The 55,955-nt window shown below is 37.1% G+C and carries 48 protein-coding genes, 3 tRNA genes, 1 rRNA gene and 1 pseudogene; 22 read left to right on the plus strand and 31 right to left on the minus strand.

What is annotated here, in order from left to right; translation table 11 throughout:
* Window positions 1–26: 26 nt before the first annotated feature.
* The 3 genes from D017_RS09905 to D017_RS09915 all read right to left on the minus strand — a co-directional run bounded on the left by D017_RS09905 (window position 27) and on the right by D017_RS09915 (window position 1,668).
* On the minus strand, window positions 27–377 hold the full coding sequence (locus D017_RS09905) for a hypothetical protein (RefSeq protein ID WP_035336291.1): 351 nt from the start codon (window positions 375–377) through the stop codon (window positions 27–29).
* Between the two features lie 194 nt (window positions 378–571).
* Window positions 572–1,000 (minus strand): DUF4268 domain-containing protein, encoded by a 429-nt coding sequence (locus D017_RS09910; protein WP_035336292.1) that lies wholly within the window; start codon window positions 998–1,000, stop codon window positions 572–574.
* Window positions 1,000–1,668: a ZIP family metal transporter gene (locus D017_RS09915; RefSeq protein ID WP_035336293.1), complete on the minus strand. Its 669-nt coding sequence runs from the start codon at window positions 1,666–1,668 to the stop codon at window positions 1,000–1,002. The genes D017_RS09910 and D017_RS09915 overlap by 1 nt, the downstream gene beginning before the upstream one ends.
* 82 nt (window positions 1,669–1,750) lie before the next feature.
* Here D017_RS09915 and D017_RS09920 point away from each other — a divergent pair, with 82 nt between their 5' ends.
* Entirely contained in the window at window positions 1,751–2,899 is a 1,149-nt protein-coding gene (locus D017_RS09920) for a THUMP domain-containing protein (protein ID WP_035338169.1), read from the plus strand.
* Window positions 2,900–2,928: 29 nt separating this feature from the next.
* On the opposite strand, the gene D017_RS09925 is transcribed toward D017_RS09920, so the two are convergent.
* From D017_RS09925 to D017_RS09940, 4 genes are all read right to left on the minus strand, one after another.
* On the minus strand, window positions 2,929–3,651 hold the full coding sequence (locus D017_RS09925) for a DUF6048 family protein (protein ID WP_035336294.1): 723 nt from the start codon (window positions 3,649–3,651) through the stop codon (window positions 2,929–2,931).
* Window positions 3,614–4,117, minus strand: coding sequence for a DUF6452 family protein (locus D017_RS09930; RefSeq protein WP_035336295.1), 504 nt, complete (start codon window positions 4,115–4,117; stop codon window positions 3,614–3,616). Before D017_RS09930 ends, D017_RS09925 begins: the two co-directional genes overlap by 38 nt.
* 1 nt (window position 4,118) lies before the next feature.
* The gene (gene rlmD / locus D017_RS09935; RefSeq protein ID WP_035336297.1) at window positions 4,119–5,531 is read right to left on the minus strand and encodes a 23S rRNA (uracil(1939)-C(5))-methyltransferase RlmD; all 1,413 of its coding nucleotides are present in this window, start codon (window positions 5,529–5,531) and stop codon (window positions 4,119–4,121) included.
* A 161-nt stretch (window positions 5,532–5,692) separates the two neighbouring features.
* Window positions 5,693–6,859 (minus strand): mechanosensitive ion channel, encoded by a 1,167-nt coding sequence (locus D017_RS09940; RefSeq protein ID WP_035336298.1) that lies wholly within the window; start codon window positions 6,857–6,859, stop codon window positions 5,693–5,695.
* Between the two features lie 213 nt (window positions 6,860–7,072).
* Here D017_RS09940 and rocD point away from each other — a divergent pair, with 213 nt between their 5' ends.
* Window positions 7,073–8,356, plus strand: coding sequence for an ornithine--oxo-acid transaminase (gene rocD / locus D017_RS09945; RefSeq protein ID WP_035336299.1), 1,284 nt, complete (start codon window positions 7,073–7,075; stop codon window positions 8,354–8,356).
* Window positions 8,357–8,481: 125 nt separating this feature from the next.
* Here the strand turns inward: rocD and D017_RS09950 are convergent, their stop codons facing one another.
* The 3 genes from D017_RS09950 to D017_RS09960 are packed head-to-tail and all read right to left on the minus strand — an operon-like array spanning window position 8,482 to window position 11,277.
* The gene (locus D017_RS09950) at window positions 8,482–8,817 is read right to left on the minus strand and encodes a CCC motif membrane protein (RefSeq protein WP_035336300.1); all 336 of its coding nucleotides are present in this window, start codon (window positions 8,815–8,817) and stop codon (window positions 8,482–8,484) included.
* A 27-nt stretch (window positions 8,818–8,844) separates the two neighbouring features.
* Window positions 8,845–9,120: a DUF2752 domain-containing protein gene (locus D017_RS09955; RefSeq protein WP_035336301.1), complete on the minus strand. Its 276-nt coding sequence runs from the start codon at window positions 9,118–9,120 to the stop codon at window positions 8,845–8,847.
* A gap of 9 nt (window positions 9,121–9,129) precedes the next feature.
* On the minus strand, window positions 9,130–11,277 hold the full coding sequence (locus tag D017_RS09960; protein ID WP_035336302.1) for a T9SS type A sorting domain-containing protein: 2,148 nt from the start codon (window positions 11,275–11,277) through the stop codon (window positions 9,130–9,132).
* A gap of 143 nt (window positions 11,278–11,420) precedes the next feature.
* On the opposite strand from D017_RS09960, the gene D017_RS09965 reads away from it, so the two are divergent.
* Window positions 11,421–11,969, plus strand: coding sequence for a Smr/MutS family protein (locus D017_RS09965; RefSeq protein ID WP_035336303.1), 549 nt, complete (start codon window positions 11,421–11,423; stop codon window positions 11,967–11,969).
* On the opposite strand, the gene D017_RS09970 is transcribed toward D017_RS09965, so the two are convergent.
* Window positions 11,962–12,879, minus strand: a complete 918-nt coding sequence (locus D017_RS09970; RefSeq protein ID WP_051583869.1) for a hypothetical protein — start codon at window positions 12,877–12,879, stop codon at window positions 11,962–11,964. The genes D017_RS09965 and D017_RS09970 overlap by 8 nt on opposite strands.
* A 195-nt stretch (window positions 12,880–13,074) precedes the next feature.
* On the opposite strand from D017_RS09970, the gene D017_RS09975 reads away from it, so the two are divergent.
* A complete protein-coding gene (locus tag D017_RS09975) occupies window positions 13,075–14,232 on the plus strand; it encodes a cysteine desulfurase family protein (protein ID WP_035336304.1) in 1,158 nt (385 codons plus the stop codon).
* Between the two features lies 1 nt (window position 14,233).
* Here the strand turns inward: D017_RS09975 and D017_RS09980 are convergent, their stop codons facing one another.
* The 10 genes and pseudogenes from D017_RS09980 to proS form a co-directional block, all read right to left on the minus strand.
* Window positions 14,234–16,666, minus strand: a complete 2,433-nt coding sequence (locus D017_RS09980) for a TonB-dependent receptor (RefSeq protein WP_051583870.1) — start codon at window positions 16,664–16,666, stop codon at window positions 14,234–14,236.
* 35 nt (window positions 16,667–16,701) lie between these two features.
* Entirely contained in the window at window positions 16,702–18,402 is a 1,701-nt protein-coding gene (locus D017_RS09985; RefSeq protein WP_035336306.1) for a M23 family metallopeptidase, read from the minus strand.
* 84 nt (window positions 18,403–18,486) lie between these two features.
* Window positions 18,487–19,380 (minus strand): DUF4249 family protein, encoded by an 894-nt coding sequence (locus D017_RS09990; protein WP_035336307.1) that lies wholly within the window; start codon window positions 19,378–19,380, stop codon window positions 18,487–18,489.
* A 4-nt stretch (window positions 19,381–19,384) separates the two neighbouring features.
* Window positions 19,385–21,762: pseudogene (locus D017_RS09995) on the minus strand (TonB-dependent receptor).
* Between the two features lie 122 nt (window positions 21,763–21,884).
* Window positions 21,885–24,107, minus strand: coding sequence for an NADP-dependent isocitrate dehydrogenase (locus D017_RS10000; protein WP_035336308.1), 2,223 nt, complete (start codon window positions 24,105–24,107; stop codon window positions 21,885–21,887).
* A 455-nt stretch (window positions 24,108–24,562) separates the two neighbouring features.
* The gene (gene rplS / locus D017_RS10005) at window positions 24,563–24,916 is read right to left on the minus strand and encodes a 50S ribosomal protein L19 (RefSeq protein WP_035336310.1); all 354 of its coding nucleotides are present in this window, start codon (window positions 24,914–24,916) and stop codon (window positions 24,563–24,565) included.
* Between the two features lie 226 nt (window positions 24,917–25,142).
* The gene (rpsT, locus tag D017_RS10010; protein ID WP_013751623.1) at window positions 25,143–25,394 is read right to left on the minus strand and encodes a 30S ribosomal protein S20; all 252 of its coding nucleotides are present in this window, start codon (window positions 25,392–25,394) and stop codon (window positions 25,143–25,145) included.
* Window positions 25,395–25,424: 30 nt separating this feature from the next.
* Window positions 25,425–25,496 (minus strand) — tRNA-Glu (locus D017_RS10015).
* 48 nt (window positions 25,497–25,544) lie between these two features.
* Window positions 25,545–25,616, minus strand: a tRNA-Glu gene (locus D017_RS10020).
* An 84-nt stretch (window positions 25,617–25,700) separates the two neighbouring features.
* On the minus strand, window positions 25,701–27,179 hold the full coding sequence (gene proS / locus D017_RS10025) for a proline--tRNA ligase (RefSeq protein WP_035336311.1): 1,479 nt from the start codon (window positions 27,177–27,179) through the stop codon (window positions 25,701–25,703).
* Between the two features lie 99 nt (window positions 27,180–27,278).
* On the opposite strand from proS, the gene D017_RS10030 reads away from it, so the two are divergent.
* From D017_RS10030 to D017_RS10040, 3 genes are read left to right on the plus strand one after another with little or no spacing between them, the layout of a single operon-like run.
* Window positions 27,279–28,457, plus strand: a complete 1,179-nt coding sequence (locus D017_RS10030) for a hypothetical protein (protein WP_035336312.1) — start codon at window positions 27,279–27,281, stop codon at window positions 28,455–28,457.
* Between the two features lie 30 nt (window positions 28,458–28,487).
* Complete coding sequence (locus D017_RS10035) at window positions 28,488–30,011, plus strand: outer membrane protein transport protein (RefSeq protein WP_035336314.1); 1,524 nt, start codon at window positions 28,488–28,490, stop codon at window positions 30,009–30,011.
* 58 nt (window positions 30,012–30,069) lie between these two features.
* On the plus strand, window positions 30,070–30,612 hold the full coding sequence (locus D017_RS10040) for an NADPH-dependent FMN reductase (protein WP_035336315.1): 543 nt from the start codon (window positions 30,070–30,072) through the stop codon (window positions 30,610–30,612).
* On the opposite strand, the gene D017_RS10045 is transcribed toward D017_RS10040, so the two are convergent.
* Window positions 30,609–32,282 (minus strand): alpha-amylase family glycosyl hydrolase, encoded by a 1,674-nt coding sequence (locus D017_RS10045; RefSeq protein WP_343215415.1) that lies wholly within the window; start codon window positions 32,280–32,282, stop codon window positions 30,609–30,611. The genes D017_RS10040 and D017_RS10045 overlap by 4 nt on opposite strands.
* Before the next feature lie 100 nt (window positions 32,283–32,382).
* Here D017_RS10045 and menA point away from each other — a divergent pair, with 100 nt between their 5' ends.
* Window positions 32,383–33,285, plus strand: a complete 903-nt coding sequence (gene menA / locus D017_RS10050) for a 1,4-dihydroxy-2-naphthoate octaprenyltransferase (protein WP_035336316.1) — start codon at window positions 32,383–32,385, stop codon at window positions 33,283–33,285.
* A 186-nt stretch (window positions 33,286–33,471) separates the two neighbouring features.
* On the opposite strand, the gene D017_RS10055 is transcribed toward menA, so the two are convergent.
* The 4 genes from D017_RS10055 to D017_RS10070 all read right to left on the minus strand — a co-directional run bounded on the left by D017_RS10055 (window position 33,472) and on the right by D017_RS10070 (window position 37,301).
* Window positions 33,472–33,744: an HU family DNA-binding protein gene (locus D017_RS10055; RefSeq protein WP_013751630.1), complete on the minus strand. Its 273-nt coding sequence runs from the start codon at window positions 33,742–33,744 to the stop codon at window positions 33,472–33,474.
* Window positions 33,745–33,932: 188 nt separating this feature from the next.
* Window positions 33,933–34,883, minus strand: a complete 951-nt coding sequence (gene fmt / locus D017_RS10060) for a methionyl-tRNA formyltransferase (protein ID WP_035336317.1) — start codon at window positions 34,881–34,883, stop codon at window positions 33,933–33,935.
* The gene (locus D017_RS10065; protein ID WP_035336318.1) at window positions 34,880–36,769 is read right to left on the minus strand and encodes an ATP-dependent DNA helicase RecQ; all 1,890 of its coding nucleotides are present in this window, start codon (window positions 36,767–36,769) and stop codon (window positions 34,880–34,882) included. Before D017_RS10065 ends, fmt begins: the two co-directional genes overlap by 4 nt.
* A complete protein-coding gene (locus D017_RS10070; RefSeq protein ID WP_035336320.1) occupies window positions 36,762–37,301 on the minus strand; it encodes an ATP-binding protein in 540 nt (179 codons plus the stop codon). Before D017_RS10070 ends, D017_RS10065 begins: the two co-directional genes overlap by 8 nt.
* 80 nt (window positions 37,302–37,381) lie before the next feature.
* Between D017_RS10070 and D017_RS10075 the strand changes: the two genes are divergently transcribed.
* The 5 genes from D017_RS10075 (at window position 37,382) to mtaB (ending at window position 42,600) form a co-directional block, all read left to right on the plus strand.
* Entirely contained in the window at window positions 37,382–37,672 is a 291-nt protein-coding gene (locus D017_RS10075) for a DUF493 family protein (RefSeq protein WP_035336321.1), read from the plus strand.
* Window positions 37,673–37,970: 298 nt separating this feature from the next.
* Window positions 37,971–38,627, plus strand: coding sequence for a DUF4290 domain-containing protein (locus D017_RS10080; protein ID WP_035336322.1), 657 nt, complete (start codon window positions 37,971–37,973; stop codon window positions 38,625–38,627).
* Window positions 38,628–38,649: 22 nt separating this feature from the next.
* The gene (gene murA / locus D017_RS10085) at window positions 38,650–39,963 is read left to right on the plus strand and encodes a UDP-N-acetylglucosamine 1-carboxyvinyltransferase (RefSeq protein WP_035336323.1); all 1,314 of its coding nucleotides are present in this window, start codon (window positions 38,650–38,652) and stop codon (window positions 39,961–39,963) included.
* 82 nt (window positions 39,964–40,045) lie between these two features.
* Window positions 40,046–41,170 (plus strand): glycerophosphodiester phosphodiesterase, encoded by a 1,125-nt coding sequence (locus D017_RS10090; protein WP_035338175.1) that lies wholly within the window; start codon window positions 40,046–40,048, stop codon window positions 41,168–41,170.
* 86 nt (window positions 41,171–41,256) lie between these two features.
* Window positions 41,257–42,600 (plus strand): tRNA (N(6)-L-threonylcarbamoyladenosine(37)-C(2))-methylthiotransferase MtaB, encoded by a 1,344-nt coding sequence (mtaB, locus tag D017_RS10095; protein WP_035336324.1) that lies wholly within the window; start codon window positions 41,257–41,259, stop codon window positions 42,598–42,600.
* A gap of 33 nt (window positions 42,601–42,633) precedes the next feature.
* Here mtaB and D017_RS10100 read toward each other — a convergent pair whose 3' ends face one another.
* Window positions 42,634–43,224 carry a GNAT family protein gene (locus tag D017_RS10100; RefSeq protein ID WP_035336325.1) on the minus strand — a complete coding sequence of 197 codons (591 nt, stop codon included), beginning with the start codon at window positions 43,222–43,224 and terminating at the stop codon, window positions 42,634–42,636.
* Between the two features lie 66 nt (window positions 43,225–43,290).
* The gene (locus tag D017_RS10105; RefSeq protein ID WP_035336326.1) at window positions 43,291–43,824 is read right to left on the minus strand and encodes a hypothetical protein; all 534 of its coding nucleotides are present in this window, start codon (window positions 43,822–43,824) and stop codon (window positions 43,291–43,293) included.
* Window positions 43,825–43,902: 78 nt separating this feature from the next.
* Between D017_RS10105 and D017_RS10110 the strand changes: the two genes are divergently transcribed.
* The 5 genes from D017_RS10110 to D017_RS10130 all read left to right on the plus strand — a co-directional run bounded on the left by D017_RS10110 (window position 43,903) and on the right by D017_RS10130 (window position 48,726).
* Window positions 43,903–44,322: a hotdog fold thioesterase gene (locus D017_RS10110; RefSeq protein ID WP_035336328.1), complete on the plus strand. Its 420-nt coding sequence runs from the start codon at window positions 43,903–43,905 to the stop codon at window positions 44,320–44,322.
* Entirely contained in the window at window positions 44,322–45,455 is a 1,134-nt protein-coding gene (locus D017_RS10115) for a chorismate-binding protein (protein ID WP_035336329.1), read from the plus strand. The genes D017_RS10110 and D017_RS10115 overlap by 1 nt, the downstream gene beginning before the upstream one ends.
* Window positions 45,456–45,555: 100 nt before the next feature.
* The gene (menD, locus tag D017_RS10120; protein ID WP_035336330.1) at window positions 45,556–47,274 is read left to right on the plus strand and encodes a 2-succinyl-5-enolpyruvyl-6-hydroxy-3-cyclohexene-1-carboxylic-acid synthase; all 1,719 of its coding nucleotides are present in this window, start codon (window positions 45,556–45,558) and stop codon (window positions 47,272–47,274) included.
* 79 nt (window positions 47,275–47,353) lie between these two features.
* Window positions 47,354–47,695: a DUF2853 family protein gene (locus D017_RS10125; protein ID WP_035336332.1), complete on the plus strand. Its 342-nt coding sequence runs from the start codon at window positions 47,354–47,356 to the stop codon at window positions 47,693–47,695.
* A gap of 197 nt (window positions 47,696–47,892) precedes the next feature.
* Window positions 47,893–48,726, plus strand: coding sequence for a S1-like domain-containing RNA-binding protein (locus D017_RS10130; protein WP_035336333.1), 834 nt, complete (start codon window positions 47,893–47,895; stop codon window positions 48,724–48,726).
* A gap of 82 nt (window positions 48,727–48,808) precedes the next feature.
* Here the strand turns inward: D017_RS10130 and D017_RS14990 are convergent, their stop codons facing one another.
* Window positions 48,809–49,225, minus strand: coding sequence for a hypothetical protein (locus D017_RS14990; protein WP_051583871.1), 417 nt, complete (start codon window positions 49,223–49,225; stop codon window positions 48,809–48,811).
* A 129-nt stretch (window positions 49,226–49,354) separates the two neighbouring features.
* A complete protein-coding gene (locus tag D017_RS10140; RefSeq protein ID WP_035338178.1) occupies window positions 49,355–50,491 on the minus strand; it encodes a C1 family peptidase in 1,137 nt (378 codons plus the stop codon).
* Between the two features lie 43 nt (window positions 50,492–50,534).
* Here D017_RS10140 and D017_RS10145 point away from each other — a divergent pair, with 43 nt between their 5' ends.
* Window positions 50,535–51,374 (plus strand): 1,4-dihydroxy-2-naphthoyl-CoA synthase, encoded by an 840-nt coding sequence (locus tag D017_RS10145; protein ID WP_035328184.1) that lies wholly within the window; start codon window positions 50,535–50,537, stop codon window positions 51,372–51,374.
* A gap of 97 nt (window positions 51,375–51,471) precedes the next feature.
* Here the strand turns inward: D017_RS10145 and D017_RS10150 are convergent, their stop codons facing one another.
* The gene (locus D017_RS10150) at window positions 51,472–52,560 is read right to left on the minus strand and encodes a M42 family metallopeptidase (protein WP_035336334.1); all 1,089 of its coding nucleotides are present in this window, start codon (window positions 52,558–52,560) and stop codon (window positions 51,472–51,474) included.
* A gap of 108 nt (window positions 52,561–52,668) precedes the next feature.
* Between D017_RS10150 and D017_RS10155 the strand changes: the two genes are divergently transcribed.
* From D017_RS10155 to D017_RS10165, 3 genes are all read left to right on the plus strand, one after another.
* On the plus strand, window positions 52,669–53,349 hold the full coding sequence (locus tag D017_RS10155) for a DUF4294 domain-containing protein (protein WP_035336335.1): 681 nt from the start codon (window positions 52,669–52,671) through the stop codon (window positions 53,347–53,349).
* A 780-nt stretch (window positions 53,350–54,129) separates the two neighbouring features.
* Window positions 54,130–55,653: ribosomal RNA gene (locus D017_RS10160) — 16S ribosomal RNA — on the plus strand.
* Between the two features lie 213 nt (window positions 55,654–55,866).
* Window positions 55,867–55,940: transfer RNA gene (locus tag D017_RS10165), tRNA-Ile, on the plus strand.
* Window positions 55,941–55,955 lie beyond the last annotated feature (15 nt).

Raw genomic sequence — 55,955 nt, forward strand, 5'->3', positions numbered from 1 at the left:
GGATTCAGCAGCGTTGATCCCTTACTTTACTTTACAAGCTTAAAAGGACTATGATAGTCATTATCTTTTGGATTTCCCTTAGGATTATAGAATGCTGTAGTTTTTGTGTCAGATCTATAATGCTGTCTTTCTAATGTTGATACCTCAATAGTGATAAAATCAAACTCGGCTACTACTTTACCAGTTATCTCATAAACTGCTTTACCTTGTATAGGGTTTTTCTTTAATGAAGGCGGAAAGTGAACAGTATCTATCCAATTACCGTTATAATCTAAGAAGGTTCCAAAGCACATGCGATTACCATTTGAGGTACCTGTGTTCTTTGCCGTTACCAGATATCCATAGATCTCTACAGTATTATTTAAATAGCCAGGCAAGTCTTTTGCTAAGACTTTTATAGTAGGTGTAGACTGAAGTCAATTGAATGGTGAATAATTTAGCTTCTAATCTTTTATGAAATCTAGATAGATTAATAATAAGGATTGAAATGTTTTCTACATGAAATGATAATGTGAACACGTATTGTACAGTTTGAGTACTCGCGTTGTAAAGGTTTTGAAAAGACTTTATATTATGATTTTATAAAATCCTGATATTCCAAGTAGAAGATTTCTAATTTGTCCATGTTTTCAAACATAAACTCAAAAACCTGTGGCCAGTGATTCTTATTATGAATGTTGACACCCTCTAATTTAATATATGCTCTTGAGATGAGCTTTCCGCTTTCCAGAATATAGTTTGAATCAAAAATAATATTTTGAGAAACTTCGTCCAGAAGTAGGTTTTTAAGACTCAATATTTTATCGAAATAATAAGTTCTGTCTATTTCATCACGAGATTCTGAATCTATAGAGACTAAGGCTTTGTCATTATCAAAATCAAACTTGAGATTTAAATCTTTTACTCCAGTATTATATAACATCCACTTCCTAGGATATCTCTTTCCGAAGAAAATCCAAAATTGTTTTCTTATTTCTTTAGACTCTTCTCTTGTGAACATTATAGAAAATATGCTATTATTATACCTAGAAATATTACTGCTAGTTTTGATGCATTAAATTGATGATTTTTTGACGATTCAAATAGGATGGTAGTAGATACGTGTAACAATACGCCTACTACAAAGGCATTTACATAATTGCTATATTCTTGAAGAAATTTTAATTGAGATCTTAAAAATGCTCCTGCAGGTGTCATTAGTCCAAAGATGATTAAGAATATAATTGTGTTAATGTTGCTCATTTTGGAATTAAACAAGAATGCTGAGATGATAATCGCAATAGGAATCTTGTGAATGACCACTCCATAAAGTAAATCTTGATTATCTGCAATGGGGAAGCCTTCAATTATAGAATGTAAACACAAACTGATGAATAATAAGAAAGGGAAGCTTCCTTCATCTTGATGATGCATGTGTCCGTGTTCTGCGCCTTTAGAACCAAATTCTAACAGTATTTGAACAAGTAATCCGGCCATAATGTAGATTCCCACATTGTTAGTGCTTTCACTATAAACTTCGGGTAGAAATTCAAATATGATAACCGATAATAGAAAAGCGCCGCTAAATGAAAGCAAAAGCTTGATGCTGTTATTTACTACAGGCTTAAAAATAAGCGCAATAGTGAATCCAATAATAACTGCGATAATGGGTAAGATAATTGCTAACAAATGGTTAGGTATTTTGCGGTGTTAAGGCGATAAAATTAACGTATTTTTGCGGTATATGAGCGAGACAAGTCAAAACTTTAAGATGGTAGCCAAAACGTTTTTTGGCTTCGAAAATATATTAGCAGAAGAGTTACGTAATCTAGGGGCAGGTAATGTAGAAATCGGCGTGCGTAATGTTTCTTTTGAAGGGGATAAAGGTTTTATGTACAAGGCAAACCTTTGCTGTCGCACAGCAATCAAAATTTTAAAACCTATAGCCGAATTCAGAGTCATGAATGAAGATGACCTGTATCGTCGCATGCAGAGAATAAATTGGCGTAAGTACATGGATGTTAATACGACCTTTGCAATTAATGCAACAGTAAGCGGACCTACATTTACCCACTCGCAATATGTTTCGTTCAAGACAAAGGATGCTATTGTGGACAAATTTCGTCGAGAAGAGAATGTAAGACCTAATGTTGATACAAAACATCCAGACTTGCGTCTCAATGTGCATATACAAGACAACTGGTGTACATTATCATTAGATAGTAGTGGAGCTTCACTTCACCATAGAGGTTATCGTACAGCTACAAATATTGCTCCTATTAATGAAGCACTTGCTGCAGGTTTAATAATGATGAGTGGATGGTATGGGCAGTCGGATTTTCTTGACCCAATGTGTGGTTCTGGTACCATGTGTATAGAAGCGGCAATGATAGCTTGTAATGTTCCTGCAAACCTTAATAGAAAAGAGTTTGCTTTTGAAAAATGGGGTGATTGGGATGTAGATCTGTTTGAACTTATAGAAGCCTCTGCTCTTAAGAGAGTTAAAGATTTTAGATATACCATCACGGGATATGATAAGGCACCTTCTGCAGTAGAAAAAGCAAGAGAGAATGTTAAAAATGCTCAACTATCAGATTTTGTTACTATAAAAGAAGAAAATTTCTTTAGGACAAAAAAAGATGGGAATGACTTCTTGCAGATGGTATTTAACCCACCATATGGTGAACGTTTACCAATTGAGATGGAAGAATTTTATAAAGAAATAGGCGACACCCTAAAATCTGGATATCCTGGATCTCACGCATGGATGATTACATCAAATATGGAATCACTAAAACATGTTGGTCTAAGACCTAGTAGGAAAATTAAATGTTTTAACGGTAGCTTAGAGAGTAGACTCGTTAAGTACGAAATGTATGAAGGAAGTAAAAAAGGGAAATACCTAAATAGGGAAGAATAACAAGTACTTTTTCGCGAAAGCGTAAATAATTACTTTTTAAAAATAGGAATTAAATACGACAGTGTATATCCATATCCTACGCCTATTGGAGTACCTTCTGTAAGTTCTCCGAACCCTGGAATATATAAATTTGAGTAGCCTTCTGGATCTTTAGTAGTTATAGTTCTTTTTAATTGTGCATTTACTCCTAGATAAATATTACTAAATAATTCTACCTCCAAGCCTACTTTGAGTTCAAGCCAGGTAGCATTTAGCCCCTTGAATTCTTGACTTAAATTTCTCGTGTCGTCACCAAATACAGGGTTAGTTGTGTAAATTGTATAGCTTTCTAGCTCTTGACTAAAACTAGAAAAACCAGCTCTAACCCCTGCGTAGATGAGATTGTTCATCCCAAACCAGTTTTCATAGGTATTATAATTGAAACCCGCTTTTATGTAACTGCCGCTCGTGGTATTTTCTAGATTAGCAAGATCTGAGCTCCAAGTTTCGTTTCCTATCTCGGCGGCGAGATAGTAATTTTTTTTGAGTCTAAAATCTGCAACGAGTTCCAGGCCTTTAAAATTGTCGTCAAGAAATGATCTAATAGGTTTTGAAATATCTACTCCTACACGCAAACCATAATAGTCTGTAGGTGCAGTAATAGAATCATTAGTAGTGATTTCTTTAGTCGTTTCTTGAGCTCGTACAGAACTAGTGAAGAAAGCAAGAATTACACTAGTGAAAAATACTAATATGTGCTTCAGTCTGATCATTTACTGTTGGGTTTTCAATATCTATATTCTGTATCCATGCTCCATCTTGTTGTGGATCAATTGTATTTTGTAAATCATCATATACTACTCTAAAGCCACATGCTTTATTTACAAACTCATCTGTGACAGTGTAAGTGAATGTTAAATCATCAGTATTGGGTTCTTCTTCATCATCTTCGGCGGTATTGATTGTAAATGAGTACGTTGTAAGTTCGGCATTTGTGCGTAAAGGAATCTCTATGCTCTCTAAGTTTACAAGTGCTATTACTTCGTTTACCTCCTGATCAATAATGGTTGTGACCGTTAGATTATTTGGAGCTTTTAATAGTGATGGGTTATTTACATCATAAAAATCAATAATAAGTAATGGAGTAGTGGGCGTAGTTTCTGCACAGATATCATCTCGTTCGCAAGAACTCTGCCCTAGACTGGCACTTATTATCAAAATTAAAAGTAGCTTTCTCATTTTATCTCTTTTCAAGTAATACCACGTTCTCTACATGATGAGTTTGAGGGAACATGTCTACAGGTTGCACTTTTATAACCTTATATGTTTCATCTAATAACGCAAGATCGCGAGCTTGTGTTGCACTGTTACAACTTACGTAGACTACTTTTTGTGGAGATATATTAATTATTTGCTGCACTACATCTGCGTGCATACCATCTCTAGGTGGATCTGTGATAATAATATCTGGAACGCCGTGAGTATTTATAAATTCTGTATTAAACACTTTCTTCATGTCACCTACAAAAAACTCAGTATTCTCTATACCATTGAGCTTTGCATTTTCCTTAGCTGCTTCAATGGCATCTGGGACAGCTTCTACACCAATCACTTTTCTAGCTTTCTTTGCTACAAACTGAGCAATAGTACCAGTTCCAGTATATAAGTCATACACTAGTTCATTACCTGTAAGTCCAGCAAAGTCTCGTGTGATTTTGTATAACTCGTAAGCTTGTTTTGAATTAGTCTGATAAAATGATTTGGCATTAATTTTAAACTTGAGCCCTTCCATTTCTTCAAAAATATGATCTCTTCCAGAGAAACAAATTACTTCCTGATCGTAAATCGTGTCGTTTCCTTTACTATTTATAACATATAAAAGCGAGGTGATTTCTGGCCAAGTATCTTTAATATAGTTTAGTAGTAATTCTCTATTCTCAGTTTCTTCCTTAAAGAATTGAACAAGAACCATTAACTCACCATTAGATGATGTGCGTATCATTAATGTACGAAGGAGTCCATCTTGATTACGGGCATTATAAAATGCCATATTATTTGCAGTTGCAAATTCTTTTATTCCATTACGTATGGCATTACTAGGGTCGCGCTGTAAATGACATTTATCAATATCAAGTATTTTATCCCACATCCCAGCGATATGAAAGCCTAGGGCATTTCTATCTTCAATAACTTCATCACTTTTTATTTGTTCAAGTGTAAGCCATTTTGAGTCAGAAAAACCAAACTCCATCTTATTGCGGTAAAAGTATTGCTCTGAGCTTCCAGCAATAGGAGTAAGTTCAGGAAGTTCAATTTTACCTAAGCGTTTAAGGTTATTTTCTACCTCTTGCTGTTTGTATTCTAATTGGAATTTATAATCCATGTGTTGCCACTTACAGCCACCACATGCATCAAAATGTTCACATTGGGGTTGAGTACGCTTTCGCGAAAGCGTTAATACCTCTATTGCAGTTCCTTCATAATAAGCTTTACGCTTTTTTGTAGTTTGTACGTTTACAACATCTCCAGGTACAGCATTATTGATGAAAATTACTTTTCCATCTGGTGCGTGACCGATAGCTTTACCTTTTGCACCTGCATCTGTTACACTAATATTTTCAAAAACCTGTCTGTTTTGTTTACGTCTTCCCATAGGCGCAAAAGTAGGGCTTATATCAAAACCTTAATTGATTAAAAGCAGTTTTTTATAAAGCACTTTCTATTCTGTAAGAAGAAAACCTACGCTATAGAAATGGCCCAAAAAAAAAGGCTACTTTAATTAAAAAGTAGCCTTAACAATAATGCGATTAATATTTAATCAATTTTATTGTCAAACTTATTTAAAATTTTCTTCATATGTTGACCTGCAGCTTCACGTCCACCCAGTCCAAAACTTAATACTATTGTGAGTGCTATAGTACCTAATGTAAGGCCAAAAGCAAGGTTAATGATTTCATCTGCAATACCCATTGTATTAAGGCCTATTGCAAGAAAAATAGCAATAATAGCCATGCGCACAATAGACGCTAAAAAAGCGTTTTCCTTTACAGCCATGTTTTTATATACGATACTAGCAATCCAATTACCAATCACTAAAATCACTAGACCAAAGAGGATTTTACCTCCATAAACATTTACTGTCGCCAGTATCTCTGAAAGTTGGCTAAATTCAAGTTTTTCTACGGCTGTCGTAATACCAAATAATACAATAAAGAAATACACAATGTTACCTATAAGGTTTACCACATTCACATTTCCAACCATCTTATCTAATTGTATTTTTTGAAGTGTAGCATTCATATTCATTCCATTAAGAATATCCTTTATAAGGCCACTTAAGAAACGTGCACCTATGGTAAATGCAATGAGTATGATTGCTGCCGTTGCAATTTTTGGAATAGCTTGCATAAAGCTCGATAGCATTTCTGTAGCAGGTATAGAAATAGCGTCCATTCCTAAAATATTGAGAGCAACTATAAGTAATGGAATGAAAATAAAGATAAATACAATCTTCTTTAAAATGTTTACAACATCAATCTTGGTCGAAATTTTTAATTTTGGAAGAAACTTACGAATGGTGTCACCAGACATTCCAACAAATTCTGCGATGATAGTAGCAAGCATATAACCTATGTAACCTACAAGACCTGCACCTACAATTTTAGGTATGAATCCTAGAAAATCATCAAGCATATTTTTAAGAGGATCAAGAGCAGATGTAAGTCCTAATCTCCCTAGTACAAGTGTGAATACAAATATCATCACAAGTAAGTACACTAGTTTAGATATAAATTTTGAAAGTGTAATATTATCACTTTTAAGCTTATCGTCTAGCCCACTTTTTTTAATGATTTTTGCGGTTAGTTTTTTGAGTAATTTTGCTATAAAAATACCAACTATAAGCAGTAGTATTGCAATAAGCGCGTTAATTAGATAATCACCGCTAGTTAAGTTTCTTAGTAAATCGTTGAGATAGTCCATTTTGATTAATTATTTTAGTTTTTTCAAAAGTAAACTGCTTATAAGTGAGGACTACAATATATTACTTACTAAGTGTTTGCATCGATTAAGTGCTAGGTTTTTTCGTTGTAATGCATTGATTTAAGCAAAAACAATTTATGAGGTTGATTTCTTACCTCTTGCTTCGAGCACAAATTAGGAATTGTAGATTACTATCTTTAAAATATTATTATTATGGCCACTGTTGATCAACTTTCTTCACAAGAGGCAATTGCACTAGAAGACAAGCATGGAGCACACAATTATCACCCACTTCCTGTGGTTTTAAGCAAGGGAGAAGGCGTTTATGTGTGGGACGTAGAAGGAAAAAAATACTACGACTTTCTATCTGCTTATTCTGCTGTAAACCAGGGACACTGTCACCCACGCATTGTAAATGCAATGACAGAACAAGCAAAAACACTTACACTAACGTCTCGTGCGTTTTACAATGATACTCTAGGCCCGTACGAAAAATACGCTACAGAGTATTTTGACTTTGATAAGCTATTACCTATGAATACTGGAGCAGAGGCTGTGGAGACAGCTATAAAGCTTGCGCGAAAATGGGCTTACGAGAAGAAAGGAGTTGCAGAACACGATGCTCAGATTATTGTTTGTGAAAATAACTTTCACGGTAGAACAACTACTATAATATCTTTTTCTAATGATGAAGGTGCTCGTAAAAACTTTGGGCCATATACTCCAGGATTTATCAAAATACCATACGATGATGTTGATGCGCTAGAAAATGCTCTTAAGTCACATAAAAACATTGCAGGTTTTCTTGTAGAACCTATTCAAGGTGAGGCGGGTGTATATACTCCGGCAGATGATTATATGCGCAAAGCGCAAGCATTATGTAATGAGCATGAGGTACTTTTTATAGCAGACGAAATTCAAACAGGAATTGCAAGAACTGGAGGACTACTTGCAGTATGTGGTAATTGTTCTTGTGAGTCTCACTGTGAGAAGCAACACGATACCTATGCGCAGCCTGATATTTTAATATTAGGAAAGGCGCTTTCTGGTGGTGCTTATCCAGTATCTGCCGTGCTTGCAAATGATCATATTATGGAGGTTATAAAGCCAGGGCAGCATGGTTCTACCTTTGGCGGAAACCCAATCGCTGGAGCGGTAGCGACGGCAGCATTAGAAGTTGTGAAGGATGAGCATTTAATACAAAACGCTCGTAAACTAGGAGCAATATTTCGTGAGAAGATGCAAGCTTTTGTAGACACGAGTAATATCGCAACTTTAGTACGCGGTCGCGGTTTACTAAACGCTGTTGTAATTAACGATACAGAAGATAGCTCAACAGCTTGGGATATATGTATGGCGCTGCGCGATAACGGACTTCTTGCCAAACCAACCCATGGTAACATTATTCGTTTTGCCCCACCATTAGTGATGACAGAAGAGCAGCTTATTGAGTGTACTGATATTATTATCAAGACACTTAAGCAATTTGAAAAATAAATTTCTCTAATTATAAAATGAAAAGCCGTTAGGATTATTGATCCTAGCGGCTTTTTTATTTTCATCGTTTAGCAAAAAAAACACGTCGTTAGACGTGTTTTTTATATCAGTAACCTGAAATATTACTATGATGCCATTCCAGCTTGCTCCATTTGTTGTTGTTGCCATTCTTGCATACCTTCCATTCCTCCGAACATAACAAGCATTACAACTATCATTAATAGTGTCAGCACACCTAAAACTAAACCAATAATAGCGATAATTCTTGCAGTTTTAAGCTGTCCATAATTATCGTAACTATCAGGAGATAGTAGATAAGTTTTTTTGTCTTTGTTTGCTAAAAATAACCCTATTCCAGACAGTAGAATTCCTCCTATTCCCCATGAAAAACAACAGGCGATGAATGATACAATCCCTAATACTAGAGATATGGTTACGTTAGGCAGTTTACGATTTTCCATTTTAATGTTTGATGTTTAGTTAATTGATTAGTTAGTCATTTTTATTGTATAGCTAATTATAATAGTAGCGACTGTCAATATAGCTAAAAATATCACACCTTTGTTTGCAAATTTTAAATTTGTAAACTGATTAAGCACTAAAAAACCCAGCAAAGCTATCAATGGATAGATTGCTGGGTACATGTAAAATGCTTCTATAAACTCTCCTTTAAAAAGAAGAGAAATTGACCTTTGAATACCGCATCCCATACATTCAAATCCTAAATATTTCTTATTCAGGCAGGGCAACATGTATTCGTCCATAGGTGTCTTTTAATTTACTATACTAATTTTACGACCTTTTGTGAGGCCATCACGAGTTGTAAATTTAACCACATATATTCCTGTTGCCAAGTTTCTTGTAGGGAAAGTATATTCACTCTGGCCACCTAGGTTTACTTCATTAAAAATCTTTTTTCCAGATAAATCAAAAAGTGATACATCCTCAACCACAATATTGTTTGGGTTGTAAATTTCAAGTTGGTTATTAGTATTGTTTTGGATAATAGTAAATGATTCAAGAACACTTTCTTCAATAAATGGATCTTGCTCGTTAACAGCTATGTCAATAGTTTCATTTTCTACATTTGTGTCTTCTGCGGTTTCTTCTTCTGTTGATTCTTCATCTTCAGTTGTTTCTTCATCCTCTGGTGCTTCTGAAGATGCAAAGCGAATGAAGAAGCGATCATCATATACTCCATCTTCGAGCATCATAAGTACTTCTTCTCCCAGAATAGAATGGTATGTTTCGGTTTCCATGTCAACTAAGAAAACATCGTTGTACTCAAAGGCTTCTGTATAGTGTACGGCAAATTTAAATTCTGTAGGTCCAGAAGCTTTTATAGATAAAGGAATCCATTGGTATTCATCTTTTGGAACGGCATTGATTACGTAGTTGCTTTTGCCATCAATAATGAAACCTACATCAGTGCCAATCTCGCTTAGTGTCTGCGCATCCATTGCGGTATCATAACCTTCGGTCGCTGCGTCTAGAAATGCAATACTCATTTCTCTAGAGTAGGTGTCATTTATGCCAGCATAAAATTTAATGTGTGAAGGCTTTTTAAGATCGTTTATATTTTCATAATAATTTGCAACACCATGAGCAGATACAATAGCAGTATTATCTTTGTTAGATTTTTGAGAAGATCTAAAATCAGAATTAGTTCCTTCTCGTACGAATACTCTTTGGTCGTTGCTGAAAGTAATATCTTCTGGTACAGCACCATTCATATCTTGGCCAGTTGCTCCAGTTACCATAAAACCTTGTCCTACAGGAGAGAACCTTCGGTCATAAGACAATGATGTTCCATCCGTATCTGCTGTTCCTGTAGACTCTCCGGTAATGTCATATGTCAAAAACGTCGCATTCACGTATATACCATCTCCGTCTATTACTCCCATTGGAGAATAGGTTCCATAACCTCCTTTGTAATCTACTAGGTAATGAGAAAGAGCTAGTGGATCGCTATCCCAGAAATATGCAGTACCAGTAGTAACTCTCTTTCTATCTATAGTCTTATTGATTACTTCTCCAGTATATGGTGATGTATATGAGTATGCATATGAATTTGGTTCACTTTCTCCTCTCGAGTTTTTAATTAAAAAGTGATTTAGATCTAAAGCCGATGGGTATGGATTTCCTACTTGCGTTTGCTGATCAGTACCAACAGCAATTTGAATATCGCCACTATTAGGACGTCCTCTAAAATCATAACGTTGTGAATCCCCAGGATTGTTCTCTGGTTGACTAACTTCAGTTGCTATTGTTGTATTATCTGTACCGGCAACACCTTTCATTGTGAAACCGTATCCTGGCTCTAGTGTTGCAGTATTAGTAATATGTACCCAATCCCCGTAATTTTCTCCAGACTTGAAAGCCCATATCCAGTAGCTAGCAATGTTGAGAGCTCCAGCATTTTGGTTACCATCAAAACCTCCTATTGCAAACGCAGGATTACTGAGTGTGACAGTTGTTGGTTTAAATAATACTTGGGCTGCAGAGTTTGTGCTTTTAAATGCAAATGGACCATTACCTTCACCTCTTGCGGGTTCTGAGAAACCATTAGCACCTTCAACTCGTGATAAGCCCACAGGTGATCCCCAGACATTGTAATCAAAGTTGTTTACAGTTCCTTCTTGGTATATAGAAATTTCACCAGTTCCCTTGTTGTTTCTACTTATACTTCCTTGTCCTTGTAAAATTTGAGCATTATTTCTTAAAAGAATATTAGGTATCCCATTATCTGTAGTCGCTGTGAGGCTTCTATTAGATTCTAATTCAACATCATTTTCAACATAAATAAAAGTATCGTTAACAAACACATAAGAGGCTGTGTTTGTATCCGTAGGCTTTACAAAAAGTTGTGCATGAGCAGAGAATCCTAGGGTAAGTGCCGCTACAAGAAGTAGATTTTTCATAATTTAAACTTTACACGTAGTTATAACTTGGGGTCAAACTTAATCAAATGTAGATAGGCCGAAGTATGTAGTATGCTTTTATGCTTACTTTTCGATACATTGTATATTTTTACCGACTAAAAACCTTTTCTATTTGTAAAATTATGAAATTAGGAGATCAAGTGCAAGCGTTAGACGATGATTTTGAGGGTGTTGTAGTTAATGTCGAAAACGGACAAGTTTCGGTAGAAGATGAGGATGGATTTATATCCTATTTTCGCGAAAGCGAGCTTATACCTGCAGTGTCTAAAAGTATGAGAGCCGCTCTTTCTGTAGTACCGGATTCTGTGATTTCAGAAAAAGAAGAGGCAAAGAAAAAGAAGGCAATAAGGGTGAATCCCAAAGAACGTAACGCTCCAATGTTTGAGGTGGATCTGCATATTCACAAATTAGTAGATAGACAGCGTGGTATGAGTAATTATGAGATTCTGACCATCCAACTCGATACGGCATCTAGGCAACTAGAATTTGCTATTAAAAAGCGTATTCCTAAGATGGTTTTTATCCATGGAGTGGGAGAAGGAGTGCTTCGTGAGGAGCTATACACACTACTTCGTAGGTATGATAATCTTAGATTTTATGATGCAGATTTTCAAAAATATGGGGTAGGAGCAACCGAAGTTTACATTTATCAAAATGCAACCCCTAATTAATTGTAGGTGTGACCGTGACAGATACATCACTAGCCGAGTATGTGCCTAGTAACTGTAATGTCTCATCTCGCAACTCCTCCTGATTAACAGGATTTACAAGTACTGTATTTGTAATCGTGATATCAAGTGTCAAATCTGTGATAAAGTACTCGTTTTCACGATAGATATTCACTATAGTTTCTACAGCAATATCAGGATTTAGGTAATCTGGAACGGTAGGAGCGTTAAGATCAGATTTATCATTGTTTGGGTTTAAATCACTATTTAAATCTTCATTTCTTGTAAGAATGCCATCACCATCATCGTCATCATCTAGATAATCTGGAATGCCATCGCCGTCAGAATCGCGAGCCATTAAAATTGTATTTCCTTCTATAGTAAAGTCTGTTCCTAATTCTAAAAGAGTGGGAACATTATCTCCGTCATCATCAAAATCTAAGTAATCAAGGATTCCGTCAAGATCTGTATCTACTAATAGTGTTGGGTCCTCCACTTCTGTAGGTATAGAATCTGCATCACTCTCTGTACCACTAGAAAATATTTCTACCAGACCATCTGTACTTATAAATTCTTCTTGTACCACAGGGCTTGTAGGTGGTATCGCATTACAAAAATAGTCACTTGGATCTCCATTAAATACACGGTATGAGTATTGGTCTGTGCCCGAAAGTAGTATAGAATACGAAGTATTTACTTCTGTAAATATAGGTTCGCCTGTCTCAAATTGTAAAGCAAGTGCCTCATTAGTACTCGACTTAGTCTTATAAAACACATAGTTAGTAACATCATTTACATTTTCACATCGTTGTAACTCAACATCGTCAAAATCTAATTCTGTAACAATAACGTCGCCATCATCACACGATGTAATCAAAAATATAAGAGCAAGTAAAAGCGTGAGCTTTTTCATAGATATAATGTTTAATGCAAAAATAGGACAAAGTGTTTGAAATATGCTTTCGCGAAAATGTTATTTACTTTCTAAAAAGCAGCTATTAGAATGATCGTTTAACTCTACAATTTCTAATAACCAAATAGACACCTATCGAGCAGTCCCGAGTTATTTTGGTTATTTTTGTGCTAAAATCCCTAATGAATAACGTTTATGTCTAAGGTTTATTTTGATAACGCAGCAACTACTCAAATAAGAGAAGAAGTACTCGATAGAATGATGGAGGTTATGCGCGATGTGTCTGGAAATCCATCGTCTACTCATGCAGTAGGACGTAGCGCTAAAAGTATTGTTGAAAATGCTCGAAAGACCGTAGCTAAGATTTTAAATGTATCTGCTGGAGAAATATTCTTTACTTCTGGAGGTACAGAGGCAGATAACCTTGTAATCAATAGCGCAGCCCGTGATTTAGGAATACAGCGCATAATTACTTCACGCATAGAGCACCATGCTGTGCTTCATGCTGCCGAAGAAGCAGCGCGTACTAACAATATCAAACTAGAATACGTAAACTTAAAAAGTTGCGGAACTCCAGATGAGAAGCATCTAGAAGAAATGCTAAAATCAAGTGAAGACAAAACGCTTGTGAGCTTAATGCATGTAAATAATGAAGTAGGTAATATGATTGATATAGAAGCTGTGGCGACTATGTGTAAATCATACGGGGCATTAGTACATAGTGATATGGTACAGAGTATAGGTCACTATGATGTAGACCTCCAGAAGATACCTGTAGATTTTGTCGCTGCTGCAGGCCACAAATTTCATGGACCTAAAGGAGTAGGGTTTGCTTTTGTGAGAAAAAATAGTGGTCTCAGACCTTTAATCTATGGCGGATCTCAAGAAAGAGGATTAAGAGCTGGAACAGAAGGAGTTCATAATATTGCTGGATTAGAAACAGCAATGGAATATGCTTATAATAATCTAGAAGAGGAAAGCGCTTATGTGAGGGGCATAAAAGACTATTTCACCGAAAGGTTACAACAAGAAATTCCTAAAGCTAAGCTTAATGGTAATTGTTCTAATCCAGAAAAAAGCACATATACTTTACTTAATGTTTGTTTACCCATAGCCTCAGAAAAGGCACTTTTACTGTTATTTCAACTAGATATGAAAGGTATATCTTGTTCTAAAGGAAGTGCTTGTCAAAGTGGTAGCGACAAGGGCTCGCATGTATTGCAAGAAGTTTTATCGGGAGAAGATTTAGGAAAGCCTAGTGTGCGTTTTTCGTTCTCAAAATATAACACAAAAGCCGATGTGGATTATGTGATAGAAATTTTAAAAGAATTTCTAGAGGGCGTTCCTGCCTAATTTAGAACTTTGCAGACATTCTTACATTAAAGACTCTAGGTGATAGAAAATTAGGGATTGCAAATTGTTGTCTCGTACTAGCATCTCTTACAAAGGTATTTGTAATCGAGTTTTGTCTATTAAATATATTATAGATTTCAAATCCCGCAGTTAGATCTTTAAATACATGAAGCCAGTGTCCCTTTGGGTATGGCTTTGTTGCATCTGTGAAGACATAGTTTATACCGATATCTGATCTAAAGTAATCTCGTAATCTCGGTAGCTCTGCAAATTGATATGGGTCTGCATAACTTGGAGATCCTCCAGGTAATCCTGTTTGATATACCATGTTAATGTATAATTTAAGATTTGGTATACTAGGAGCATAATCTTGAAATAAGAAAGCAACCTTTAATCGCTGGTCTGTAGGTCGAGGTATATAGCCTTGATTATCTATATTTTCTTCTGTGCGTAATATGCCAAGACTTATCCAACTTTCAGTTCCCGGTACAAACTCACCGTTAAGCCTTGTATCTAGACCGTACGATCGAGCAGTGGCATTATTAGTCGCTCTATATCTTATGCGTACATTTTCTAAGGTATATGGATTTACGTCAGTAAGTCCTTTGTAATAAGCTTCTGTAACTAGTTTAAAAGGACGTTCCCACATATTAAAGCTCCAATCGTGTCCAGCTACAATATGATAAGATTTTTGAGCTTTTACTTCTGGGCGTACTTGACCTAGTGAATCTCTTAACTCACGATAGAGTGGAGGTTGTGCATACAGACCTCCTGATAGCCTAAAGATCATATCCTCACTTCCGCCTGGTTTTAAGCTTATCTGAGCTCTAGGGCTCACTATAGTTTGCGTGTTACTTTCTATACCGTCACCGTTTACAGTCCATTGTTGGGCTCTTACTCCTGCATTAATCCACACTTCACGTTCTCCCCAATCTATTCTTTTACTGTATTGACCATAAGCAGAGATGCGATCAATTTGAACATTGTTGCGTGCTCTTATATTTGTAAAGGGTTCGAGAGGAGCGTCAAAAGCTTCATAAGGTTGCTGGTTTACAAATTCACTTATGGGAGGTCTAATTGAAAACCCAGCCGAATCTATTACTTCATACTCCTCAAGACGGTCTCGTATATCTTCTCTAGTATATTTAATTCCCCAATCGAGCTGATCGTCGTTTTTTAAGTATGTTCCTTTGTGCTCTAGATTAATAAATAGTGCGTCAAGATCATTACGTGCATGAGTAAGTTGAGAACCTATACCTTGAGTAAATTCTACTTCTCCTAGATTTTCATCTCCTATGTTAGTGTTAGGTCTTCCCAAACGGTAATTTGCAAAAATGTCAAAATACTCTTGCTCTTGTGTGTGATATGCAGAGCCTAATAGTTTTAATGTCGTATGCTCATTAAGTTCATAAGTTCCTTTTAATGCTCCAAAGTAGGTCTCATATTTATCTTTTTCTTGACCTTCATAAAAAACAACAAGCGCTCTAGGATCTGCTAGCGTTCCAAAATTAGTCTGCCTCGTAAGTGGCTCATAATCGTATTTATTTACAGCAATATTTCCTAGAAAGTCCAATTGAAATTTATTTGAAAACTTATAGGTCAAGAAGGTCTGCGCGTCAAAAAAACGGGGTCTAAAGTTTGTTTCTGTCTGCTTTGCATCTACAAGCAAGCTATTGTCTCTGTAGCGTATACCTGCGAGTGCTGTAAAACGACCATCTTTTGTTATTCCCTCACCAGATATACTTCCTCCTAGTAAACTTGCGTCTACACTAGCGGCAAAAGATGTAGGCCTTCTATAGCTTATATCTAAAACCGAGGATAATTTATCTCCATATTTTGCTTGAAAGCCACCGGCACTAAAAGCCACATTTTGGACGAGATCACTGTTTACAAAACTCAATCCTTCTTGTTGTCCAGATCTTACCAAGAAAGGTCTGTACACTTCTATCTCATTTACGTATACGAGATTCTCATCAAAGTTGCCACCACGTACAGAATATTGTGTGCTCAGCTCGTTATTGTTACTTACGCCCGGTAAGGATTTTAATAAATTTTCTACTCCAGCATTTGCTCCAGGTGTTTTTCTAATAACTTCGGGAGATATTGTCACAACACCCTCAACGCGTTGTTGTGTAGTTGCCGTTATAATTACAGTTCCTAGTTGCTCTACATCCTCTTTCAACACTGGATTAAACTCTACTTCAGCATTAGGGGAGAGGTTAAAAGGTTGCGTTATTTTCTTAAAGCCTACATAGGTGAAGTTTATAGTTACTTCCTCACCTGAAGGTATTTCTAGTAGGTAAAAACCATTGTCGTTTGTAGTTGTTCCATCCGTTCCATAGGAAACAGATACTCCAGGAATTGGAGTGTTCTTGTCGTCAATTACGATGCCTCGTAGGATAGCAGTTTGTGCTAGACTAGTAGCCGTAGCCATTAGAAACGTAATTATTAGGAATATGTAGTTTTTTTTCAAATGGAAGATTTTCTAAAGAAGGTAGTTTCAAATGTAGTACTATTTCCTACATTGTCAGTTACAATAAGTTTTAGATTGTTTTTTGTGTCTGTCACCACGTTGTCATTAAAATCATGAGTAAGGCGCTTAGTCTTTGGGTCATATTCGAGTAGAATGTAGTTCCCATTTACAGTAGCTCTATAGCCTTTAATGCCGCTAGTAAGATCTGTTATTTCAAACTTGAGATATCTGTACTTAGACATCCATTTACTTTTTGTAACGTTTATGGCTTTTACAATAGGTAAGTCTGTATCTTTTGCTATCGTATAATCGCCTAATGTACGTGTACTTATTTGTAATTTATTGTCTTTTATTCTGGTATTACTGTAATAAACGTCGCCTTTATAGCCTATTCTTCCCAAATAAAGCTTATCTCGATCGTCTTCGTTGTAACCAGATAAGTCATAAGAGATTGTGATGTTTTTATGTACAGGGATTAAATCTTCATGCAATGTAAGTTTGTCTCCTTCTGTTTTTAAATTGAGAAAAGTATCTTCATATAATGCACCTTTTGGAATATAAACGTCAAATTTGCCGTCATTGTATGTATATCCTTGGTCACTATAGACATAATCCTTTATTGCACTTTTGTCAGCAGGTGTTATCGTTTCTTTTTTACCCGTGATAGGTACGTTAATGATTACATTATTACCTGCATAGTCACGTACATTTATTTGATATTGATAAGATAGACTATCTATTATATCAAGGATACCATTATCTACTTGTTTAGTGTAAATACTCAATGGATTGTTTCTTTCTATAAAGAGTTTTTGAACCCTTTTGCGCTTGTCTTTATATAAGCCGTAGTCAATCATTCTGTTGAGGTAGCGAGTCTCTGCAAATGAAAATTTATCCATAGTAACTTCAAAGTTTTCTTGACCATTTACAGCTGTGGTAATAGCGTATATACCATTTTTGTTATTGGCCAAATCTTGTTGATCTATGGTGCCTATTGCAAAACCTATTTCTCCATATGCTTTAAGATTTTCGGCGAGGTAGCTGCCATCAGGCTTTTGTGTGAGTCTCACAGACACTGGATTTGCATTTTGATTAATAGATGCATTTTCTCTCAAAGGGTACGCGCGTAGTTCATTAATAGTAGGTTTACGCGTGTCTTTCGCAGTAAGTCCAAACAAAAATGGATTCATAGGGCGTTCATTTGCATCTCTGATTTCAAAATGTAAATGCGGTCCGCCGCTGCTTCCAGTGTTACCGCTATATGCCAAAATCTCACCTTGACCTATCTCTAGTTCGCCTTTTTTAGGGAAAAGCTCTATCTCAAAGCTTTCTTTTTTATACTGAGCATTTTTTACAAATTCTTCTATCTCATCACAAAATTTTTGAAGGTGTCCATAAACGGTAGTGTACCCATTAGGATGTGTAACATAAATGGCCTTCCCATAACCATAGTGCGATATCTTAATGCGTGTAACCGTACCTGCCGCCGATGCATACACTGGTAGCCCTTCTCTTCTTTGTGTTTTTAAATCTAACCCACTATGAAAGTGATTACTTCTCAGTTCTCCAAAACTTCCAGCAAGGACTAGCTGCCCATCTAGCGGATTAACAAAATAGTCTTGGGGTATATCTTGCTGTGAGAATAGAAGCGTGGTTGTAACTACAAATAATGTAAAGGATAAAATACTTTTAATCATAAGGGCTAATGTAGGTAATCAAGTAATAAAATAAAATGTAGAAGTATGTTATTAGTACGCTTTCTCGAAAGCGTAAAAAGAAAATTACTCATCTATAACGAAGCTTGTCGTAAATTCTTGTGATAGCGAGAAGTAGCCTAAGATAAAAGCATCTGGTCTATTTACGTTATCAAACTGATCTATGTTGTCTATATCTGTTACATTAAGAAAGTTTCCTCTTACGGTGGCTGTTGGGGTTTGAAAAGGTCCATTATCTCCCTGCTGACTCTGTTCTACGAGACCATTCATGTAGTTGAAGAAGTCTTCTGTAGCTCCCAGAATACTAATGTTTACTTCGTCTCCCGTTGCTATACCAGTATCTTCTGCATCATAAAAATAAGAGAACTCAAATTGTTGTCCCTCATAAAAGCGGTCTTCGGTAGGTAAGAATTCATTAAAGCCGAAATCAAAGAGATAATAGTTTTCTTGAGCGTCAATATCTGTAAATGCAACAATAACTTCCTTGTCATCTTCGTCAAAGAGTCCTCCATCACCCTGAGTGACAGAATCAATAGGAGAAGAAGGCGCAAATGAAGTTCTTGCTAGATATAATTGATCTTGGTAAGTAACATACAAAAGAAAGTCACTCTCGTCTTCAAACCAGCTCGTGACAATTTTATTATCTGATACAGGAGAAGTTGTTGTGCTAAAAGGTCTATACGACCCAGGAGAACCCGGAATAGGCTCGTATGGAACACTACTGCCATCATTTTCTTTTCTTAATTCTAGATTTTCAATTGAGGCAGGCTCTATAGCTCCAAAAAATGAAGATGATAAAGAAACTTTTATAGTTGCATCTGTTAGATTTTGTGCAGTATCTATTCTAATAAGTGCATCTACAATGAGTCGTGGATCTTCATTTTCTAGATCTACATCTACTACATCTTCACAAGAAGTAGCAACAAAAAGTAGTGCGAGGGTTAAAAAGAAATATTTCATAATCTTAAAATTTGAAATTATAAGTTACTGCTGGTATTACTCCAAAAATAGAAGTTCTAATGGCCTCATTGTTTCCAGTTTCTGCATTTTGCCTGAAGTTAATTGAAGCAGCATTTCGTCTATTGTAAGCGTTATAAAGACTAAAAATCCATTCGGATTGCCATGAGCGACCTTCATTTGCACTAGGAGTTAGCGTTGCGCTTAAGTCCAGTCTATGATAAGATGGCAATCGTTGTTTATTGCGAGGACCATATGTTGGAATAACAATACCTTGAAACTCAAATTGTCCTACGGGGAAATTTGTAGGCTGTCCTGTTTGAAAAAGGAAGTTACTACCAAATTTCCACTTCTTACTGAGTTCATAGCTTAGATTCATAGAGATGTCATGAGTTTTGTCATAAGGGGTGTTATACCATTGACCTCTATTAATACCTAACTCATTTTCATTTCTCCCGGGGGTACGCTGCTCAGATTTTGAGAGTGTATATGATATAAATCCTTTAAGGTCGCCATCATTTTTTCTTAACAAAAATTCTAAGCCGTATGCTCTTGCTTCGCCTTGTAATACTACTTGCTCAATAGCATCATTTGCGATAAGTTGTGCGCCATCAATATAATCTACTCTGCCATCAATATTTTTATAAAAAGCCTCTGTTTCTAGTGTGTATTCTGTGTTTTTAACTTCAAAATTTTTAAAATATCCTAAAGCATATTGATCTAGTTTTTGAGGTTGTATAAATTGACCGCTAGGTGTCCATATGTCTAATGGAGTAGGGGAGCTTGTATTTGATAATAAATGAAGGTATTGAACGAGTCTTGTGTAACTGGCCTTTATAGAGGTATCATCATTAAAGGCGTAAGATGCAGCAACTCTAGGCTCTAATGAATTAAAAGTTGCAAGCTTGTCACTCCTTGATAAGGAAGTATCTGTACCTATTGGGTCTTCACTTTTATAAATTAACAAAAATGGATCAAAAGTGACAGCTTGATTATCTCTATATATATTGATCTCATCTTGACCAAGGCGTGTAAAATTACTGTATCGCAGGCCGTATTCTACAGTGAGGTCTTTAGACAATTTGTGCTCAACATCAACGTAGGCTGCAAACTCATTTGCATATTTTTTTGTGAGTTGCTCTTCTATAATACCAGAATCTGGTCCATTAGGTTTTATGCGGCCAGGATTAAATGTGTAGTATAGATTATTTATCCCAGAGTAAATCTTCATTTTATCATTCAAGTAATGAGTAAGATCGTACTTAAGGTTAATGTTGTTGATACCTGAGTTCCACTCAAAGCCTACAAAGTCAAGATCTAAACCATAATAATAGTCACTATAAATCAGGGAGGCGTTAGAAAAGAGTTTGTCAGAAAATATGTGGTTCCATCGCACATTGCCTACGGCGTTGCCGTAAACATTTTTAAAACTATCATCTATACTAAAGAGATCTCTACCAAAATACCCTGAGAGATATAAACTATTGTTGTCATTTATATTGTAGTTAATCTTAGTGTTGAGGTCATAAAAGTATGCCTTGTTGTCTATATCAAATAAGGGTAAAAATAAATGAGCATATGACGCTCGTCCTCCTAGTAGAAACGCAGCTTTGTCCTTTACAATAGGTCCTTCTACAAGTAATCTACTTGCGACAGCGCCTATTCCTCCGCTTACTTTTACATTTTTGCTATTACCTTCTTTTTGATAAATGTCTAATACAGATGAGACTCGACCACCATAACGTGCAGGGATTCCGCCTTTGTAAAGTTTTAAATCTTTAATCGCATCAGGGTTAAACACTGAGAAAAACCCGAAGAGGTGAGAGGAGTTGAATATAGTGGCCTCATCAAGTAGGATTAAATTTTGATCTGCCGCACCACCGCGCACGTTAAACCCGGAAGCACCCTCACCAGCACTTGTAACTCCAGGAAGTAATAAAATTGCTTTAATAACATCTGCTTCGCCAAGCACTACGGGAATTTGTTTAATCGTAGCCGCACTTAATGCATTTACACTCATTTGAGGTTACGTATACGCACTCGCTCTACTTTTTCTTCTATAACAACCTCGTTAAGCAATTCTTCAGATGGAGTGAGTTTAAAATTGCGACGTATGTCACTTGTGAGATTTACCGTTTCAATTACATCTGTATATCCTAAGTAGCTTACTTGTAATTGATAGATTCCCTCGGGCAATGTAATGGAGTAGAACCCATAAGAATTTGTAACTACACCATCATTTAATTCTGGAAATAATATGCTTACACCAATTAAAGTCTCATTACTTGAATTATCGGTGATTGTACCACTGAGTGTGTACTTTTCTTGACTCAATGAAAGCTGAGTAACTCCTAAGAGAAAGAGTAAAGTAAAGAACTTTTTCATGTTATAGTTTTGAGTAAAGCTAACGACAATAATTTAATTAAACTTGTTAAAAAAATGAAAGCCTCTTCTGTCTAGAAGAGGCTTTTAAATAGCTTTGTACGCTTTCGCGAAAGCGTTATAATTTAATCGATAATTGCATTAAATGTCGTACTTGGTCGCATAGCTGCAAATGTTTTCTCACTACTTACACTATAGTAACCTTCTATATCTTGAGGGCTACCTTGTGCCGCGTTAAGCTCATTAATAATAGTTTGCTCATTGTCCTCCATAGCCTTAGCTACAGGTGCAAACTCTGAAGCTAGGTCAGCATTTACAGTCTGTGCAGCAAGTCCTTGTGCCCAGTAAAGTGCAAGATAGAAGTGACTACCACGGTTATCGAGCTCGTTTACTTTACGAGAAGGAGATTTTCTGTTTTCTAAGAATTTAATCGTTGCTTCATCTAGCGTGTCTGCAAGAACTTGAGCGCGATTATTACCACGGCTAGTTGCTACATGCTCTAGAGATACTGCTAGTGCTAAGAATTCTCCAAGAGAATCCCAACGCAGGTGACCTTCTTCTAGAAACTGCTGGATATGCTTAGGAGCAGATCCTCCAGCTCCAGTTTCAAATAATCCTCCACCATTCATAAGAGGAACGATAGATAGCATCTTTGCACTAGTTCCTACTTCTAGAATAGGGAATAAATCTGTGTTATAATCACGAAGTACATTTCCTGTTACAGAGATAGTATCTTGTCCATTCTTGATACGTTCTAAAGAGAAACGTGTAGCAAGTACTGGTGACATGATTTGAATATCAAGACCATCAGTATCGTGATCTTTTAGGTAAAGGTTTACTTTCTTAATAAGTTGCGCATCATGTGCTCTTTCTTGATCTAGCCAAAATATAGCAGGAACACCCGTAGCTCTCGCTCGACTTACAGCAAGCTTGACCCAGTCACGGATAGGAGCGTCTTTTACTTGACACATTCTCCAGATATCACCTTCTTCAACCTTGTGTTCTGTTAATGTATTTCCTGCGTCATCTACTGTACGTACTACTCCAGCTGTTGGTATTTCAAAAGTTTTATCGTGAGATCCGTATTCTTCAGCTTTTTGAGCCATAAGACCTACGTTAGGAACGGTACCCATTGTTGTAGGGTCAAAAGCTCCGTGTCTTTTACAGAAATCTATAGTTTCTTGGAAAACCCCAGCATAACTACTATCCGGAATTACGGCTTTTGTATCTTGTTGTTTTCCTTCTGCATTCCACATTTGACCAGATGCACGTATCATTGCTGGCATGGATGCATCTATGATAACATCACTAGGAACATGTAGGTTTGTAATTCCTTTATCAGAATTTACCATTGCAAGATCTGGTCTTGCATCATAACAAGCTTTTATAGCAGCTAGAATTTCTTCTTTTTCTGAAGATGGTAATTCGTCAATTTTAGAAATTAAGTCTCCAAATCCATTATTTACATCTACTCCTAATTTATCAAAAGTAGTTGCGTACTTTTCAAACACTGGTGCAAAAAACACACGTACTGCGTGTCCAAATATCTTAGGGTCAGAAACCTTCATCATAGTCGCCTTCATGTGAAGGGAGAAGAGAATGTCTTTTTCTTTTGCATCAACCACTTGCTCTTCAAGGAAAGAAATCAAAGCTTTCTTCTCCATAAGAGAAGCGTCTATAATTTCTTCTGCTAGAACTGGTGTGTTGGCTTTAAGAACAGTAACAGTTCCATCTGCAGCTACGTGTTCAATACGCACATTACCTGCTTCTTTTATGGTAACAGATTTTTCATTATTTCTAAAATCTCCGTGAGACATCGTCGCGACGTGAGTTTTAGAATCTTCACTCCATGCACCCATACTGTGTGGGTTGTTTCTCGCATATTGCTTTACTGGCTTAGGTGCTCTTCGGTCTGAGTTACCTTCACGTAATACTGGGTTTACAGCACTACCTAGCACTTTTGCATATCTAGCGCGTATAGATTTTTCCTCGTCAGTTTTTGGTTCTTCTGGAAAATCTGGTATATCATATCCATCACTCTGTAATTCCTTTATAGCAGCGGTAAGCTGAGGTATAGAAGCAGAGATGTTAGGAAGCTTGATGATGTTTGCTTCTGGTTTTTTTGCTAGTTCGCCTAGCGCTTGTAATGCATCTTCTTGTTTTTGATCTTCTGTCAGGTTATCTGGAAAATTTGCAACGATACGACCAGCTAGAGAAATATCCACTAGCTCCATATCAATATTAGAAGACTTGGTGAAACGTTTTATAATAGGAAGAAATGAATGCGTAGCAAGCATAGGAGCTTCATCCGTGAGTGTGTATTTTATAGTGGTCTTTTCTGTTGCCATTTAGAAGATATTTGTTTAGTAAATCTATTGAAAATTACTCGTAAGTCGAGCCTAGCAAATATACCAAATCACTAAGGTTATTTGCAATGATAAGGAGTGTGAATACTGTGATAATTATCAAGAATTTAATAATTAATTGCGTGTCAAATCCATTTGAGTAGTTAAAGTGATTAATTGATGCTTTCTGAAGTCGTGGATACTTATTTGCTTTTGGTGTTGAAGGGCTGCATCTTTTTGTGATTAATCTATAATATGATTGTCAAGGTTTGTTCTTGAAATAGTTTATTACTTATCAATATAGCTTATTAGGTATTAATTGTCTGTTTGTATAAGTGACGTTGTACTATGATTGTATTCAGGTTCTAACACTCTAGAACGTTCCAATTGTTAAGATTGTATCCAAAAAAAAAGCTCCATCGTTATGATGGAGCTTTTTAGTAAAATATTGTGGTAGCTTAAGCGCCACGTCTTTCTTTAATACGAGCTTTCTTACCAGTAAGACCTCTAAAGTAAAAGATACGTGCACGACGTACAATACCTTTCTTGTTTATTTCAATCTTTTGGATTGCAGGAAGGTTAAGTGGGAATACACGTTCCACACCAACAGTACCAGACATTTTACGGATTGTAAATGTTTGAGTTCTTCCAGTTCCTCTTAATTGAATCACAACTCCTCTAAAGAACTGTGTTCTACTTTTTTCACCTTCCTTAATTTCGTAGTACACTGTAATTGTGTCACCAGCAGAAAAGGTTGGGAAATCATTTTTTGGGATGAATTCGTCTTGTACGAATTTTACTAAATCTTCCATTTTATGGATATTAAAGTGGTTTTACATTAGGGCAACATTCACGCGTATCGTCAGAGGTTAGCCTAATCAGTTGCAAGAAATTCTTGCGGTATTAATTTCAGTATGTAAAAGTTGTAGTGGAGTGTTGCTTTCGCGAAAGCGCTAGTAACACCTATCTACTTCGTAAATAACAAAAGAACCCCTATAGAAATATAGAAGTTCTCTGTATATCGTAATCGTAGTGCTATTAAAGAGCTGCTACGTGCTTTGCAAGCTTAGACTTAAGGTTAGCTGCCTTGTTATCATGAATGATATTACGTTTAGCTAACTTGTCAATCATAGAAGCTACAGCAGGATATAAAGCCTGTGCATCTTTTTGCTCAGTCATATCGCGTAGTCTTTTGATCGCGTTACGAGTCGTTCTGTGTTGGTAACGATTTCTAAGACGCTTAGCTTCGTTGCTTCTAATTCTCTTTAAAGCTGACTTGTGATTTGCCATTATTGTTTTTTCTAGTAATTATAAAAATTGTAGCCCGTAGGGGAATCGAACCCCTCTTACATGGATGAAAACCATGCGTCCTAGCCGATAGACGAACGGGCCAGAAAAATTCTGAAGTGTTACCTTCAGAATTCATTAATTCAAAATGTGTAGCCCGTAGGGGAATCGAACCCCTCTTACATGGATGAAAACCATGCGTCCTAGCCGATAGACGAACGGGCCTAGAACAACGTTTAAATTGCGGATGCAAAAATAAACATATTTCTAGATGTTGCAAGCCAATTTCAAACTTTTTTTTAAAAAATTTTAATAAGCCTTGGCAAACAGTACTCTACGATTAGAAGGAGCGCCAGAAAAAACGCATTTTCCTTCTTCTTCAACAGCATCCATAGGTATACATCTTATAGTTGCTTTTGTAATCTGTTTTATTTTTTCTTCAGTTTCTACTGTTCCGTCCCAGTGAGCACTTAGAAAGCCACCTTTAGTTTCAAGAACTTCTTTAAACTCTTCAAAGTCATTTACAGGCGTTACGTGTGTATCTCTATAGTTTTTTGCCTTTGTGTATAGGTTTTCTTGTATCTCTTTAAGAAGGTCTACTACAGTCTCTACAATATCCTCTTTGGCTACAAACTCCTTTGTGAGAGTATCGCGCCTAGCAAGTTCTACTGTTCGTTTCTCGAGGTCTTTAGGTCCTATTCCTATTCTTAAAGGAACACCCTTGAGCTCATACTCGTTGAATTTCCAACCTGGTTTATGTGTATCACGATTGTCAAACTTTACAGAAACTCCGTGAAGTTTGAGGTCTTGTACAATTTCATTTGCCACTTGAGATATCGCATCAAGTTGTTCTTGTCCTTTATATATTGGTACAATTACTACTTGAAACGGGGCGAGATTAGGAGGTAAAACAAGTCCCTGATCATCACTGTGGGTCATTATAAGCGCTCCCATGAGGCGTGTAGATACACCCCAAGATGTTGCCCATACATGCTCTTGTTTTCCTTGGTTTGTTGTAAATTTCACATCAAACGCTTTCGCGAAATTTTGACCTAAAAAGTGTGATGTGCCAGCTTGTAAGGCCTTCCCATCTTGCATAAGTGCTTCGATACAAAAGGTTTCATCTGCCCCGGCAAAACGTTCACTTTCTGTCTTTACACCTTTAACTACAGGAATCGCTAAGAAATTCTCAGCAAATTCTGCATAGATGTTATTCATCAATTCTGCCTCTACAAGTGCTTCTTGCTTAGTTGCGTGCGCTGTATGGCCTTCTTGCCATAAGAACTCTGCGGTTCTTAAGAATAGGCGAGTTCGCATTTCCCAGCGTACTACGTTTGCCCATTGGTTTATTAATAGTGGAAGGTCTCTATATGATTGAATCCATCCTTTATAAGTATTCCATATAATAGCCTCACTAGTAGGTCGAACGATAAGTTCTTCCTCTAATTTTGCATTGGGGTCAACTATAAGTTTGCTAGAGTCTTCAGGATCTGTTTTTAATCTGTAGTGTGTAACTACTGCACATTCCTTTGCAAATCCTTCTGCATTTTTCTCTTCTGCTTCAAAAAGGCTTTTAGGAACAAATAGCGGGAAATATGCGTTTTCATGTCCTGTTTCTTTGAACATGCGATCAAGTTCTGCTTGCATTTTCTCCCAGATAGCATATCCGTATGGTTTGATAACCATACAGCCGCGCACCGCTGAGTTTTCTGCTAGGTCTGCTTGAACTACTAATTCATTATACCATTTAGAATAATCTTCACTTCTTTTTGTGAGGTTCTTGCCCATAAAACTTATTTTGGCACAAATGTTGTGTTAATTTGGTTGTAAAAATACCTAGCGAAATTAGGTATTTTTGAATCAAGCAACAATTAAAACATTATTGATATGGAATTTTATACTTCTCTTATACGCACCACGAAGAATTTGTCATTTGTAGCTGTCACTTCAGTACTTATGATAGGTTGTGGTTCTAGTCAGAATTTTTATGATGAAGACGGGATTTATAGTAGTTCTCAAACTGATGTGGTAAGTAATTCTAATCAAGAAGTTTCTAATGGATCAAATTCTCAAGTTTATAAGAATTACTTCGAGAAAGGTGTGGAGGAGCTTAGCGATTTAGAGGAAGATGGTGCTATATTTACTGATATAGACTCCTATTCTTCAGAGGCTGGGACAGAAATCTATGTTGATGGAGCTAGTTTTGAAACTAATACGGGCTATGCAGCCTGGGGAGATGAAGCTCAAGATGTAGAAGTTAATATTTATAACAATACGCCTTTTTGGGGATTCAATAACTGGGGAGGCTTTGGAGGCTACGGTTACGGATGGGGCGGAGGATTCTACGGAAATGCTTGGGGAGGCGGATTCTGGTCACCATGGGGTTACGGCTTTAATAGAGGATTTATTAACCCATTTTATGGTTATGGAGGATACGGGTACGCATATAATCGCCCATTCTTTTACCATGGTAATAATTTTAATAATAACTACTACCCTAATTATGGTAGAAATTATAGAGGTCGTGTAGCTTACAATGCAGGTAGAAGATCTTCTGTCGCAAATATAGGTAGAAGAGGTAATGCAATAAATGCTATCTCATCTTCAAGATCTCGTTTACGTTCGGCTTCTGGAAGAACAACACGTCCTACAAGTAGAAATACATATTCTAGAAATAGAGGTACAAGTACTCGTGTTATAGGAGCTAGACCATCATCTACTAATGGTGATGGTGTTACTAGAGGAAGACCTTCAAGTACTAACAGAGATGGAATTAGAGGAGGTAGACCTACAAGTGCAAATCGAGATGGTGTAACAAGAGGTAGACCTAATACAACAAGACCAAGTCGTCCTTCAAGACCATCTGGTACTCAATCTAGACCTTCACGTCCGGTAAGACCTAGCGGAACTAAATCAAGACCAGCCTCGAGACCATCAAGACCAGCAGCCACGCCTAGCAGATCTTCATCAAGAAGTAGTTCTTACTCTCGATCTTCTTCTTCGTCAAGAAGCAGTAGCGGATCGTCGTCAAGATCTTCTGGAAGAAGCGGTGGGCGTAGAGGATAATTGATATAGTTTACAACATAAGTTTTATATATGAAAAAATTAATTTTAATAGCGGCATTAGTGGCTACGGGAACATCTTTCGGACAGACTATTTCTGATGCACTTCTATATACGTCATCAAATGTGACAGGAACAGCTCGTTATAGAGCCATGGGAGGTGCCTTCGGTGCTTTGGGTGGAGATTTAAGTGCAATAGGAGATAATCCTGCAGCGAGTGCTGTATTTACCAGAGGTACAGTATCACTTTCTATCGTTAATGATAACTACGATAATGATACTAGATATTTAGGCAACACTACAAACGTTTCGGACTCTGATTTATCTATAAATCAGGCTGGAGGTGTATTTATTATAGGAGGTTCAGGTAATTCTAAGTGGAATAAAGTTTCTCTTAGCTTCAATTATGATCGAACATCAAATCTTGATAATCAGTATACAGCTGTCGGAAATAATACAAATTCTATTTCCAGTTACTTTAGTGACTTTGCACAGGGAGTGCCGCTTGACTTGCTTGAAACTGTTGATGGTGAATCGGTAGCTGATTTGTATCAATTTCTTGGAGAGACTGAAGGTTTTGGAGCTCAACAAGCATTATTAGGATTTCAATCATTTATTTTGGATCCTGTATCAAATGATTTAAGTAATACTGAGTATTTTGTAAATACCGTTGCCGAAAATTATGACCAAGAGTACATCTTTGCATCATCGGGTTATAGTGGTAAAGCGTCATTTAATATAGGAGCTCAGTATGATGAAAATCTTTATTTAGGTCTAAATTTAAATTCTCACTTTATTGATTATAATCAGTCTACAGTTTTGTTTGAATCAAACAATGTTGGGGCAGATGAAGGTTTTACAAATATTACTGACATACGTTTTGAAAATAATTTAAGAACCATAGGTAGCGGGTTTTCTTTTCAATTAGGAAGTATTTATAAAGCTGGAGAAAACTTAAGGGTTGGTTTTACTTATGATTCACCTACGTGGACAACTATAAGCGAAGAGACTAATCAAAGTGTTTCTACTACTGCAATAGATGATGCAGGAGTGTTCAATACAGTGATTAACCCTAGGGTAACTAATATCTATGAGGATTATGAAATTAAAACTCCTGGAAAATATACAGGAAGTGTGGCATATCTTTTTGGACAGCAAGGTTTATTAAGCTTTGATTATTCTTATAAAGATTATACAAACCTAAGCTTTAGACCAGAAAGCGACTCTTTCTTTAATGCTCAAAATGCAGCAATAGATAATTTATTACAACCAGTAAATTCTTATAAACTTGGAGGAGAAATTAGATCTCAAGCATGGAGTTTTAGAGGTGGTTACCGCTATGAGGATAGTCCGTTTAAAGATGAGACTACAGTAGGCGATTTATCTGGTTACTCTGCAGGAGTTGGTTATAATTTTGGAAAGATAAAACTAGACGTAGCGTACGATACATTCTCTCAAGAGCGCACTAATTCTCTATACAGTACAGGATTAACAAATGAGGCTACAGTAGACCGTGATAACACATCAGTGATTGCGACGCTTACAGTGAGTCTTTAAAAAGAACTTTTATAGTTAATAAAAAAAGCTACCTTCGGGTGGCTTTTTTTATGAAACTATGGGAACAATAATTGCACTATCAGGAAGTAATAGCAAAACATCTATAAATAGTATGTTGCTAGATTATATTATCAATTCGATTCAATCTCAACCCGCGGCGCGTTTGCATCTTTTAGATTATGATATTCCTATGTATAATTTAGATTTAGAACAAGAACGAGGAATTCCAATTGATGTTCAAATCATAAAAAATAAGATTGCTGAGGCTTCTGGTATTATCATAGGAGTAAATGAGCACAACGGGATGATATCTGCCTTTTTTAAGAATATTCTAGACTGGCTTTCTCGTGCAGACAGGAATTTCTTAGCAAATAAAAAAATCCTCTTAGTGAGTACTTCTCCTGGGGCTAGAGGAGCTTCTTCTGCGCTTGAGTATATGAAGAGTACTGCCCCTCGTTTTGGAGGAGTTATAGCAGAGAGTTTTAGCTTTCCTTCATTTCAAGAAAACTTTGACGTAAAGGACCTCTCCATAACAAGTCCTTCTATGGAGTTAGGGATTTCTCAAGTGCTGGCTTCATTTCTTCAGCAGCTAGATGATTAGTTTTTTACAGCCTCTAGTAAAACAATATCATATGGAGTATCAAGAGTTATCTTGCCGTCGATTATACTAGCTTCTTGTCCTGAGTAGGTGTCCTTGACAGTTTGCGCTTTCGCGAAAGCGTTACCCACCAGAATTTCTTTCACCCCGATATTTAAGTCTAATCCTATGACCACAGTATCTGTCAGACCATTTTTATCAAATGATCTTTTAAAAACATAAGGAGCTGCACTTAGCATCTCGTGAGTACCAGCACCTACCGAAGGGTGATCTCTTCTAAATGTACCTAGCTTTTGCCAGTGGCTAAGAACATTATTTGTAGTGCTGTTCTCAATATCTTCCCAGTTCATGAAGCTCCTTAATGTAGCATCACCATTTGTTCCTTCTATGGTGAGTTCTCTCGCAGTTTCATCACCATAATAAACCTGAGATATCCCCGTAGTTAATAATAGCTTAGTACCTGTTTCTATAGCTTTGTTTCGGTCTTTATCAAATGGTTGTCCATCATCATGTGAGGTAGCATAGTTTACAAAACTCTTATCGCTAAAGATCGAATCCTTGATTGCTGCATACTTGCTAAATAACTGTTCATAGCTTCCTTGAGCATCATATTTAAATTGGAAGTTGATGAGATTGTCAAAGCCATTTGCAAAGTAATCTACCTTTTTATCTCCAAAATCATAAGAACGACCTCTATCTATAGAGTAATTATACACTTCTCCAAACATGAAAAAGTCATTATCATCTATCACTTTGTCTTCATTATTTGCTTTATAATCTGCAAAGGCTTTATCTGCTTGTGCTCTTAATGCCACCCATGAGGCTTCGTCTACATGTTTTGTAGTATCAACTCTAAAAGCATCTACTCCAAAATCACGTATATAATCCGTAAGCCATTTTATAATGTAATTGCGTGGTGTTTTCTTGAGGTTATTTGTTGCAAAATAAGAGTCAAGCTCAGCCATTTCTTCATCATAACGTCCTTCAGACTTCCATTTTGCTACTAATGTAGTAGGAAGTGTGACTTCTTGATCACTCTCTGTTAGGATGTCTGGAAGGTTTTCTACAAGACTGCAAGCAGTAGTGTTTTCATAGGTGCTGAAAGCACAATTAGGATTTTCTCGTGCCCAATCTTCACCCCAGAATGGATCTTGCTCTGTAACTGGACCTGTGTGGTTAAGTACCACATCCATAACGATACGTATATCTTTTTGATGTGCTGCGCTTATTAATTTTTGCAAGTCCTCTCTTGTACCAAAGTTAGGGTCTAGTGAAGTCCAGTCCTTGGTCCAGTAACCGTGATAACCATAAGTAACACCTGTGCCTTCATCTACTGCTCCATGTACTTGCTCTACAACTGGAGTAAACCAGATGGCATTAATCCCTAGATCTGTAAAATAGCCATCTTCTATTTTCTGTGTGATTCCTTTGATGTCACCACCCATAAAATCTCTAAGTACAGCACTCTCTTGAGTTCTATCAAAGTTGACATCATTACTTGTGTCGCCATTATTAAAACGATCTGTAAGTAGGAAATACATATTTGAAGCTTCCCAGAGAAAAGGAGTTTTTCTTTCCACTTCAGCCTGCGTTACTGTAGTTTCTTTTTCTTTACAGCTTGATATTGAAACAACAACAAAGAGTAGTGCGACTATAGACTTTATATTCATCATGAGATTATTTTTAATCATTACGAAGCTAGTGAATCCTTTTGAAATTTGAGAAGGGTAGAAGCCCAAAGAAAATAGTACATTTACGCACTTAAAAAATATTATGCCCTCATTCCAAGTTTGGCTTAGTGCCGCCCGTCCTCGTACCTTACCACTTTCTATAGCTGGGATTCTTGTAGGAGGCGGACTTGCAATGCAAGAAGGTGCATTTAACTGGAGTATTTTTATACTAGCCATACTTGCTACCTTAGGTTTTCAAATCTTATCTAATTATGCAAATGATTATGGTGATGGGGTTAAGGGAACAGATAATGCAGAGCGTGTAGGGCCCGCAAGAGCCATGCAAAGCGGCCTTCTAACGGCACAACATCTTAAGAAGGCAATCGTAATTACGTCAATTATTACCGTGGTCATAGTACTACTCTTAATTTATGTCTCTTTTGGCGTAGATCACTTCTTGCTTTCGGTCTTATTCTTCCTTTTAGGAATTGCCGCTATCGTATCTGCTATAAAGTACACAGTAGGAAAAAGTGCCTACGGTTACAGAGGCTTAGGAGATGTTTTTGTATTTATATTCTTCGGTCTCGTGGGTGTACTAGGATCTTTCTTTCTATTTACACAGTATATTAATTTTATACAGATACTTCCCGCGCTTACTATAGGTGCATTATCTACTATGGTGTTGCATCTTAATAATATGAGAGATCGTGAAGCAGATGCTCGGGTAGGTAAAAACACACTTGCTGTTGTTTTAGGAGCAGCAGGAGCAGAAAAATATCATGCTGCGCTGTTTCTCTTAGGGCTTTTAAGCTGGGTTTCTTATTTACTGCTTACAGCTACGCATATTTTCGATTGTATCTCTCTCATCGCTTTTATACCATTAGTTAGGCATATGTTTACCGTAAGAAATACATCTGCACACGCATTACTCGATCCTGAGCTTAAGAAAGTTGCCTTGTCTACATTTCTACTTGCTGTACTGTATTTCGTAAGTTGCTATATTTAGAAAGTATATAATTACGCTTTCGCGAAAATTTTCTAAAAACCTTTATTACCATCACGAAATAATCCACAATGTTATGCATCACTAATGGATTACCAATAAAACTGCGCTTTTCAATAGAAGCCGGTGTAAAGCAAAAAAAAACGGGTAGCGTGAGCTACCCGTTTTTTATATAACAGTTAAAACTGACTAGTTTACAGAAGTTGCAAGCTCAGATCCAGCTTTGAACTTTACTACGTTCTTTGCTGCAATTTTAATAGTTTTTCCAGTTTGTGGATTTCTTCCTTCACGTGCGTTACGCTTAGAAACAGACCAAGATCCAAAACCTACAAGAGAAACACGTCCTCCATCTTTAAGAGTCTTTTCAACATCTCCTAAGAAAGATTCTAATGCTTTTTTTGCTGCAGCTTTAGTGATACCTGCGTGCTCTGCCATTCCGTCAATTAATTCTGATTTGTTCATAATGTAAATTGTTAATTAATTAAATTGTTGGTTAAGCTAAATGCTTAATTCCCTAACAAATTTATCCGAATTAATTGCCTATGCAAGCAATAGCAAGGGAAATGAGCGCTTTTGTTAATAAGTCAAGCCAATTGTTGATAAAGGCAGTCTCTTTTTATAATTCCCTTAACACCAATAGGAGCAAGGGTTTAGCGCATTTTTGCATTTTTATCAAATTTGTATCCGTTTAAAAGGTCTTTAACAGCCATTTTTTTCTTCCCAGAGAGCTGTATTTCGGTGATGCAAATGTAACCTTCTGGCGTTGCGATAGCTAGATGATCATCTACTTGGGTTACTGCTCCAGATGGAATAAACATCTCTTTTTCTGCTTTCGCGAAAGCGCTATAAATTTTTACACGTTGCTCTTTTCCTCCATTTTCGAGCATAGTGTAGGCAGCTGGATAAGGGCTCAGGCCTCTTATGTGATTGTAAATATCTTGAAGAGGAGCTTCCCAGTTTATTCTTGTGTTTTCACTATGTAACTTGTAAGCAGTCTTTAATTCTTTTGAGGAGTCTTGTACAAATGTGGTTACTTCGTCACTCGCTATTGCTTTAACAGTTTTTACTACAAGGTCTTTACCTGCAATCATAAGGCGATCATGTAAAGCGCCGGCATTTTCCTTGTCACCTATAGCAAGTTTCTCTTGTAAAATAATCTCACCGGTATCAATTTTTTCATCTATAAAGAAAGTGGTTACTCCAGTTTCTGTATCCCCATTAATAATAGCCCAGTTTATAGGTGCAGCGCCACGATATTGAGGTAATAGAGAAGCATGAAGATTAAAGGTTCCATAAGCCGGCATTTTCCACACAGCTTCTGGAAGCATTCTAAAAGCAACTACAATCTGTAGGTTTGCATTAAGAGCTTTTAATTCTTTTAAAAACTCCTCGCTTTTAAGATTTGTAGGTTGCAAGATGTTTAGGTTTTTAGTCTTAGCAAATGCCTTTACATCACTTTCTCTTACTTTTTGTCCTCTTCCTGCAGGGCGATCTGGAGCGGTAATTACTCCCACTACATTATACTTTTCTTCTAGTAGGCCATTTAAAATGGTTACAGCAAACTCTGGTGTACCCATAAAAACTATGCGTAAATCTCTCATAATAAGGTGTAGGTGTTATTTGCCAAAATGGCTATCTTTTTCTGATCCAAAAGTAGTCGAATCGTATTAATTATAGCTTGTTGTGGGTAGTCTAGTTGTGATATTTCTCGAGAAGTTTTTGGGCCTTCTCTTAAGATATCTATGATAGCACTGTCTATGGCAGTTCTTGAAATTCGATTTGTGGCATTTGTGCATACATCGCAGTGACCACAAGGTGTGGTTAATGTTTCATCAAAATACTGCATAAGTTGTATCGCTCTACAAACATTGTCTGTAGCAAGGTAAGTCTTTATTGCTTCTACTTGGTCTCTCTTGTAACTCGCTTGTGCTTTGATATATGGAGCGATCACGTTTATTGTTCTGTCATCATCCCTAGGCACAAGAAAGGTGACTGCGGTATCATAGTTTTGATGCTCATAATCTATAATGTCATCTTTCTCAAGAGTAAGTAAAACTTGATGTACTTGTTCTATCGTTTTACTAGCCTTTGTAGCTATGATACTGTAATTAATATTTGTTACTTGTTCAAAAACAGCTCCGTAAGTTCTAAGAACCGCCTTCACAACATCATCTAGCTGATTATTGCGTATTAAGTAGTAAGAAAGTGCAAAGTCATTTACCTTAAAGTTGATTGTTGCGCGTTTTGTAAATTCTTGTGACAAGCTTATGACACTATTGCGATCAAGCGTTTGAAGGGCATTAAACGTAAGTATAGTGTGAAGCTTATAGGTTGCACAAAACTCGCTAAAGTTAAAACGATGCAGTGTCTCTTGACCTTCACCATAAGAGATTTGAAAATAGTTGTTGAGGTGTTTATATATCTTTTTTATATCTGCTACCTGAGGGATAACTTTTATAAACTGATTATCTAGCCTTACTTCATCATTTTCATTGTAAAGAAGTACTGCCTGCGATTGTTGTCCTGCTCTTCCTGCTCTTCCTGCTTCTTGAAAGTAATTTTCTATACTATCTGGTATTTCTAAGTGTACCACAGTTGCTACATCTGCTTTATCAATACCCATCCCAAAGGCACTCGTTCCAACCATGACTTGCACTTTATTATTTCTCCACGCTAGGTACTGTTTGTGACGTTCATCACGAGACATTCCACCATGATAAGAAGTGGCAGAGATGCCTCTACCTTTTATAAAGTGAGCGGTGTTTAATGTAGCTTTTCTATTACGCACATAAACGATAGCGCTAGCCTTTGTATTTGCAAGGATTGTTTCTAGTTGATAAAACTTGTCTGTTGCTTGCACAACATTGTATGTGAGGTTAGGACGGTGATAGGAGGTTTTAAATAATTGTGGATCTTGTAATTCTAGCTGTTCTGTAATGTCTTTAAGCACCTTAGGTGTTGCTGTAGCCGTAAGCGCTATAAATGGCACCGAAGGTTTGAGAGCGCGTAGTTGAGAGATTTGTCTATATGCAGGTCTAAAGTCGTGTCCCCATTGTGAAATACAATGAGCCTCATCTACCGCAATAAGAGAGACATTCATGAGTTTAATTCTTTCTCTTACGAGGTCTTGCTGTAATCGCTCTGGTGAGAGGTATAAGAGTTTATAATTTCCATAAATACAATTATCTAGTAAGCTGTCTAGATCACTAAAGGAAATTCCGCTGGTGATTGAGAGGGCTTTGATTCCTTTTTCTTGCAAAGTCATCACTTGATCTTTCATAAGGGCGATAAGCGGCGATACCACTATCGTAATCCCGTCAAGTATTAATGCTGGTAATTGATAGCATAGGGACTTCCCACCACCTGTAGGCAATAATGCGATACTATCATTTCCATCAAGCACATTTTTAATGATTTCTGCTTGTTGAGGTCTAAAGGTGGAGTGACCCCAATATTGTTGTAATATGTCTTGCGCTTGATTACTCAAGTGCTAGCGTTTTTAAAATAAATGCAGCTCTATCTTCTACTGGAGACAGTGGTACTACAATAGGGTCGTACCCATAATTTTGGTATGTTTTTACAAGGTGTTTTTCAATTTTTTGAGCTTGTTCAAAAGTCTCGTATCGCTCTTGATCTACTTTGTGTATTTTCTCCCATGTGGGCAGTATAAAAACAATATCGTAGGTGTAGGTCTTACACGCTTGAACAAATGCCTCGGGATACTCTTGCCCTATAAAATCCATATATGCCACAGTGTCAGGAATCCCTCTGTCTATAAAAACGGTGTCTGTTATATAGGAGTCTACTTCTTTATGTTGCTGTATGCGAGCATCTCTCAGAAGCTCAGAAAAAAGCAGAGGTTTCTCTAGAAATAACTGGTCAATACCTTCTTTTTGAGCCTGGCTTATTACTTGTCTGGAGATTTCCTCAAGGCACGGGTATCCTAGTTGTTCTAGGTGATTAAGCAATGTTGTTTTTCCGGTAGATGGACCTCCTATGAGAAGTATACGTTTTGGCATAAAAATGGTAGTCTTTTTAGCAAAATTAAGCAAACTACAAAGAACGCGATTTATGTACCTTTGTATTATAATATATACCCATGAGTTCAAATAAAAACCCAGAAGAGTTTTATAAAAAATTAAGGACACAACTAGAAGAAACTTCTAGCTGGCCCGCACCTTACTTATATAAGTTTATTGTACCTGCAAATGCAGAAAAAGAAGCACAAATAGAAGGGCTTTTTAACCATCTAGGTGCAGTAATAAAAAAGAATGTCTCTCGCACAGGTAAGTACACAAGTGTTTCTATAAACGTACGTTTAGACAATCCTGATGTTGTCATAGAAAAGTATAAAGAGGTAGGGAAGATAGAAGGCGTTATTTCACTTTAAGGAGAAATACGCTTTCGCGAAAATGTAATTAATCACCACTATTTTGTAGCATCACTATATCTGCGTGAGGGATCGCAGTGGTTACCCTGCAGGCTCTTGAAGCGATAGCGAAAGCAGCCGAAGCGTATAAACGTAGAGCCCGACCCTTGTGGTCACGCCCAAAGTAATCTCAAATTACAATAAAAACCTTTTTTTATCGTAATGTTATCAATTTACTAAAGACTAGATGCGTTTACACAAATTTTAGTATTTTGCACATGTCTTTACTTAGAGGACGACTTCACTTAATTTTTTACAATTGATAGATCAATTAGAGTACAATACGGAGAGAGATCATCTCATCATACCCGAGTACGGGCGCCATATACAGAAAATGGTAAATGATGCGACGGCAATGGAAGACGCAGATGAGCGTAATAAAACAGCTAAGGCAATCATAGCGGTAATGGGTAATTTACAACCACACTTGCGTGATGTGCCAGATTTTCAACACAAGCTTTGGGATCAGTTATTTATAATGTCTGACTTTCAACTTGATGTAGAATCTCCATATGGTAAACCATCAAGAGAGGAGCTTGCAGAGCGTCCACAACCTTTAGAATACCCACAAAATCACCCTAAATACCGATTTTATGGTAATAACATCAAACGTATGATTGATGTAGCCGTAGGCTGGGAAAAAGGAGAAATGCGAGAAGGACTTGCAATGACCATTGCAAATCACATGAAAAAGTGTTTCTTAAATTGGAATAAAGATACGGTAGATGATGATGTGATATTTGATCATTTATTTGAGCTAAGTAATGGTGAGATTAATCTCAAAGAACGTGATGAAGAATTACGAGATTCCGACAGATTAATAAGAGCAAATAAGAAAGCAAAAGCTGCCGATAATCCTGTTAAGAAGAGGAGCTACTCAAAAAACAACAACAATAACCGCAAGAAGCGTTACTAAAAATATATATTTCTAATTAACTATGGCAACATTTCAGATCGAGGGAGGTCACCAGCTTAAGGGCGACATCCAACCACAAGGAGCAAAAAATGAGGCACTACAAATTTTATGCGGCGTATTACTCACTCCTGAAAAAGTAACCATAAGTAATGTGCCAGACATTATAGATGTAAACAAGCTCATCATGATCTTGCAAAATCTAGGCGTTAAGGTGGAGAAAATAGCCAAAGGTGAATTCACTTTTCAAGCAGATGATCTCAATCTTGAGTACCTAGAAAGTGAGAAGTTTAAGAAAGAAGGAAGTGGTCTGCGTGGTTCTATAATGATTGTAGGGCCATTACTAGCTCGCTTTGGTAAAGGATATATTCCTCGCCCGGGAGGAGATAAAATAGGACGTAGACGTCTTGATACCCACTTTGAAGGTTTTATTAAACTTGGAGCAAAATTTCGCTACAACCGTGAGGAGCGATTCTATGGTGTAGAGGCTCCAGAAGGACTTACAGGTGCATACATGCTACTAGACGAAGCATCTGTGACTGGTACTGCAAACATTGTAATGGCAGCTGTACTTGCAAAAGGAACAACTACAATTTATAATGCCGCTTGTGAGCCTTATTTACAGCAGCTTTGTAAAATGATGGTACGCATGGGAGCAAATATCCAAGGGATAGGCTCTAACATGCTTATTATAGAAGGAGTAGAGAAACTAGGTGGTTGCGAGCATAGAGTATTACCAGATATGATCGAAATAGGATCTTGGATAGGTCTTGCTGCAATGACTAAGAGTGAGATTACTATTAAAAATGTAAGCTGGGATGATCTAGGTGTTATACCTAATACCTTTAGAAAACTAGGGATTACGCTAGAACGTAAAGGAGATGATATTTACATTCCTGCACATACAGAGGGTTATCAGGTGGAATCATATATTGATGGTTCATTTATGACTATTTCTGATGCACCATGGCCAGGTTTTACTCCAGATCTTTTAAGTATTATTCTTGTAGTGGCAACCCAAGCAAAGGGCGAACTAATGGTTCACCAGAAAATGTTTGAAAGCCGTTTGTTCTTTACAGATAAGCTTATAGATATGGGAGCAAAAGTGATACTTTGTGATCCGCATCGTGCAACTGTGATTGGACATAACTTCCAGTCTACGCTTAAGGCTACCACAATGACATCGCCAGATATACGTGCCGGTATCTCATTACTTATTGCAGCTTTAAGTGCAAAAGGAACTTCTACTATTCATAATATCGAGCAAATAGACCGTGGTTATGAAAACATAGATGAGCGTCTTAGAGCAATAGGAGCAAAAATCACTAGAATAGATTAATCTAATCTCTAGTTATAAAATTTAAAAAAGGCGCAAATATCATTTGCGCCTTTTTTGTGGAATAGATTCTACCTTTGTGTACATGATTCGTTTAATCAGCATAACGCTTTTATTTTCAATACTCATCTTATCTTGTGATCAAATGGAGGAACCTCAAATTCATAATACGCCTATTGTTATTGCACACAGGGGAGCACAATTTTTATATCCCGAGCATACGATGGAAGGGTATAAAAAAGCAATCGAACTAGGCGCAGATTTTATAGAGCCAGATCTTGTGATGACAAAGGATGGAATTCTTGTAGCTAGGCATGAGCCTTTTATTTCTGAAACGACTAATGTCTCTGCGCTCCCAGAATATGCAGATCGTAAAACAACCAAAATGCTTGATGGTGTAGCTGTGACAGATTGGTTTGTATCTGACTTCACGTTTAGCGAACTCAAAACACTACGAGCTAGGCAGTCTTGGGAAGAGAGAACTCACGAGTATGATGATCTTTTTGAGATCCCTACGTTTGAGGAGATTATCGCTTTCGCGAAAGCGCATAAAACCACATCAGGAAATTCTGTGGGTATTTATCCAGAATTAAAGCATCCTAGTTTTCATAAAAGTCTAGGGCTCGCCATGGAAGATGTCTTCCTTAATCAGATTACAATTGCTGGTTATGTAAGTAAGACTTCTCCCATTTTTGTGCAATGTTTTGAGGTGAGTACGTTGCAGTACATAGCAACTCATTCTGAAGTGAGACTTATACAGCTTATTGGTGCAGCTGGAATCTCTAGTAATGGAGATTTACGCTTCACTAAAGAAGATGGCAGCTATGATCCAGAAGGGCAACCTTATGATTTCATACTTAATAAAAATGCTCACACGTACAGCTACTTTACAACCGAAGAGGGAATGAAGTTTGTCTCCGCCTATGCAGATGGTATAGGTCCTTGGAAACCTTTTGTAATTTCTTATAGTAAAACAGATGAAGGAGAGGTTGAGGTGCTAGCTCCTACAGATTTTGTTGCGATGGCACATAAGTATAAGTTAGAAGTGCATCCGTACACCTTTAGAAAAGAAGATACCCTGTGGAATAATAATAAGAGTGGTGCAACCGAGTATCAATTGTTTTTTAAGGCAGGGGTAGACGGAGTTTTTAGCGATTATACTAAGGATGCCGTTGCTGCTAGAAACAAATTCTTTACTACTAGAGATTAGTTATTATAAGTAATAATATTTTCTTTACTTCTTTTGTTACCTTTGCAGTCCTCAAAAATTGAGCAATTTTTTCAAATCATCACCACATGTCCTCTACAAAGAAAGTCGCATTTTATACATTAGGTTGTAAACTCAATTTTTCAGAGACTAGTACTATTGCTCGTAGTTTTGGACAGGAAGGTTTTGATAAAGTCGAGTTTTCTGAGCCTGCAGATGTCTATGTGATAAATACATGTAGTGTGACAGAAAATGCAGATAAGCGTTTTAAGTCTATTGTAAAACAAGCTCAAAAAGTAAATCCAGAAGGAGTCACTGTCGCAGTAGGTTGTTATGCACAACTCAAGCCAGAAGAGCTTGCTGCTGTAGATGGTGTAGATCTCGTTCTTGGAGCGACAGAGAAGTTTAATGTTACTAGCTATATAAACGATTTACTAGATAATCCAGATAGATCTAAGGAAGGTGGAGAAGTGCACGCTTGTGAGATTCAAGATGCAGATTTCTATGTAAGTTCTTATTCTATAGGAGATAGAACTCGTGCCTTTCTAAAGGTGCAAGATGGCTGTGATTATAAATGCACCTATTGTACCATACCACTCGCTAGAGGTATTTCTAGAAGTGATACATTACAAAATGTACTCGATAACGCTTCAAAAATAGCTGCGCAAGGTATAAAAGAGATTGTGCTTACTGGAGTTAATATAGGAGATTACGGTAAGGGTGAATTTGGTAATAAAAAACACGAGCATACTTTTTTAGAACTTGTACAAGAACTTGATAAAGTAGAAGGAATAGAACGCTTAAGAATATCTTCCATAGAGCCTAATCTTCTTAAGAATGAAACAATAGATGTGGTGTCTAAGTCACGCACTTTTGTACCTCATTTTCACATTCCACTGCAGAGTGGAAGTAACAAGATTCTTGGGTTAATGCGTCGTCGTTATCAACGAGAGCTGTATGTAGACCGTGTTGCTAAAATAAAGGAGGTTATGCCCCACGCTTGTATAGGTGTAGATGTAATCGTAGGTTTTCCAGGAGAAACAGATGAGGATTTTCTAGAAACGTATAATTTCCTTACTAGTTTAGACATCTCTTACCTACACGTCTTCACGTACTCAGAACGTGATAATACTCCTGCAGCTGCAATGGATGGCGTAGTTCCCAAAAAAGTGCGAAGTAAACGTAGTAAAATGTTACGAGGACTTTCAGCCAAAATGCGTAGAGCATTCTATGAGTCTCAATTAAACAGCACGCGTACTGTACTTTTTGAAAGTGAGAATAAGGAAGGCTACATTCACGGGTTTACAGAAAATTACGTAAAAGTAAAATCTCCTTGGAATCCAGAACTTGTAAATACATTGCATGAGGTGGAGCTAACTTCCATAGACGATGATGGAATGGTAAGATTTGAATTTACAAAAGTTGAGGTGTAGATAATTGCTTTCGCGAAAGCGCACTTTAAAAATCTACTCTTCTTTACTATCCAGAATATCAATAAATCGCGTGTTCTTAATTTCTTCCCATTCTTCTTTGAGAATAGAATAACAACAAGAATTACGGCGTCTGCCATTCTTTGTAATAATATCCTTGCGCATAATACCTTCAAGCGTTGCGCCTAGTTTTTCTACCGCTTTTCTTGAGCGAGTATTACGCTCATCAATACGAAATTCTACGCGTTCATAACGTAGCTTTTCAAAGGCATAACGTAACATGAGAAACTTAACATGTAAGTTAAGACCGCTTCCGCGAAAATCTTCTCCAAGCCACGTCCATCCTATATGAACTACTTTATTTAAGGCGTCTATGTTACCAAATCGAGTAGATCCAGCAAATTTGCCATGTTTTTTATCAAAAATTATAAATGGTAAAGCAGTTCCTAGAGATTGCCTTTTAATCGCGTCTTTTATATAAGCTGTAAGTTTAGGCCCAGTAGATATGTCTGAACCGCCATAAGCGTTAAGATCGACTTCTTGTGATAGTGGAAGAAGATCACTGTAGTGATAATTTTCTAAGGCAAGTAATTTAGCTCTTTCGTTTTCTAATGTCTTTACTTTCATATCAAAAAAAATGTGTCGTATTTAAAAATACGACACATTTTGTAAGAAGCGATATGTTATGAGTTATTATACTCCTAAAATCTCAGCATCTACTTTAAATTTAGTATAAATCTCGATTTCGTGATCAGACTCTATAGTTTGATCTGTTGTTGTTTCTGTACGTAATCTGTAAGAATCTTTCTTAATGTACTCTTCAAGCTCTACATTTTCTATGTCTAGCGTAAGTGAGCGAGCTCCATTTTCTGGTATACCCACTTTAGAAGCTATGAGTTGTTCTGGAAGACCATCTGCAGTGATATAAATGAAAATTTCATTTAAAAAATCAAAATCACCAGAAGCAGGTGTTTGAAGGTCAAGTCTTATTGTGGTTAACTTTACACTCTCCACAAGGCTAGAATTTGTATTGTTGTTCTCAAATTCTGACTCTGAGTTTGTTGTAGTCTCCGGAGTAACAATATCAAACGGCGTACCTAATAGGGTAGTGGCCTGTATGGTAAAATTTGTAGTGTAGTCTATATCAAACTTAGTGAGCTCATCTATTTTATCACAAGAGATAAATGTTAATATAAGTAATGTGATAGCTAGTGTCTTTTTAATCATAATAGAGGGTTTTGTGTTCAATATTAACGAAATTTGATATGCGAAAGTATCTATAATTTGTTTGCTTGAAAGATTTATATGAAAAATAGTAAAGAAGAAGTACTAGCACGTCTAGCAGAGAGTTGTAAAAATACTTTAATGGAAACCTTAGATATTACTTATATCGATTTTGGAGAGGATTTTCTTGTAGCACAAATGCCTGTAACTCCAAAAGTGCATCAGCCTGATGGAGTGCTGCATGGAGGTGCTATGGTTGCACTTGCAGAGAGTGTAGGGAGCGCGGCTAGTTTTATGTTTCTCAATCAGGAGCATACCATTAGAGGTATCGAAATCTCGGCAAATCATGTGAAGAGCAAACGTGATGGGATGGTTTATGCAAAAGCTACATTTATACACAAAGGCAGAACCACCCAGCTTTGGAACATCGATGTGGTAGATGAAAATGATGCCCTTATATCTAAATGTAAATTGACTACAATCGCATTGCCTAGGAAGTAATGAATAGCACAGACTTTTTTAACCATATCGAAGAGCATTTTGAAAGTACATTGCCATTTGTGGTGTACAGAAAACCTAATCAAGAAAAGATTCATGCGCTTTTACAAGATGATGAAATTCTTCATGAGGTAAATGACTTCTCAGAAAGTGGCTTTGTGTTTGCTCCTTTTGATGCATCTACTTCAGAGACTGTCTTGATTCCTACAGAAGAGTCTTTTGTTATGGAACTAGATTCTTTTGAAAATGATATACTGCTAGATGCAGAAACAATCGTTGTTAATCACACAAAAGAAGATCGTGCAGCACATATTGACTTAGTAAGAAAAGGAATTAAGGCCATAGCAGATACGGTTATGAAGAAAGTTGTGCTTTCGCGAAAGCAAAACATACCGCATAACTATGAATCTCCTGTGGAGATTTTCAAGCGATTACTTGGGACTTATAAAACTGCATTTGTGTATTGCTGGTATCATCCTAAGGTAGGTTTATGGCTAGGGGCTACTCCGGAAACATTGTTATCTATAAATAATAGACGTTTGCATACCATGTCGCTAGCTGGAACACAGAAAACAAGCACTAGCTCTCATGTGGTCTGGGGAGCAAAAGAAAGAGAGGAACAACAATTTGTGACAGATTCTATTGTTGAAAATCTATCAACGCTTGTAAATGACCTTCAAGTTTCTGATGTAATGACTCAGCAAGCAGGAACTTTGCTGCACCTTAAAACAGATATTTCTGCAATCATCAATGAAAATGAAACAAGCATAGCTGCTGTAATAAATGCTTTACACCCCACACCAGCCGTTTGCGGACTACCAAAAAATGAAGCAAAAGATTTCATTCTTAATCATGAAGGATATGAACGTTCTTATTATACAGGGTTCTTAGGAGAACTTAATTATAAAACAGAAAAAAAGAGAGCAAGTACACGTAGGAATGTTGAGAATCTAGCGTATAGCACCATAAAAAAGCATACACTCTTATTTGTAAACCTACGATGTATGGAAGTAGATGCTAGTGGAGCACAGTTATATGTAGGTGGAGGAGTAACCGCCTCAAGTGATGCTGTTGCAGAGTGGGAGGAAACCGTAAATAAGCTTCAAACCATAGCAAAAGTACTACGTACTACATAATATGAGTGTACGATCTGAGAAACTAAATATCTCAAATTTTCTACATTTCCTGATTGTGGATGCCTAATTCTATAGGGTAGAAATCGTATTTTTGTTACTAATGATCCACTCTAAAATTCCTGTAGCACAATCTATCGTTCACCTTTGCTTAAGTAAAGGAATTGATACGGTTATTATATCTCCAGGGTCCCGTAACGCACCGCTCACTATTGAGTTTACAAAAAATCCAAATATAAAAGCATACAGCATTGTAGATGAGCGTTGTGCAGCCTTTGTAGCTTTAGGAATAGCACAGCAATCTAGAAAACCTGTGGCTATTGTATGTACTTCGGGTAGTGCTTTACTTAATTACTATCCAGCAATCTCTGAAGCTTTTTATAGTGATATACCGCTTATCGCTATAAGTGCAGATAGACCTATTGAACGTATAGATATAGGAGATGGACAGACGATAAGGCAGAAGAACGTTTTTGAAAATCACATTTTGTATTCGGCAAATTTATATTCAGAATTAGTGCCTACAGACGAGGTTACGGATACTAAGGTTGCCCAGAAAATAAAGGAAAGCCAGCGACATAATGATCAAGAGATTAATAAAGCGCTCAATATTGCGATTGAACAATCTGGGCCAGTACATATTAATGTTCCTTTTTACGAGCCTTTGTATGAGATGACAGATGTGGCGATAGCAAAACCTATAGAAGTAGCACCTCACAAAATTATTGGTGAGTTATCTCTAGACGAGTTACAGCCATATATGGATAGCTGGAGTAAAGCAACGCGTAAGCTTGTAATTATTGGCGTTCAGGAACCTGATATGATGGATCAATCATTACTTGATATGCTAGGCAATGATCCAAGTGTTATTGTGTTTACAGAGACTACTTCAAATGTTTCTCATCCTAATTTTTTTACGCGCATAGATAACATTATAGGTAGTCTGGATGATGACGGCTTTAAAGCATTGCAGCCAGATATTGTATTAACCTTTGGAGGAATGGTAGTTTCAAAAAAGGTAAAAGCTTTTCTTAGAAATTACCAGCCACAACAACACTGGCATGTAGATACCAAGAAAGCTTATGATACTTATTTCTGTCTCAATAAGCACTTTGAAACATCTGCCTCTCACTTTTTAGAAAGCCTGAGAGAGCACACTTCTTACTCTCAAAGCCCTTACCAAAAGGAATGGCTCGCTGTAAGGGAAAAACGCGATATACTGCATACAGAGTATATCAATCAAATGGAATGGTGCGATTTTAAGGCATTTGACCATATTCTCAGTGAGATTCCAGATCACTCAATGCTGCAACTAGGTAATAGTAGTACTGTGAGATACGCTCAGCTTTTTGATATCAATAAAACCCTTGAGGTGTATTGTAATAGAGGAACTAGTGGTATAGATGGAAGCACCAGTACGGCAATAGGAGCTGCTATGGTAAGTGCAAAACCTACTACACTCATTACTGGAGAGCTAAGTTTTTTTTATGATAGTAATGCGCTGTGGAACAAGAATATCCCGCAAGATTTCAAAATCATCGTTATTAACAACAGTGGAGGAGGTATTTTCCGCATCTTGCCTAACAAGGATAAGAACACAGATAACTTTGATGAGTTTTTTGAAACTACGCATGATCTTTCGGCAGAGAAATTATGTGAGATGTATAATTTTAAGTACTTAAAAGCAGATAGTGAGGAAGGTTGCGCTTTCGCGAAAGCGGAGTTATATGCATCTAACGATAAACCTACATTGCTTGAAATCTTCACACCGCGCAAAATCAACGATAAAGTGTTACTCGATTACTTTAACTTTATCAAGTAAGCTTTTTTAAGGAGAGTTTAACTTTTTGTTTATCTTTAGGAAGTAAAATCGAATTAACTAAACTAGTAATAACATAATTATGAGCAAAAGAGAAGAACTCATCGCTAAGTATGCAGATGATTTAAAAAACAAATGTGGAGTAACTCCAGATATGGATTTCCTTACAAAAGTAACAATAGGATGTGGACCGTCTATCTATAATAAAGACTCATCTACAGTTTCTGGAGGTAGTGCTACAGAAATCGCTACTGTGAAGAATAACTTCTTAATAAAAAAGCTAGGTCTTGCAGATAGCGCAGACTTAGATAAGGCTATCGATAGTGTTCTTGAAACATACGGAAAGTCTAACCGTAATAAATATCGTGCCGTAGTATACTATATGCTAGCTAAGCACTTTAAAAAAGAGTCTGTTTACAAATAGACTACTATTACATTTTATATGTAGAAAACGCTTTGACAACAAGTCAAAGCGTTTTTTTGTTTTAAGGTAGCTATTTGTTTGCTTAATCGTCTCAGGTATTCATCTCAAATTCTTGTTATTTGTACCCATAGATTAAGTCAGACGTAGATGGTTGTTTGTAATTCAAGTAATCGTATTTTTGCACTTTAATTAAGATTATGTTAGATATAGGAAAGTACCATATAATGAGAATAGATAGAGAGACAGAGCCTGGGCTTTTTCTTTCTAATGAAGCAGGAGATGACGTCTTGTTACCCAATAAATATGTGCCAGAGGAGTATAAAATATGGGATGAACTTAACGTGTATGTTTATCTTGATCATGAAGAGAGGCCGGTAGCGACTACTCTTAAGCCTTTTATAGAGCTTAATGACTTTGGTTATTTGCGTTGTACTGCCGTAAATGAAGTAGGAGCATTTTTAGACTGGGGACTTGAAAAAGAACTGTTTGTTCCATTTGCTCAACAAGCTAGACCTATGAAAGTAGGAAGCTGGTACATTGTTTACATGTATCTAGACGCAAAAACAAACCGTCTTGCGGCTACAAGCAAAACCATGAAGTATTTATCTAACGATAATGTTGAGGTTAAGAAATTTGATAAAGTAGAGGTGATTATTTCTCACATTACAGAGCGCGGTGCAAATGCAATTGTAAATAGTAAGCATAAAGGGCTCATCTACAAGGAAGATATTTTTGAAGATATAAGAACTGGTGATAAGCTTGAAGCATGGGTGAAGAAGGTGAGACCAGATGGGAAAATAGATCTGGTCCTGCAAGAAGAAGGATACAAAAGTATAGAGCCTAATGCACAGTATATCTTTGACGAACTTCAAGCAAATGATGGATTCATGGCTTTGCATGATAAATCTGATCCAGTAGATATACAAAACCAATTAGGGTTAAGTAAAAAAAGTTTTAAAAAAGCGATTGGGACTTTGTATCGAGATCGTAAAATACTTATCAAGGATGACGGAATACATCTTATAGATTAGTTTTCTAAAATAAGTCCTAAAAACAGTAGGCAGCTCATCGAGCTGCCTACTGTTTTTATATATGGAGGATTTTAAAATATTCTTAGTAAACTGGACTAGATGAGCGACTAGTGACCCATTCAACAGCTGTGGGTAAGTTGTCAAATATTCTAGGTTCAAATGGATAAAATTTGCTCTCAAAAATGGAAGACTTTTTACTAGTCTCATTATAACTTACAATGGCGACTTTAGCATTAGGGATATTGAAAGGCTCAGTATTCATAAGTGCTGTAGGAACAACAGCATAAGCATTAAGTCTATTTGATATGTATCCAAATGTGTCTAAATGGTTAAAATGATCTTTGATAAGCGAGGCTAGATATTCGTAATTTTGAGCATCAAGTAAAACGCCTTCTTTAAATTCTGTTACGAGATAATTTTTAAACATAGTAACAGATCCGATGTCTAGATGATATATAGTTTCAATATCTTCTATAGACTTTAATTCCCTTATACTCATTGACTTTGGTAGTTGTGATTATTACTTAAAGATAATTTGAATAAAAACCTTAAGGATAATAAGTTACAAAGGGACTACTGTATAGTGTTAAAATTCAATTAGTCGATAAAAGTGACTATTTCGTCGAGTTTAAAAACGAATCTTTCTAGAAATTTGTTTTGATAGCCCTTCTTTATGCATAATCACAGAGATGGCCTTGAGACGTATGTAGGGCACACTCATATATATGTAGCCATCATACTTCGTTCTTCCAGAGTCTGTACCCCACGAGTTTTTTACTTTATAATAGACATTACCATTTTGATCTGTTGCTTTCCCTGTGATATGCATCAAGTGGTCATCTGTAGTATTATAGTTTTCAAACTCATCTTGACGGTATTGTTGTGTAATTGTTTTTTCTTGCTCCGGTCCTAGTACAGCGAGTTTCTTATTACTTTCATTATCTGGTATTACAGCTACACCGTGTTTTGAAGAAAAAGATAACTCACTCACATCACAATCTAGCGTTACTGTATAACCGTTGCTTAATGCGTTATCTATATTTGAAACAAACTCATCTAGCGGTACATTATACATCGCTCCATTAGAAAAGTTATCAGGAATATTAAGGATGAATGATTTGTAAAATGGCTGGTGAGTAAAAGAAGTTAGTGTTACATAATCGGTAGGCACTATCTTCATTTCCTTCGCAAACTCTTTAGGAGTGTACGTTTTACCATCATAAGAAAAATTATTAATATTCTCACCTAGATAAACATCCAGCACCTTATCTACTGCGGTTTTCCACTTTTTGCTTAATGTTCTTCCTGGATTATCTATATAAGTGTCTAGCATACTATGTATAACAGCCACCATTTCGGCGTGGTTATGTTTAGTATCTGTAAGTGTCAGACCGGTGTAGGCGCTGTTTGGTGCTAGGCCATAACGCGTAACACTATTAATGACATCGTGCGCGAGTCCGCCTTCAGAAAATTGAGCCTTTCCTTGACGCATTACATAATTTTCAGCTTTTGCCGGGTAAGTATTCCTTACTGTGTACATTTCTGAAAGATCTACCATTTTACCAGTAAGTCTAGCAATCTCGCTTTCTAAAAATGAAGATGTACTAAAACTCCAGCACGTTCCTGTTACTCCTTGACTTATGACTGGTGTAGCCTGTAAATCAATAGTATCTGTAAAAATGTAGGAACCCGTAGTGTTTTCTTGTGCGTAATACGCTTTTGCGAAAGCAAAAACAACCACAATACTTAGTAGTACTTTTTTCATCATCTAGTAATAAAGAATTATTTTTACGTAAAAATAGCACATTATGGATAAGCCAAACTGGCAAACAGCCAAAGAATATAAAGACATAACTTACAAAAAGAGTAACGGTGTTGCTCGCATAGCCTTTAATAGACCAGACGTGCGCAACGCGTTTAGGCCTAATACCACAAAGGAATTATATGATGCCTTTTATGATGCAAATGAAGATACATCTATAGGAGTAGTGTTACTCTCTGCCGAGGGACCATCTTCTAAAGACGGCGTCTATAGTTTTTGCTCTGGTGGAGATCAAAAAGCACGTGGTAAAGAAGGTTATGTAGGTGAAGATGGATATCATAGATTAAATATACTTGAGGTGCAACGTCTCATACGTTTTATGCCTAAGGCAGTAATTGCTGTTGTCCCAGGATGGGCAGTAGGAGGTGGGCATAGCCTGCACGTAGTTTGTGACTTAACTCTTGCAAGTAAGGAACACGCTATTTTTAAACAAACAGATGCAGATGTAACTTCTTTTGACGGTGGATACGGAAGTGCTTACCTCGCAAAAATGGTAGGTCAAAAGAAAGCGAGAGAGATTTTCTTCTTAGGTAGAAACTATTCTGCTCAAGAGGCTTATGAGATGGGGATGGTAAATGCAGTGATACCTCACGCAGAGCTAGAAGATACTGCCTACGAGTGGGCGCAAGAGATTCTTGCAAAATCACCTATTTCTATAAAGATGCTCAAATTTGCAATGAACCTTACAGATGACGGTATGGTGGGACAACAAGTTTTTGCTGGAGAGGCTACACGTCTAGCATATATGACAGATGAGGCCGTAGAGGGTAGAAATGCATTTTTAGAAAAAAGAGCACCTAACTTTGATAAGAAGTGGATTCCTTAATGAAAGGAATAATTTAATAGTAAACATAAAAAATCCCGCTCTATATTATAGAGCGGGATTTTTATTAAAAACGCTTTCGCGAAAGCGTAACTACTACTTATTCAAAATATGAAAACGTCTCACCATCTTCTATAGTAAGCAGCGTTTCATAAATAAGTTTTATTACATTCTCTACATCTTCACGGTGTACCATCTCTACAGTAGTGTGCATATATCTTAATGGTAATGATATAAGAGCAGAGGCAACACCACTACCGCTATAAGCAAAAGCATCTGTATCTGTACCCGTAGCACGAGAAAGTGCAGCCCTCTGGAAAGGAATCTCTTTCTTCTCTGCAGTTTCTGTAATACGGTCACGTAGTTTTTGCTGTACAGCAGGAGCATAAGCAACTACAGGGCCTTTGCCTATCTCTGCGTGTCCCTGTTTTTTCATATCTATCATAGGTGTTGTCGTGTCGTGAGTAACATCTGTGACAATGGCAACATCTGGTTTTATACGTTCTGCAATCATTTGTGCTCCACGCAGTCCTATCTCTTCTTGTACTGAGTTTGTGATGTATAGTCCAAAAGGTAGTTTCTTTTTATTCTCGTGTAAAAGTCTCGCTACCTCTGCAATCATAAAACCACCAGCGCGGTTATCTATCGCTCTACACACAAATTTATCGTCATTAAGAATATGGAAGGTGTCTGGATACGTAATTACACAACCTACGTGTACACCCATTTTTTCTACCTCTTCTTTATCTTTTGCTCCTATGTCTATAAAGATATTGTCAGGTTTTGGTGCTTCTTCTTTTGCTTTATTACGAGTATGTATTGCTGGCCAGCCAAAAACTCCTTTTACAATTCCGTTTTTAGTATGCACGTTTACAATCTTAGAAGGTGCAATCTGGTGATCACTACCACCATTGCGTATTACATAGATAAGACCATTATCTGCTATGTAATTTACATACCAAGAGATTTCATCTGCGTGACCTTCTATTACAACCTTATATTTTGCCTCAGGATTTATTACCGCAACCGCCGTACCGTAGGTATCTGTGATAAACTCATCTACATATGGTTTAAGATAATCCATCCATAATTTCTGTCCATCCCACTCATAGCCTGTAGGGGCTGCGTTGTTGAGGTAACTCTCAAGAAAGTCTAGAGACTTTTTATTTAAAATGCTTTTTGAAGCCATAGAATAATATTTTTTTTAAAAGTAAGAATATTAACCAAGAGTTAATGACGTTATAGCACTCTAATCTTTAATTTTGGAATGATTTTAGCTTAAAGCGAAATAAAAAAGATGCGTATACATAATCTCCTATATATAATAGTATTCATAGCAGGGCTTGCACAAGCTCAAGAAACTCCTGTAGATTCAACAGAAGTTGAAATTGAATATTACATAATTCAAGGAGACACCATTCCAAGGAGCGCTATAGATCTTAATGAGGTAATCGTTTTTAAAAGGCTAAAATTTGATAATAAGCAAGACCGAAGACGATACTTAATACTACGCCGTAAAACCAGAAAGGTTTTTCCTTATGCAAAACTCGCTGCAGATAGGCTGGTCGCGCTTAATAATAGACTTGACTCCATAGAAGGAAAACGTGCTAGAAAGAAATACACAAAAATCATTCATAAGTACCTAGAAGGCGAATTTTCAGCAGAGCTTAAGAAACTCACACGCACAGAAGGGCAAATACTTATTAAACTCATACATCGTCAAACAGGTGAGACAGCCTTCGAGTTAATAAAGAGACTACGCAGTGGCTGGAGAGCATTTTGGTATAACACCACCGCAAGCGCTTTTGATATTTCACTTAAGAGAGAATTCAATCCAGAACAAGAACAAGAGGATTACCTTATAGAAGATATACTACAGCGTTCTTTTCAATCAGGTATACTTGAGCCGCAGCCTAGTGTGTTAGATTTTAAATTTCTCGAATTATCAGATAAGTGGAAGAATAAAGGAGTAGAGTAGTACCTATATACTTTAGTGTAGTGTACCTTTTACGCTTTCGCGAAAATTTCTAGGGTGGTTTTTGCAGCTATTTGATGGTTGCTGAGGTAAGATGTGCTAGTTTTTCTGAATTTATAGGGTGCAAAAGAGGGTTCTTTTATGGTTATTTATGTGTCAATCAAATTATTTTAAAAGCTACTTCTTGTGTTTACAGGGAGTTGCATATTTCCTTAAAATTTCCTTAAGAATATTCTTGTCAGATTAGAACTTCGGTGTATCTTTGCCACCCGCTTCACGGTAAGAGTTTGTTCTTTTAAATGGCTTCAAAAAGTTTGTTTTTATTTCTTCAAATTATTTTTCAAAAGATAGTTTGTAATTAGGAAAAAGGTTGTAGTTTTGCAGCCGCTAACAAATGGAGGTTATTTGTGAGTTATGTTCATTGCAATTGTTACTTGGTTTTAGAGGTTGAAAATTAAATTTTCAATTATTTTTAAGATTAAGTTGTGAGTTTAAAAAACAGTTGTATATTTGCACCCGCTTAGAGAAACAGTAACATATCTAGCGAAGTTCAAGAGTTTTTATTGAGATGTTTTGGAAGATTAGTTAGTCTAATTTGAGGTTCGATTCCTTGGCATTTACAAGAGTTTTCTACTATTAATAGTGGTAGAGAAAGTTCATTGATTTATTGAATTGACAGCGCGTATTAATACCTTCGGGTATTATTACAAAGAATTTGAAAACTAGAAGTTTATTATTGACCGGATATTTCGAGTTGTGAGGAGTTAAAATTATTAACAACACACGATGAAGAGTTTGATCCTGGCTCAGGATGAACGCTAGCGGCAGGCTTAACACATGCAAGTCGAGGGGTAACAGGAGTAGCTTGCTATTTGCTGACGACCGGCGCACGGGTGCGTAACGCGTATAGAATCTACCTTATACTGGGGGATAGCCTTTGGAAACGAAGATTAATACCCCATAGTATTATTTTTTGGCATCATTAAATAATTAAAGTTTCGGCGGTATAAGATGACTATGCGTTCTATTAGTTAGTTGGTAAGGTAACGGCTTACCAAGACTGCGATAGATAGGGGTCCTGAGAGGGAGATCCCCCACACTGGTACTGAGACACGGACCAGACTCCTACGGGAGGCAGCAGTGAGGAATATTGGACAATGGAGGCAACTCTGATCCAGCCATGCCGCGTGTAGGAAGACTGCCCTATGGGTTGTAAACTACTTTTATATGGGAAGAATAAGGTCTACGTGTAGACTGATGACGGTACCATAAGAATAAGCACCGGCTAACTCCGTGCCAGCAGCCGCGGTAATACGGAGGGTGCAAGCGTTATCCGGAATCATTGGGTTTAAAGGGTCCGTAGGCGGGCATATAAGTCAGTGGTGAAAGTCTGTGGCTTAACCATAGAATTGCCATTGATACTGTATGTCTTGAATTATTGTGAAGTGGTTAGAATATGTAGTGTAGCGGTGAAATGCTTAGAGATTACATAGAATACCGATTGCGAAGGCAGATCACTAACAATATATTGACGCTGATGGACGAAAGCGTAGGTAGCGAACAGGATTAGATACCCTGGTAGTCTACGCCGTAAACGATGGATACTAGTTGTTTGGCCTTCGGGCTGAGTGACTAAGCGAAAGTGATAAGTATCCCACCTGGGGAGTACGTTCGCAAGAATGAAACTCAAAGGAATTGACGGGGGCCCGCACAAGCGGTGGAGCATGTGGTTTAATTCGATGATACGCGAGGAACCTTACCAGGGCTTAAATGTAGTCTGACAGCTTTAGAGATAGAGTTTTCTTCGGACAGATTACAAGGTGCTGCATGGTTGTCGTCAGCTCGTGCCGTGAGGTGTCAGGTTAAGTCCTATAACGAGCGCAACCCCTGTGGTTAGTTGCCAGCGAGTAATGTCGGGAACTCTAGCCAGACTGCCGGTGCAAACCGTGAGGAAGGTGGGGATGACGTCAAATCATCACGGCCCTTACGTCCTGGGCCACACACGTGCTACAATGGTAGGGACAGAGAGCAGCCACTTAGCGATAAGGAGCGAATCTATAAACCCTATCTCAGTTCGGATTGGAGTCTGCAACTCGACTCCATGAAGCTGGAATCGCTAGTAATCGGATATCAGCCATGATCCGGTGAATACGTTCCCGGGCCTTGTACACACCGCCCGTCAAGCCATGGAAGCTGGGGGTACCTGAAGTCCGTCACCGTAAGGAGCGGCCTAGGGTAAAACTGGTAACTAGGGCTAAGTCGTAACAAGGTAGCCGTACCGGAAGGTGCGGCTGGAACACCTCCTTTCTAGAGCTTGTCCCTGTTATAGTGCGTTATGTATTTATATGTAACAATATCTTTAACAAACAGCAAACGACTTACAACCGAAAGGTTAGTAATAGGTTTTAGTTTTCAATAGCTGTCGATTTAATTTTAATAAACAAGTAAATAGTAGTTAGACTTTAGTATTGAGTTTTTTACTTAAGACTATTACTTAACAACTATAGATTGTTTAATTACAGTCTCATAGCTCAGCTGGTTAGAGCGCTACACTGATAATGTAGAGGTCGGCAGTTCGAGTCTGCCTGAGACTACTAGTTAATAACCGG

It is taken from the genome of Dokdonia sp. PRO95, assembly GCF_000355805.1.
GTDB lineage: Bacteria > Bacteroidota > Bacteroidia > Flavobacteriales > Flavobacteriaceae > Dokdonia.

Coding starts and splice junctions, on each gene's coding strand:
- D017_RS09910 (WP_035336292.1), bottom strand. CDS start 1,000: ATGTTCACAAGAGAAGAGTCTAAAGAAATAAGAAAACAATTTTGGATT.
- D017_RS09920 (WP_035338169.1), top strand. CDS start 1,751: ATGGTAGCCAAAACGTTTTTTGGCTTCGAAAATATATTAGCAGAAGAG.
- D017_RS09925 (WP_035336294.1), bottom strand. CDS start 3,651: ATGATCAGACTGAAGCACATATTAGTATTTTTCACTAGTGTAATTCTT.
- D017_RS09930 (WP_035336295.1), bottom strand. CDS start 4,117: ATGAGAAAGCTACTTTTAATTTTGATAATAAGTGCCAGTCTAGGGCAG.
- rlmD (WP_035336297.1), bottom strand. CDS start 5,531: ATGGGAAGACGTAAACAAAACAGACAGGTTTTTGAAAATATTAGTGTA.
- D017_RS09940 (WP_035336298.1), bottom strand. CDS start 6,859: ATGGACTATCTCAACGATTTACTAAGAAACTTAACTAGCGGTGATTAT.
- rocD (WP_035336299.1), top strand. CDS start 7,073: ATGGCCACTGTTGATCAACTTTCTTCACAAGAGGCAATTGCACTAGAA.
- D017_RS09950 (WP_035336300.1), bottom strand. CDS start 8,817: ATGGAAAATCGTAAACTGCCTAACGTAACCATATCTCTAGTATTAGGG.
- D017_RS09955 (WP_035336301.1), bottom strand. CDS start 9,120: ATGGACGAATACATGTTGCCCTGCCTGAATAAGAAATATTTAGGATTT.
- D017_RS09960 (WP_035336302.1), bottom strand. CDS start 11,277: ATGAAAAATCTACTTCTTGTAGCGGCACTTACCCTAGGATTCTCTGCT.
- D017_RS09965 (WP_035336303.1), top strand. CDS start 11,421: ATGAAATTAGGAGATCAAGTGCAAGCGTTAGACGATGATTTTGAGGGT.
- D017_RS09970 (WP_051583869.1), bottom strand. CDS start 12,879: ATGAAAAAGCTCACGCTTTTACTTGCTCTTATATTTTTGATTACATCG.
- D017_RS09975 (WP_035336304.1), top strand. CDS start 13,075: ATGTCTAAGGTTTATTTTGATAACGCAGCAACTACTCAAATAAGAGAA.
- D017_RS09980 (WP_051583870.1), bottom strand. CDS start 16,666: ATGGCTACGGCTACTAGTCTAGCACAAACTGCTATCCTACGAGGCATC.
- D017_RS09985 (WP_035336306.1), bottom strand. CDS start 18,402: ATGATTAAAAGTATTTTATCCTTTACATTATTTGTAGTTACAACCACG.
- D017_RS09990 (WP_035336307.1), bottom strand. CDS start 19,380: ATGAAATATTTCTTTTTAACCCTCGCACTACTTTTTGTTGCTACTTCT.
- D017_RS10000 (WP_035336308.1), bottom strand. CDS start 24,107: ATGGCAACAGAAAAGACCACTATAAAATACACACTCACGGATGAAGCT.
- rplS (WP_035336310.1), bottom strand. CDS start 24,916: ATGGAAGATTTAGTAAAATTCGTACAAGACGAATTCATCCCAAAAAAT.
- rpsT (WP_013751623.1), bottom strand. CDS start 25,394: ATGGCAAATCACAAGTCAGCTTTAAAGAGAATTAGAAGCAACGAAGCT.
- proS (WP_035336311.1), bottom strand. CDS start 27,179: ATGGGCAAGAACCTCACAAAAAGAAGTGAAGATTATTCTAAATGGTAT.
- D017_RS10030 (WP_035336312.1), top strand. CDS start 27,279: ATGGAATTTTATACTTCTCTTATACGCACCACGAAGAATTTGTCATTT.
- D017_RS10035 (WP_035336314.1), top strand. CDS start 28,488: ATGAAAAAATTAATTTTAATAGCGGCATTAGTGGCTACGGGAACATCT.
- D017_RS10040 (WP_035336315.1), top strand. CDS start 30,070: ATGGGAACAATAATTGCACTATCAGGAAGTAATAGCAAAACATCTATA.
- D017_RS10045 (WP_343215415.1), bottom strand. CDS start 32,282: ATGATGAATATAAAGTCTATAGTCGCACTACTCTTTGTTGTTGTTTCA.
- menA (WP_035336316.1), top strand. CDS start 32,383: ATGCCCTCATTCCAAGTTTGGCTTAGTGCCGCCCGTCCTCGTACCTTA.
- D017_RS10055 (WP_013751630.1), bottom strand. CDS start 33,744: ATGAACAAATCAGAATTAATTGACGGAATGGCAGAGCACGCAGGTATC.
- fmt (WP_035336317.1), bottom strand. CDS start 34,883: ATGAGAGATTTACGCATAGTTTTTATGGGTACACCAGAGTTTGCTGTA.
- D017_RS10070 (WP_035336320.1), bottom strand. CDS start 37,301: ATGCCAAAACGTATACTTCTCATAGGAGGTCCATCTACCGGAAAAACA.
- D017_RS10075 (WP_035336321.1), top strand. CDS start 37,382: ATGAGTTCAAATAAAAACCCAGAAGAGTTTTATAAAAAATTAAGGACA.
- murA (WP_035336323.1), top strand. CDS start 38,650: ATGGCAACATTTCAGATCGAGGGAGGTCACCAGCTTAAGGGCGACATC.
- D017_RS10090 (WP_035338175.1), top strand. CDS start 40,046: ATGATTCGTTTAATCAGCATAACGCTTTTATTTTCAATACTCATCTTA.
- mtaB (WP_035336324.1), top strand. CDS start 41,257: ATGTCCTCTACAAAGAAAGTCGCATTTTATACATTAGGTTGTAAACTC.
- D017_RS10100 (WP_035336325.1), bottom strand. CDS start 43,224: ATGAAAGTAAAGACATTAGAAAACGAAAGAGCTAAATTACTTGCCTTA.
- D017_RS10105 (WP_035336326.1), bottom strand. CDS start 43,824: ATGATTAAAAAGACACTAGCTATCACATTACTTATATTAACATTTATC.
- D017_RS10110 (WP_035336328.1), top strand. CDS start 43,903: ATGAAAAATAGTAAAGAAGAAGTACTAGCACGTCTAGCAGAGAGTTGT.
- D017_RS10115 (WP_035336329.1), top strand. CDS start 44,322: ATGAATAGCACAGACTTTTTTAACCATATCGAAGAGCATTTTGAAAGT.
- menD (WP_035336330.1), top strand. CDS start 45,556: ATGATCCACTCTAAAATTCCTGTAGCACAATCTATCGTTCACCTTTGC.
- D017_RS10125 (WP_035336332.1), top strand. CDS start 47,354: ATGAGCAAAAGAGAAGAACTCATCGCTAAGTATGCAGATGATTTAAAA.
- D017_RS10130 (WP_035336333.1), top strand. CDS start 47,893: ATGTTAGATATAGGAAAGTACCATATAATGAGAATAGATAGAGAGACA.
- D017_RS14990 (WP_051583871.1), bottom strand. CDS start 49,225: ATGAGTATAAGGGAATTAAAGTCTATAGAAGATATTGAAACTATATAT.
- D017_RS10140 (WP_035338178.1), bottom strand. CDS start 50,491: ATGAAAAAAGTACTACTAAGTATTGTGGTTGTTTTTGCTTTCGCAAAA.
- D017_RS10145 (WP_035328184.1), top strand. CDS start 50,535: ATGGATAAGCCAAACTGGCAAACAGCCAAAGAATATAAAGACATAACT.
- D017_RS10150 (WP_035336334.1), bottom strand. CDS start 52,560: ATGGCTTCAAAAAGCATTTTAAATAAAAAGTCTCTAGACTTTCTTGAG.
- D017_RS10155 (WP_035336335.1), top strand. CDS start 52,669: ATGCGTATACATAATCTCCTATATATAATAGTATTCATAGCAGGGCTT.